The 56,577-nt window shown below is 63.1% G+C and carries 56 protein-coding genes and 1 pseudogene (1 of these 57 only partly in view); 31 read left to right on the forward strand and 26 right to left on the reverse strand.

The window, feature by feature from the left end; all coding sequences use genetic code 11:
- Positions 1-500, forward strand: a 500-nt coding sequence (locus IAG25_RS41175) for a hypothetical protein (RefSeq protein WP_222946446.1), incomplete at its 5' end; no start/stop codon positions are given.
- Between the two features lie 30 nt (positions 501-530).
- Positions 531-1,277 (forward strand): SDR family NAD(P)-dependent oxidoreductase, encoded by a 747-nt coding sequence (locus IAG25_RS04370; protein ID WP_187603744.1) that lies wholly within the window; start codon positions 531-533, stop codon positions 1,275-1,277.
- Between the two features lie 86 nt (positions 1,278-1,363).
- Here IAG25_RS04370 and IAG25_RS04375 read toward each other — a convergent pair whose 3' ends face one another.
- Both IAG25_RS04375 and IAG25_RS04380 read right to left on the reverse strand, forming a co-directional pair.
- Positions 1,364-2,212: an enoyl-CoA hydratase/isomerase family protein gene (locus IAG25_RS04375; protein WP_187603745.1), complete on the reverse strand. Its 849-nt coding sequence runs from the start codon at positions 2,210-2,212 to the stop codon at positions 1,364-1,366.
- Between the two features lie 37 nt (positions 2,213-2,249).
- Positions 2,250-2,927: a type 1 glutamine amidotransferase domain-containing protein gene (locus IAG25_RS04380; protein ID WP_187603746.1), complete on the reverse strand. Its 678-nt coding sequence runs from the start codon at positions 2,925-2,927 to the stop codon at positions 2,250-2,252.
- 565 nt (positions 2,928-3,492) lie between these two features.
- Between IAG25_RS04380 and IAG25_RS41385 the strand changes: the two are divergent.
- Positions 3,493-3,615 (forward strand): annotated as a pseudogene (locus IAG25_RS41385) (DNA-binding response regulator); the annotation flags it as partial.
- Here the strand turns inward: IAG25_RS41385 and IAG25_RS04385 are convergent.
- Entirely contained in the window at positions 3,612-4,307 is a 696-nt protein-coding gene (locus tag IAG25_RS04385; protein WP_187603747.1) for a CBS domain-containing protein, read from the reverse strand. The pseudogene IAG25_RS41385 and the gene IAG25_RS04385 overlap by 4 nt on opposite strands.
- 712 nt (positions 4,308-5,019) lie before the next feature.
- Here IAG25_RS04385 and IAG25_RS04395 point away from each other — a divergent pair.
- The gene (locus tag IAG25_RS04395; RefSeq protein WP_187603749.1) at positions 5,020-6,114 is read left to right on the forward strand and encodes a glycosyl hydrolase; all 1,095 of its coding nucleotides are present in this window, start codon (positions 5,020-5,022) and stop codon (positions 6,112-6,114) included.
- A gap of 296 nt (positions 6,115-6,410) precedes the next feature.
- Positions 6,411-6,848, forward strand: coding sequence for a hypothetical protein (locus IAG25_RS04400; protein WP_255503532.1), 438 nt, complete (start codon positions 6,411-6,413; stop codon positions 6,846-6,848).
- On the opposite strand, the gene IAG25_RS04405 is transcribed toward IAG25_RS04400, so the two are convergent.
- The gene (locus IAG25_RS04405) at positions 6,845-7,504 is read right to left on the reverse strand and encodes an HAD family hydrolase (protein WP_187603750.1); all 660 of its coding nucleotides are present in this window, start codon (positions 7,502-7,504) and stop codon (positions 6,845-6,847) included. The genes IAG25_RS04400 and IAG25_RS04405 overlap by 4 nt on opposite strands.
- 162 nt (positions 7,505-7,666) lie before the next feature.
- On the opposite strand from IAG25_RS04405, the gene IAG25_RS04410 reads away from it, so the two are divergent.
- From IAG25_RS04410 to IAG25_RS04430, 5 genes are read left to right on the forward strand one after another with little or no spacing between them, the layout of a single operon-like run.
- On the forward strand, positions 7,667-8,893 hold the full coding sequence (locus tag IAG25_RS04410; RefSeq protein WP_187603751.1) for an FAD-dependent monooxygenase: 1,227 nt from the start codon (positions 7,667-7,669) through the stop codon (positions 8,891-8,893).
- A gap of 1 nt (position 8,894) precedes the next feature.
- Positions 8,895-9,650, forward strand: a complete 756-nt coding sequence (locus IAG25_RS04415) for a maleate cis-trans isomerase family protein (protein WP_304502653.1) — start codon at positions 8,895-8,897, stop codon at positions 9,648-9,650.
- Positions 9,651-9,653: 3 nt separating this feature from the next.
- Positions 9,654-10,469, forward strand: a complete 816-nt coding sequence (locus IAG25_RS04420) for an alpha/beta fold hydrolase (protein WP_187603752.1) — start codon at positions 9,654-9,656, stop codon at positions 10,467-10,469.
- Positions 10,470-10,480: 11 nt separating this feature from the next.
- Positions 10,481-11,521 carry a 2,5-dihydroxypyridine 5,6-dioxygenase gene (locus tag IAG25_RS04425; RefSeq protein WP_187603753.1) on the forward strand — a complete coding sequence of 347 codons (1,041 nt, stop codon included), beginning with the start codon at positions 10,481-10,483 and terminating at the stop codon, positions 11,519-11,521.
- A complete protein-coding gene (locus IAG25_RS04430) occupies positions 11,518-12,147 on the forward strand; it encodes an isochorismatase family protein (RefSeq protein WP_187603754.1) in 630 nt (209 codons plus the stop codon). Before IAG25_RS04425 ends, IAG25_RS04430 begins: the two co-directional genes overlap by 4 nt.
- Here the strand turns inward: IAG25_RS04430 and IAG25_RS04435 are convergent.
- The 7 genes from IAG25_RS04435 to IAG25_RS04465 form a co-directional block, all read right to left on the reverse strand.
- A complete protein-coding gene (locus tag IAG25_RS04435; RefSeq protein ID WP_238210765.1) occupies positions 12,113-12,412 on the reverse strand; it encodes a hypothetical protein in 300 nt (99 codons plus the stop codon). The two genes, IAG25_RS04430 and IAG25_RS04435, sit on opposite strands and share 35 nt — an antisense overlap.
- Before the next feature lie 160 nt (positions 12,413-12,572).
- Complete coding sequence (locus IAG25_RS04440) at positions 12,573-12,791, reverse strand: hypothetical protein (protein WP_035507213.1); 219 nt, start codon at positions 12,789-12,791, stop codon at positions 12,573-12,575.
- 143 nt (positions 12,792-12,934) lie between these two features.
- Positions 12,935-13,678 (reverse strand): acetoacetyl-CoA reductase, encoded by a 744-nt coding sequence (gene phbB, locus IAG25_RS04445; RefSeq protein WP_187603756.1) that lies wholly within the window; start codon positions 13,676-13,678, stop codon positions 12,935-12,937.
- Positions 13,679-13,813: 135 nt separating this feature from the next.
- Positions 13,814-14,995, reverse strand: coding sequence for an acetyl-CoA C-acetyltransferase (locus IAG25_RS04450; protein ID WP_187603757.1), 1,182 nt, complete (start codon positions 14,993-14,995; stop codon positions 13,814-13,816).
- 941 nt (positions 14,996-15,936) lie between these two features.
- Positions 15,937-18,267: a cytochrome P450/oxidoreductase gene (locus IAG25_RS04455; RefSeq protein ID WP_187603758.1), complete on the reverse strand. Its 2,331-nt coding sequence runs from the start codon at positions 18,265-18,267 to the stop codon at positions 15,937-15,939.
- A gap of 47 nt (positions 18,268-18,314) precedes the next feature.
- The gene (locus IAG25_RS04460) at positions 18,315-19,478 is read right to left on the reverse strand and encodes a dienelactone hydrolase family protein (RefSeq protein ID WP_187603759.1); all 1,164 of its coding nucleotides are present in this window, start codon (positions 19,476-19,478) and stop codon (positions 18,315-18,317) included.
- A gap of 56 nt (positions 19,479-19,534) precedes the next feature.
- Entirely contained in the window at positions 19,535-20,878 is a 1,344-nt protein-coding gene (locus IAG25_RS04465) for an Nramp family divalent metal transporter (RefSeq protein WP_187603760.1), read from the reverse strand.
- A 262-nt stretch (positions 20,879-21,140) separates the two neighbouring features.
- Here IAG25_RS04465 and IAG25_RS04470 point away from each other — a divergent pair, with 262 nt between their 5' ends.
- The 5 genes from IAG25_RS04470 to rpoD all read left to right on the forward strand — a co-directional run bounded on the left by IAG25_RS04470 (position 21,141) and on the right by rpoD (position 29,349).
- Entirely contained in the window at positions 21,141-23,066 is a 1,926-nt protein-coding gene (locus IAG25_RS04470) for a phage integrase family protein (RefSeq protein WP_309243920.1), read from the forward strand.
- A 185-nt stretch (positions 23,067-23,251) separates the two neighbouring features.
- Positions 23,252-24,430, forward strand: coding sequence for a ParA family protein (locus IAG25_RS04475; protein ID WP_187603762.1), 1,179 nt, complete (start codon positions 23,252-23,254; stop codon positions 24,428-24,430).
- On the forward strand, positions 24,431-25,405 hold the full coding sequence (locus IAG25_RS04480) for a ParB/RepB/Spo0J family partition protein (protein WP_187603763.1): 975 nt from the start codon (positions 24,431-24,433) through the stop codon (positions 25,403-25,405).
- Between the two features lie 507 nt (positions 25,406-25,912).
- Positions 25,913-27,043, forward strand: coding sequence for a replication protein O (locus IAG25_RS04485; RefSeq protein ID WP_255503534.1), 1,131 nt, complete (start codon positions 25,913-25,915; stop codon positions 27,041-27,043).
- Between the two features lie 302 nt (positions 27,044-27,345).
- A complete protein-coding gene (gene rpoD, locus IAG25_RS04490; RefSeq protein WP_187603765.1) occupies positions 27,346-29,349 on the forward strand; it encodes an RNA polymerase sigma factor RpoD in 2,004 nt (667 codons plus the stop codon).
- An 89-nt stretch (positions 29,350-29,438) separates the two neighbouring features.
- On the opposite strand, the gene IAG25_RS04495 is transcribed toward rpoD, so the two are convergent.
- From IAG25_RS04495 to IAG25_RS04505, 3 genes are all read right to left on the reverse strand, one after another.
- Positions 29,439-29,723: a hypothetical protein gene (locus IAG25_RS04495; protein WP_238210780.1), complete on the reverse strand. Its 285-nt coding sequence runs from the start codon at positions 29,721-29,723 to the stop codon at positions 29,439-29,441.
- Positions 29,724-30,050: 327 nt separating this feature from the next.
- Positions 30,051-31,598, reverse strand: coding sequence for a methyl-accepting chemotaxis protein (locus tag IAG25_RS04500; protein WP_187603767.1), 1,548 nt, complete (start codon positions 31,596-31,598; stop codon positions 30,051-30,053).
- Positions 31,599-31,745: 147 nt separating this feature from the next.
- Positions 31,746-32,450 carry a glutathione S-transferase N-terminal domain-containing protein gene (locus IAG25_RS04505; protein WP_187603768.1) on the reverse strand — a complete coding sequence of 235 codons (705 nt, stop codon included), beginning with the start codon at positions 32,448-32,450 and terminating at the stop codon, positions 31,746-31,748.
- A gap of 378 nt (positions 32,451-32,828) precedes the next feature.
- On the opposite strand from IAG25_RS04505, the gene IAG25_RS04510 reads away from it, so the two are divergent.
- On the forward strand, positions 32,829-33,332 hold the full coding sequence (locus IAG25_RS04510; RefSeq protein WP_187603769.1) for a hypothetical protein: 504 nt from the start codon (positions 32,829-32,831) through the stop codon (positions 33,330-33,332).
- Positions 33,333-33,402: 70 nt separating this feature from the next.
- Positions 33,403-34,170 carry an SDR family oxidoreductase gene (locus IAG25_RS04515; protein WP_187603770.1) on the forward strand — a complete coding sequence of 256 codons (768 nt, stop codon included), beginning with the start codon at positions 33,403-33,405 and terminating at the stop codon, positions 34,168-34,170.
- A 7-nt stretch (positions 34,171-34,177) separates the two neighbouring features.
- Here the strand turns inward: IAG25_RS04515 and IAG25_RS04520 are convergent, their stop codons facing one another.
- A complete protein-coding gene (locus IAG25_RS04520) occupies positions 34,178-34,408 on the reverse strand; it encodes a hypothetical protein (RefSeq protein WP_187603771.1) in 231 nt (76 codons plus the stop codon).
- A gap of 250 nt (positions 34,409-34,658) precedes the next feature.
- On the opposite strand from IAG25_RS04520, the gene IAG25_RS04525 reads away from it, so the two are divergent.
- The 7 genes from IAG25_RS04525 to IAG25_RS04555 all read left to right on the forward strand — a co-directional run bounded on the left by IAG25_RS04525 (position 34,659) and on the right by IAG25_RS04555 (position 42,775).
- Positions 34,659-36,644, forward strand: a complete 1,986-nt coding sequence (locus IAG25_RS04525) for a sigma-54-dependent Fis family transcriptional regulator (protein WP_187603772.1) — start codon at positions 34,659-34,661, stop codon at positions 36,642-36,644.
- A gap of 191 nt (positions 36,645-36,835) precedes the next feature.
- A complete protein-coding gene (locus IAG25_RS04530) occupies positions 36,836-37,885 on the forward strand; it encodes an ATP-NAD kinase family protein (protein WP_187603773.1) in 1,050 nt (349 codons plus the stop codon).
- A gap of 18 nt (positions 37,886-37,903) precedes the next feature.
- Positions 37,904-38,902, forward strand: coding sequence for a thiamine pyrophosphate-dependent dehydrogenase E1 component subunit alpha (locus IAG25_RS04535; protein ID WP_035507112.1), 999 nt, complete (start codon positions 37,904-37,906; stop codon positions 38,900-38,902).
- An 18-nt stretch (positions 38,903-38,920) separates the two neighbouring features.
- Entirely contained in the window at positions 38,921-39,937 is a 1,017-nt protein-coding gene (locus IAG25_RS04540) for an alpha-ketoacid dehydrogenase subunit beta (protein WP_035507110.1), read from the forward strand.
- Positions 39,937-41,061, forward strand: a complete 1,125-nt coding sequence (locus IAG25_RS04545) for an acetoin dehydrogenase dihydrolipoyllysine-residue acetyltransferase subunit (RefSeq protein ID WP_187603774.1) — start codon at positions 39,937-39,939, stop codon at positions 41,059-41,061. Before IAG25_RS04540 ends, IAG25_RS04545 begins: the two co-directional genes overlap by 1 nt.
- A 121-nt stretch (positions 41,062-41,182) precedes the next feature.
- Positions 41,183-41,926, forward strand: coding sequence for a lipoyl protein ligase domain-containing protein (locus IAG25_RS04550; RefSeq protein WP_255503535.1), 744 nt, complete (start codon positions 41,183-41,185; stop codon positions 41,924-41,926).
- Positions 41,927-41,944: 18 nt separating this feature from the next.
- Positions 41,945-42,775, forward strand: coding sequence for a hypothetical protein (locus tag IAG25_RS04555; RefSeq protein WP_222946393.1), 831 nt, complete (start codon positions 41,945-41,947; stop codon positions 42,773-42,775).
- 8 nt (positions 42,776-42,783) lie between these two features.
- On the opposite strand, the gene IAG25_RS04560 is transcribed toward IAG25_RS04555, so the two are convergent.
- The 3 genes from IAG25_RS04560 to IAG25_RS04570 all read right to left on the reverse strand — a co-directional run bounded on the left by IAG25_RS04560 (position 42,784) and on the right by IAG25_RS04570 (position 44,680).
- Positions 42,784-43,302 carry a YMGG-like glycine zipper-containing protein gene (locus IAG25_RS04560; protein WP_187603777.1) on the reverse strand — a complete coding sequence of 173 codons (519 nt, stop codon included), beginning with the start codon at positions 43,300-43,302 and terminating at the stop codon, positions 42,784-42,786.
- 50 nt (positions 43,303-43,352) lie between these two features.
- On the reverse strand, positions 43,353-43,703 hold the full coding sequence (locus tag IAG25_RS04565) for a hypothetical protein (RefSeq protein ID WP_187603778.1): 351 nt from the start codon (positions 43,701-43,703) through the stop codon (positions 43,353-43,355).
- 173 nt (positions 43,704-43,876) lie between these two features.
- The gene (locus tag IAG25_RS04570; RefSeq protein WP_187603779.1) at positions 43,877-44,680 is read right to left on the reverse strand and encodes a DeoR/GlpR family DNA-binding transcription regulator; all 804 of its coding nucleotides are present in this window, start codon (positions 44,678-44,680) and stop codon (positions 43,877-43,879) included.
- Between the two features lie 31 nt (positions 44,681-44,711).
- On the opposite strand from IAG25_RS04570, the gene IAG25_RS04575 reads away from it, so the two are divergent.
- Positions 44,712-45,299 carry an NUDIX domain-containing protein gene (locus tag IAG25_RS04575; RefSeq protein ID WP_187603780.1) on the forward strand — a complete coding sequence of 196 codons (588 nt, stop codon included), beginning with the start codon at positions 44,712-44,714 and terminating at the stop codon, positions 45,297-45,299.
- Here IAG25_RS04575 and modC read toward each other — a convergent pair.
- The 3 genes from modC to modA are packed head-to-tail and all read right to left on the reverse strand — an operon-like array spanning position 45,288 to position 47,870.
- Entirely contained in the window at positions 45,288-46,433 is a 1,146-nt protein-coding gene (gene modC / locus IAG25_RS04580) for a molybdenum ABC transporter ATP-binding protein (protein WP_187603781.1), read from the reverse strand. The genes IAG25_RS04575 and modC overlap by 12 nt on opposite strands.
- The gene (modB, locus tag IAG25_RS04585; protein ID WP_187603782.1) at positions 46,426-47,106 is read right to left on the reverse strand and encodes a molybdate ABC transporter permease subunit; all 681 of its coding nucleotides are present in this window, start codon (positions 47,104-47,106) and stop codon (positions 46,426-46,428) included. Before modB ends, modC begins: the two co-directional genes overlap by 8 nt.
- Before the next feature lie 8 nt (positions 47,107-47,114).
- Complete coding sequence (modA, locus tag IAG25_RS04590) at positions 47,115-47,870, reverse strand: molybdate ABC transporter substrate-binding protein (RefSeq protein ID WP_222946412.1); 756 nt, start codon at positions 47,868-47,870, stop codon at positions 47,115-47,117.
- A 342-nt stretch (positions 47,871-48,212) separates the two neighbouring features.
- Here modA and IAG25_RS04595 point away from each other — a divergent pair, with 342 nt between their 5' ends.
- From IAG25_RS04595 to IAG25_RS04610, 4 genes are all read left to right on the forward strand, one after another.
- The gene (locus tag IAG25_RS04595; RefSeq protein WP_187603784.1) at positions 48,213-49,010 is read left to right on the forward strand and encodes an enoyl-CoA hydratase/isomerase family protein; all 798 of its coding nucleotides are present in this window, start codon (positions 48,213-48,215) and stop codon (positions 49,008-49,010) included.
- Between the two features lie 15 nt (positions 49,011-49,025).
- Complete coding sequence (locus IAG25_RS04600; RefSeq protein WP_187603785.1) at positions 49,026-49,694, forward strand: glutathione S-transferase family protein; 669 nt, start codon at positions 49,026-49,028, stop codon at positions 49,692-49,694.
- A 124-nt stretch (positions 49,695-49,818) separates the two neighbouring features.
- Positions 49,819-50,001, forward strand: a complete 183-nt coding sequence (locus tag IAG25_RS04605; RefSeq protein WP_035507079.1) for a hypothetical protein — start codon at positions 49,819-49,821, stop codon at positions 49,999-50,001.
- 333 nt (positions 50,002-50,334) lie between these two features.
- Positions 50,335-51,378: a PDDEXK nuclease domain-containing protein gene (locus IAG25_RS04610; protein ID WP_187603786.1), complete on the forward strand. Its 1,044-nt coding sequence runs from the start codon at positions 50,335-50,337 to the stop codon at positions 51,376-51,378.
- A 186-nt stretch (positions 51,379-51,564) separates the two neighbouring features.
- Here IAG25_RS04610 and IAG25_RS04615 read toward each other — a convergent pair whose 3' ends face one another.
- From IAG25_RS04615 to IAG25_RS04625, 3 genes are all read right to left on the reverse strand, one after another.
- Positions 51,565-51,882: a c-type cytochrome gene (locus tag IAG25_RS04615; RefSeq protein WP_187603787.1), complete on the reverse strand. Its 318-nt coding sequence runs from the start codon at positions 51,880-51,882 to the stop codon at positions 51,565-51,567.
- Entirely contained in the window at positions 51,879-53,147 is a 1,269-nt protein-coding gene (locus IAG25_RS04620) for a PQQ-dependent sugar dehydrogenase (RefSeq protein ID WP_187603788.1), read from the reverse strand. Before IAG25_RS04620 ends, IAG25_RS04615 begins: the two co-directional genes overlap by 4 nt.
- Before the next feature lie 248 nt (positions 53,148-53,395).
- The gene (locus IAG25_RS04625; protein ID WP_187603789.1) at positions 53,396-54,154 is read right to left on the reverse strand and encodes a hypothetical protein; all 759 of its coding nucleotides are present in this window, start codon (positions 54,152-54,154) and stop codon (positions 53,396-53,398) included.
- Between the two features lie 180 nt (positions 54,155-54,334).
- On the opposite strand from IAG25_RS04625, the gene IAG25_RS04630 reads away from it, so the two are divergent.
- Positions 54,335-54,811 carry a glycine zipper 2TM domain-containing protein gene (locus IAG25_RS04630; RefSeq protein ID WP_187603790.1) on the forward strand — a complete coding sequence of 159 codons (477 nt, stop codon included), beginning with the start codon at positions 54,335-54,337 and terminating at the stop codon, positions 54,809-54,811.
- A 124-nt stretch (positions 54,812-54,935) separates the two neighbouring features.
- Here the strand turns inward: IAG25_RS04630 and IAG25_RS04635 are convergent, their stop codons facing one another.
- Positions 54,936-55,331, reverse strand: coding sequence for a hypothetical protein (locus IAG25_RS04635; RefSeq protein WP_187603791.1), 396 nt, complete (start codon positions 55,329-55,331; stop codon positions 54,936-54,938).
- Between the two features lie 22 nt (positions 55,332-55,353).
- A complete protein-coding gene (locus tag IAG25_RS04640; RefSeq protein WP_187603792.1) occupies positions 55,354-55,521 on the reverse strand; it encodes a hypothetical protein in 168 nt (55 codons plus the stop codon).
- A 182-nt stretch (positions 55,522-55,703) separates the two neighbouring features.
- Here IAG25_RS04640 and IAG25_RS04645 point away from each other — a divergent pair, with 182 nt between their 5' ends.
- Positions 55,704-56,577: the 5' portion of a polysaccharide pyruvyl transferase family protein gene (locus tag IAG25_RS04645; RefSeq protein WP_187604472.1), read on the forward strand. The gene runs 248 nt beyond the window's last position; the window shows 874 of its 1,122 coding nt (coding positions 1-874); the start codon lies at positions 55,704-55,706; its stop codon lies off the right edge, out of view.

Here is a 56,577-nt window from a genome sequence, read left to right on the forward strand (position 1 = left end):
CGGTGGCGGCAACGGCGGCGGTAACGGCGGCGGCAACGGCGGTGGCAACGGCAACGGCGCTGGCGGCAACGGCGGCGGTGGTCACGGAGGCGGTGGCAACGGCGGCGGCGCAGGCGGCAACGGCGGCGGCGCAGGCGGCAACGGCGGCGGCGCAGGCGGCAACGGCGGCGGTGGTCACGGCGGTGGCGGCAACGGCGGCGGCAACGGCGGTGGTAACGGCGGTGGTAACGGCGGTGGTAACGGCGGTGGTAACGGCAACGGCAACGGCAACGGCGCTGGCGGCAACGGCGGCGGCCATGGCGGTGGTCACGGCGGTGGCGGCAACGGCGGCGGTGGCGGCGGTGGCGGCGGTCACGGCGGCCGTTAATCAAGCAGCGCAGTGCAAGGAAGAACCGATGTCCCTCCCGGGGCATCGGTTTTTTTTCTTCGAGGCGCCGGATCGCGGGCCGATCCTCATCCGCACGGCCATAGGCGGGATCATCGCGACGCGCGCAAACTAGCCCCTTTCCCTCAAGAGAAAGGACCCCGCCATGCCCGCTCGCATCCTCGATCTGAACGGTCGCGTCGCCCTGGTGACCGGCGGCTCACGCGGCATCGGCCGCGCGATATCGCTTGCCCTCGCGTCTTGCGGCGCATCGGTGGCGGTCAACTATCGGCAGCGCGAGAACCAGGCCGCCGATGTCGTCGCGGAGATCGAACGCCTCGGCGGCCGCGCGCTCGCGGTACGCGCCGACGTCTCGCTCGGCAGCGACGTCACCACGATGATCGGCGACATCGAACAGCGCCTCGGCCCTGTCGACATACTCGTGAACAACGCGGGCACCGCCACGATGATCGACATCGACGATCTCACCGAGGCCGAATTCGACCAGACGCTCGCCGTCAATCTGAAGTCGGCGTTTCTGTGCACGCAGGCCGTGCTGCCGGGAATGCGCTCGCGGCGTTGGGGCCGCGTCGTCAATCTGTCGTCGGCGGCGGCGCGCGGGCCGGGTCTGGTGGGCATCCACTACAACGCATCGAAAGCCGGTCTCGAAGGCCTGACGCGCGGCTATGCGGCCCGGCTCGCTCGCGACGGCATCACCGTCAACGCCGTCGCGCCGGGACCGATCGACACCGAAATGGCCGGGCCGCTCAAGGCATCGAATGTCGCGGAGCGGCTGCCCGTCGGCCGGCTGGGAGAAGCGAGCGAAGTCGCGGACGTCGTGATGATGGTCATCGGCAATGCATTCATCACCGGGCAGACCATTCCCGTCAACGGCGGCGCGAGCTTCATCTGATCAGCGCACGGACTGGAAGCTCGCGCGAATCTCCTGCGTGAAGCGTTGCGGCTGTGCCCAAGCCGCGAAGTGTCAGCCCTTGTGAATCAGCTTCGGGTACGCCAGAGCGAGCCCGTGTAGTGCGCGAGCCGGGTTTCCACATCCGCATTCTTCTGCAGGCCGAGTTCCATCAACTGGGCGATTTTTTCCTGCGCCGCGGGACGGCCGACCGACGCGATGAAGGCGTCCCACTCCGGCGCCACCGATGCATCCGGCGGCAAGGTCTGCGCATTGACGTGCTGCTTGATCGCCGCGAGCGATTGCTTGTCGAACAGGCTGATGCGTGTCGCGAGGCCATCGACGAAATCGTCCAGTTCATTGTCGGGCATCGAACGGTTGACGTAACCGTAGCGCTCGGCGAGGCCGCCGTCGAAGTCGTTTCCGCTCGTCAGCACTTCGAGCGCGCGCCCACGGCCGATGAGCCGCGACAACCGCGTCATCGGTCCGCCGCCGGGAACGAGCGCGGCGCCGATCTCCCATTGCGATAGCAACGCCTTTTCATTGCTCGCGAAGCGCATGTCGCTCGCCAGCGCCAGTTCGCTGCCGACGCCGGATGCGCGTCCGCGAATCTTCGCGATCGAAATCACCGACGAGCGCCCGATACGCACCAGCATATCCGGCAATGGCGGCATGCCCGTCGGTCCGGGTGGCATGCTCGTGGTCGCCTCCAGCGGCGGCACGAAATCGTAGTGAGTGAGGAAGAAGCCGGGCACCGCGCTTTCGAAGACCACCACCTTGACGTGCGGATCGCTCTCCAGCGCGTCAACGACCTGCGCGAGCTGCGGCATCGTATCCGGCCCGAAGATGTTGAAGGGCGGATTGTCGATGATCACGCGCCAGTAAGACGCGCTCGAAGGTTCGATCCTGATTTGAGCATTCGCACTAACCTGGGTCATGTCGCTCTCCATGCAAGCAGTGATCGGTCCATGCGCCCTAGCCGCGCAGCACCTTCAGAAGGTCCTGTGCCGCGCTTTTCGACGACGCCGGATTCTGGCCCGTGACGAGACGGCCATCGATAATCGAAAACGGCTGCCAGTCATCGACTTTTTCGAAGCGTCCGCCGAGGCGCTTCAGTTCGTCCTCCACGAGAAACGGCACCACGTTCGTGAGTTGCACCGCCTCTTCCTCCGAATTGGTGAAGCCGGTGACGCGCTTGCCCTTGACGAGCGGCTCGCCGTTCGCTTTGACGTGACGCAATACGCCCGGCGCGTGACACACGAATGCAACGGGCTTGCCGCTGTCGTAGAAGCGCTCGATCAGCGCGATGGATTGCGGGTCCTCCGCGAGATCCCACATCGGTCCGTGGCCGCCCGGATAGAACACGGTGTCGTAGTCGTCGGCGTTCATCTCGGAGAGAAGCGCGGTGTTGGCGAGCACGCGCTGCGCGGCGGCATCGCCCTTGAAGCGTTCGGTCAGCTCGGTCTTGCCTTCCGGCGTATCGCTCTTCGGATCGACGGGCGGCTGGCCGCCCTTCGGCGAGCACACCGTGATGTCGACGCCCGCATCGAGAAATGTGAAGTATGGCGCCGCGAATTCCTCCAGCCAGAATCCGGTTTTCCTGCCGGTGTTGCCGAGCTGGTCATGCGAAGTCATCACCATCAAAATTTTCATGGTCGCACCTGCCTCGAAAAAAGGTCGCAGTTGCCACGCTGTCTCGTGGTGAAAGCACTATAGGTCGCGAATCGGCACTCCGCGCGGCGAGACCATACCAAGGTATAGGGTTCTATACGAGGGCGCCGGCTGATGATTCGCACTACTGTGATCGAACCCGGCGCGCCCGGCACATTTATGCTGTCCATACGAAATTGCATCTGCAATCGCTACGGTCAGGCGCCACAACTCGGAAAGTTTTTGCGGTCGATTTCTGCTAGAGCGGGCCGTCATTGCCATGACGAAACGAGTCCGTTCCTCAAGCGACGTGCGCCGCCAATCGGCAAGCAAAGAACATGTCGATGCAGCCGTGTTCCGCGCTCATCCATTCAGCTTTTCTACAGATCATTGCCGTGCGTTGCCTGCTGGACAGGAGGAAACATGGTCCGGAGCGTGCAATCCACTTCAAACTAGGCGAGCACCGACAACGAGACGCCTGTGGTGTATGTCGTCGACGATGACGAGTCGATCCGCTTCACCTTGCAGAGCCTGATCCTCGATGTGCATCCGATGCGGCCCTGGCGGGCGTGGACAGGTCATGAGAAAGATGGCTTCGCGCTGCCTTCCCGATCTCGTCAGGAAAGCAGAGGCGCTGGGCATCGAACCTTCTTTCACACGGACCGCGCCCCTGAACGAAGCGCGTTGCTAGTCCAGCGGCGCAACGGCGGCCGGTGGCCCGATGTGCGTCACGACTCCCTTGACCCCCGGCGCGTTTTCGGCGGCTACGCGAATGGCGTTGACTTCCTCCTCGCTTGCGACACGGGTCCATAAATGCACGGTCCCGTTCTCCACGATCACGTTCTCCCGTGCAAGCGCCCAGGGATGGTCCGCCATCGCGGCAAGGACCGCTTCGCGGATCGAGTGATCGCTGATGTCGGCATCGACGGGCAGTTCGGGCGCCATCGTCACGAGGGCGCGAATCAGATTGGCGCGGCTCACGACGCCGACGACCTTGCCGTCGCGCACCACGGGCACGCGCTTGATGCGCTTGCGTTCGAGCAACTCGGCAATGTCGGCGACCGGACACGTCTCCGTCACGGTCGTGACGTCGGTGCTCATCACATCCCCGACCTTGCGCGCATGCTCCTTGACATACTGGCTCGCCAGTTCACGCGTCGATGCAACCAGTTCGAGCCACCACGCGCGGTGCTTGACGCCGGTCCCGATCTCCGCGCGATGCATCAGATCGCCCTCGGTGACGATGCCGAGCAGCTTGCCGTCCTCGTCGATCACGGGCATCCCGCTGATGCCTGCGAAAACCATCGTTCCGGCCGCTTGTCGCACGGACATGTCGGGGGTGGCGGAAACGATCCGCGTCGTCATGATGTCGGCAGCTCGCACGTTCATCTCCTTCCGGGAAGACAGCAGAGTTCTGGATATGAGCGATGACGCCAGCGGCGTCCGCTCAGGGTCTGGTCCGGCACGACGCCTTGAACGATACAACAGATCCCGCTGCAGTACATTTTCCCGACCCGTGCTTTCCAAGGCCAAGCCCGCCGCGTAGACCGCCAGACAATGGGTCTGACTCGTATGAAGTAAGTTTTTCTGCGACCGCTGTGCAACGAAAGATTTTTTTACTGTGACAGGGATTTACATTCATCTCATAAGACGATAACCTTGCTGCCGTCAGTCAGGTTTCGGCAAGCGTTGCCGAATGTTACGAAAGTACTTTGAAATATTCGGTATTTTCGACCGAAATTGCGAAGATGTTGCCTGATTCCAGACCGACGCCGCCTTCGAACTGAGCTGGTTTGTCATTTCGTAAGGCCCATGCGAGCAAGCGCAATCGTTTGCTCGACTCCGCCATCCGGAGCGCTCGCTGTTTGCGCACCGGACCGATCAGTGACTCCGCGCTGTTGAGTTTGCCCCTCCACGCCCCAATTCCGGCGTCGGGCAAGCGGACTTGCATTGATCATGTAGTTTGGATGACTAATTAGTGTCATTCCGACGACAGCACGGTTTGCCGCGATACGCATCGTGAATTACTGAGCAGGTCCGGAAGCGTTTCGGATTTTACGAGCCTTACGCTAATCAATTTGCATTACTAACTGCAATGACGAATCGAAATCTCACCACTCATCGCAATTTCAACGTTTTTTCGGCGCGCAAGGCCGCGGCGATCGCGACAGCGCTTCTCACGAGCGTGCTGCTCGCCGCCTGCGGAGGCGGCGATGACAGCGCCCTGGGCGACGCGACCGCCAAGAGCGCCGCGCCCGAGTCGACGGCGAAGGCCGCGACCAGCACGTCCATCTTCTACGGCGCGAACGGCCGGAACACGAACGGTGGCGGGTACGACGCGACGCCCGTGGCGACGCAGCTCGCGCAGTTGAAGGACATCGGTGCGACGATCTATCGTAACGACGTGTACAGCCTGAGCTCGGCGAAGGTCATCGCGAAGATGGCGCAGACGATGGCAGCGAGCGGCGTGACCGTGTACCCCGTGATCCTGCTGGGCACCGGGTTCAACAACGAGCAGGACGCGTACAACGCGGCCTACACGCTCGGTCAGCAGGTCGCGGGAACGTACAAGTACAAGTATTACGAGGTCGGCAACGAGCTCGAGGCAGGCGCGCTCAACGGCAATGTAGACGGCACGAGCTGGACGCACTACAAGAACCAGCCCTACGTCCTCGCGCGCGGCGTGATTCGCGGTCTGATCGCGGGCGTGAAGTCGGTGGACGGATCGGCGAAGATCGTCGTGAACGGCACGTGGCTGCACTACGCGTTCTTCCAGATGCTGATGGACGGCTCGCAGCCCGACGGCACGCGCGGCCACCCGACCGTGAACTGGGACATCACCGCATGGCACTGGTATTCGAATCAGAACGACATGACGCATGCATGCGGCGGCACGGGCTGCTACGACATGCTCGGCATCCTTCATTCGTTCGGCAAGCCGGTGTGGATCAACGAATTCGGCGTGCGCCCGAACTACGGCACCGATCAGCAGATCGCGAATTACATGGCCGGCAATATGATGATGGCGCAGTTCCAGAGCGTTGCATCGAAGTACAACATCCAGTCGATCCAGGCGTTCGAACTCTATGACGACGTCGAAGGCAACTTCGGTCTGATGAAGTCGGACGGTCAGACGACGAAGGCCGCTTACTGGGCGTACAAGAACTTCGTGGCCGGCCACCCGATGTAAGTTGCGCGGGGGTTTCGTCTCCCCCGCTTCCGCCATGTCTTCACGAGCGACCCATTGTGGTCGCTCGTGGCGTTTTGGGCCTTGAAAATAGGCACTTTCCCCGATCCGACCGTTCCGCGCTTATCGGCGCGACGATATGACTGGTATTCAGTCGCAGCGCCTTGCCGGCGATTGCCGTCCGCCCTAACCTGCATGAGAGCCAGCCCTTCGGATCGTTGCCGGGCCGGCCATTTCCATCGATCCATACACCGCCTGTTCTTCCCTTTGCGGAAGACGCAGGTCCTATTGGAGAAGATATGCGCGGCAACCTGCAATCCGTCATCGAACGAGACGAGCCATTCGTCGGCATGCCTCACCGTGCCCAGCACGATCGTGTGCGATCCATTCTTTATTGCCGCGGAACGGGCGCCGCGTCGATCGCGGGAATCGCGAAGCGGCTTGCTTCGGCGGGGCGCAAGTTCGAGGTGCATACCTTCGCGCGATCAGCCGAGCGCACCGTGCTGCTGGAAGCATTCGACGCGCTTCGCAGTCACGGCAAGGTCTATCATCATTTCGACCTGCCGGATGATCTGTCCGCGCAGAAAAGCGCCTTCGCGATGAGTCCGACGCACGCGAGCACGCAGATTTACTGCAGCGGCCCGCCCGCGTTCACGGACCTGGTCGAGCGTCACGCACGCGACTGGGTGTATGCGGCCAACATCCACAAGATCGTTCTCGACGAGCACACCGCCTAGTCAGCGAGCCGCGCCGGATCGAGGCCCAGCGCCTGCGCCAGTTCGCGCGGCGATCGCACGACCTGTGCTTGCGCGGGAAAGAGCGCGGCGCCTTCATCGTCGAAAGGCCAGGCCAGAACACGCATATGCGCGGCGATGGCGGCGTGCGCGCCGGTCGGACTGTCTTCCACGGCGATCACCTCTTCGGGCGCGAAACGCAACAGCCACGCCGCGCGCTCGTATGGCTCCGGGTTCGGCTTGCCGTTACGCACATCGTTGACGCTGATGGTCACGAGCGACGGCTCTTCGATGCCGAGCGCCCGCAGATTCGCTTCGAGCAGCATGCGCGATGCATTCGACACGATCGCCTGCGTGATGCCCGCGGCCTTCGCGGCGCGATACACCTCCAGCGCGCCCGGTCGAGGCACGAGCGCGGGCGCGCCGTCGAGATAGGCTCGCGCGCGAAGCGCCGACCAATCCGCGTAATCCACCGACAAGCCAAAGCGCTCGCAACAGAGCGCGTGCACTTCGCGTCCCGTCTTCCCGAAGATGAGCGGATGCATCTCCTCGCCCGCCTCCACACCATGACGCGCGAGCGCCGCGACCAGCGTGCGCAAATGCAGCGACTCGCTTTCCGCGAGCGTGCCGTCCATGTCCCACAAAATGGCTTTGATCAAAGCTTGAATCTTCCTTGTCGTTCGGGTGCGTTCAGCGCGCAGCCTATCACGGCGTAGTCGCAGCGGGCATGGCCCTCATCGCACTGCGTGTTGCATTTATTTATACGGCCATATAATATCTGCCGTGAATTCACACGACTTCACTTTCGGAAGGACGAGATCATGAGCAGAACACTTCGCGTCGGCGTGATCGGCGGGGGAATCGGCGGCGTGGCCCTGACGGGCGCACTCGCGCAGCAAGGAATCGAGGTGCGGCTTTTCGAGCGCGCGAGCGTTTTCGGCGACGTCGGCGCGGGCATTCAGATGACGCCCAACGCGGTGAAGGTGCTGCAGGCGCTCGGTATCGGCGATGCGCTGCGCGATGTCGCGTTCGTGCCGCAAGCGATCGTCGGCCGCAACTGGGAGACGGCGCGCGAGAACTTTCGCATCCCGCTCGCATCGGCGTGTCCGGAGCTGTATGGCGCCCCCTTCTATCACGTGCATCGCGCGGACCTGCATCGCATTCTGACGACGCTCGTGCCCGCCGATGCCGCGCGTCTGTCGACGAGCTGCATCGGCGTGCGGCAGGAAAAAGACGCCGCCGTCGCCGTGTTCGAAGACGGCAGCGAGTTCGAAGCGGATCTGATCGTCGGTGCGGACGGCGTGCGCTCGATCGTGCGTTCGACCCTGTTCGGCGAGGAAGCGCCGCGCTTCACCGGCAACATGTGCTTCCGCGCGGTCGTGCCGTTCGATGAAGCGCCGGCCTTCGTCAGCCCGGATTCGTCGTTCTGGCTCGGGCCGCATGCGCACGTCGTCACGTATTACGTGCGCGGCGGCGCGGCGGTGAACATCGTCGCGGTGGCTGAGACGCAAAGCTGGGTCGAGGAATCGTGGAACGCGAAATCGAGCCGCGAAGAATTGCTCGCCACGTTCGAAGGCTGGCATCCGAACCTGCAGCGCCTGTTCGAGCGCGCTGAATCGGTCTTCAAATGGGGCTTGTTCGATCGCGATCCGATGCGCAGTTGGTCGCGCGGCAACGTCACGCTGCTCGGCGACGCCGCGCATCCGATGCTGCCCTTCCTCTCGCAAGGCGCGGCGATGGCGATCGAAGACGGTTACGTGCTCGCGCAATCGCTCGCGGCGCACGGCAAGGACATCGGCGGCGCATTGCGCGAATACGAAGCCGAGCGGCTGCCACGCACGAGCCGCGTGCAGCTCGAATCGCGCGAGCGCGGCCGCACGTATCACCTGCCGAGCGCATTCGCGCAGAGAAAGCGCGATCTCATCTACAAGTTCAAGTCGTATTTGAATCCGCAGGCGTCGGGCATTCAGGCGAACTGGGTCTACGCGTACAACGCAACCGACTTCGCGCCGCGCGCAGCCGTGTCCAATGTTCCCTTGGAGGTCTGAAATGTCGGTCAGGACTTATCGCATCGGGCAGATCGTCCCGAGCTCGAACACGACGATGGAAACCGAAATCCCGGCGATGCTGATGGCGCGTCAATCCATCGAGCCGGAGCGTTTCACGTTTCATTCGAGCCGCATGCGCATGAAGAAGGTCGTGAAGGAAGAGCTCGCCGCGATGGATGCCGAATCGGACCGTTGCGCCGTCGAGCTTTCCGATGCGCGCGTCGATGTGCTCGGCTATGCATGCCTCGTCGCGATCATGGCGATGGGGCGCGGGTATCACCGCGTATCGCAGGCGCGTTTGACGAAGCACACGGCGGAGAATGGCGGCGCGGCGCCGGTCATCACGAGCGCGGGCGCACTGATCGATGCGCTCAAGGTGATGAAGGCGAAGCGCGTCGTGGTCGTTGCACCGTATATGAAACCGCTGACCGAGCTCGTCGTCGATTACATCCGCAACGAAGGCTTCGACGTGATCGACTATCGTGCGCTGGAAATTCCCGACAATCTCGATGTCGCGCGTCACGATCCGCGCAATCTGCCCGGCATCGTGCAATCGATGAACTACCAGGACGCCGATGCGATCGTTCTCTCCGCGTGCGTGCAGATGCCTTCGCTGCCTGTCGTGCCGATGGTCGAAGCATCGACCGGCAAGCCCGTCGTAACGGCTGCGATCGCCACGACCTACGCGATGCTGCGCGAACTGGATCTCAGGCCGATCGTGCCGGGCGCGGGCGCGTTGCTGTCCGGGGCGTACTGAGCGATGGAATCGACCTTTCTCTACGGCGCGAATTTCCACGCGAACGGTATCCGTCAGCACTATTTGCGCTACGGCGGCGCACGCGAAGGGCGCGATGCGATCGTGCTCGTTCCGGGCATCACGAGTCCGGCGGTGACATGGGGCTTCGTCGCCGAAACGCTCGGCCGTCAGTTCGATACCTACGTGCTCGACGTGCGCGGCCGCGGTCTGTCGGAAGCGTCATCGACGCTCGATTACAGCCTCGACGCGCAGGCCACCGATCTCATCGCGTTCATCGAAGCGCTCGGCCTGAAGCGCGCGAGCGTGCTCGGCCATTCGATGGGCGCGCGTATTGCCCTGCGCGCCGCGCGACAGACGAAATCCATCGCGCGGCTTGCGCTCGTCGATCCGCCCGTGTCCGGTCCCGGCCGACGCGCGTATCCCGCGCAGCTTGCGTGGTACGTCGATTCGATCGCGCTCGCACGCAAGGGCATCGACGCGGAAGGCATGCGTGCGTTCTGCCCGAGCTGGACGGACGAGCAATTGCGTTTGCGCGCGCAGTGGCTGCATACCTGCGACGAACGCGCGATTCGCGCGAGCTTCGAAGGCTTCCACGCCGACGACATACACGCCGACATGCCCCACGTCCGACAACCCGCGCTGCTGATGACTGCGGGAAAAGGCGACGTGATCCGCAACGAGGACATCGCCGAAATGCGCGAGCTGATGCCGCAACTCGAAGTCGTCAACGTGCCGGACGCGGGCCACATGATTCCGTGGGATGACGAAGCAGGCTTTTATCGCGCGCTCGGTTCGTTCTTCGGCGCACCGCTCATCTGAGGCGACACATCATGCCAATCAGCGATTATCAATTGATAGAAGCGTGGAAAACGGTGCTCACGCTGTCGCGTCTCGAACCGGTGCAGACGGTGACCATCCTCACCGGCGCGGCGACGCATCCGCAAACGCTCGCGTGCGCATTGATCGCGACGCAATCGATGGGCGCGATCGTGAACCGGCTCGATCTTCCGCCCGTCAACGGCGAAAAGGCGCTGAGCCGCGACGCCCTCGCCTATCTCGGCGAAACGCCGCTCACCGGCAACCGCGCGGCCATCGCCGCGTTGAAGGCGAGCGATCTCGTGCTCGATCTGATGACCCTGCTCTTTTCGCCCGAACAGCACGAGATTCTCGCGTCGGGCACGAAGATTCTGCTCGCCGTCGAACCGCCGGAAGTGCTCGTGCGCATGACGCCCACGCTCGCCGACAAGGAGCGCGTGCTCGCCGCTGCAACGCGCATCGGACATGCGCGCGAGATGCGCGTCACATCGAAAGCGGGCACCGATCTGCGCTGTCCGCTCGGCGAGTTTCCCGCGATCGCGGAGTACGGTTTCGTCGATGAACCCGGCCGCTGGGATCATTGGCCGAGTGGCTTCGCGCTCACGTTTCCGAACGAAGGCGGCGCGAACGGGCGCATCGTGATCGATCGCGGCGACATTCTTCTGCCGCAAAAAAGCTATTGCTCGGAGCCGATCACGCTGACGGTCGAAGGCGGCTATGCGCGCAGGATCGAAGGCGGCGTGGATGCGGATCTCCTGCGCGAATACATGCTCTCCTTCGACGATCCCGAAGCCTTCGCGATCTCGCATATCGGCTGGGGCCTGCAAAAGCGCGCGCACTGGTCGACGCTCGGACTCTACGATCGCGAAGCAACGCTCGGCATGGACGCGCGCGCGTTCGACGGCAACTTCCTGTTCTCGCTCGGACCCAACAACGAAGGCGGCGGCACACGCACCACCGCGTGCCATATCGACATTCCCTTGCGCCGCTGCACCGTCTCGCTCGACGGCGTGGACGTGGTTCGCGAAGGCAAGACCATCGAGGAAACACGATGACGGAAGCAATCTATGCGCGTCAGGGCTTCGGCAATGACTTCGACATCGACGGCCAGTTCGGTCTACTGATCATCGACTTCGTGAACGGTTTCGCGGACCCCGACGTGTTCGGCGGCGGCAATATCGCGGAGGCGATCGAGCGCACCGTGCCGCTTCTGCACACGGCGCGCGATTTGCGCTGGCCGGTGGCGCACAGCCGCATCGTCTATGCCGACGACGACTCCAACGCGAACGTCTTTTCGCTCAAGGTGCCCGGCATGCTGACGCTGAAGGAGCATGCGCACGACAGCGCAATCGTGCCGCAGCTATCGCCCGAATCCGGCGAGCTCGTCGTGCGCAAGAACGTGCCGTCGGCGTTCTTCGGCACGTCGCTCGGAAGCTGGCTCACGATGCGCGGCGTGCGCACGCTCGTCGTCGCGGGCGCGGTGACAAGCGGCTGCGTGCGCGCGAGCGTCGTCGATGCGATGCAGTACGGCTTTCGTCCGGTGGTGCTGTCCGATTGTGTCGGCGATCGCGCGTCCGGTCCGCACGACGCCAGTCTCTTCGACATGGCGCAGAAGTATGCGGCCGTGATGTCGTCGGAAGAATTGCTTAGCCGCGCGCGTCGTTCTCCGGCACGCAAGTGAAGGAGACTGTCGACGTCTGCTCTTCCAGCGAACGCACGCCGCTCGTCGCTTCCGATCTGATCGCGACGCGCTGCGAACGCTGCTTGCAGTAATCGCTGGCAGCGTCCATCGCCGCGTTGCGCGCGGTCACCCATGACATGCGCGTGCCCGTCGCCTTGCCGGTGACCGTGTAGGTGTCGGGATGCGCGCCGGCCGTGACGCCGTTCGTCGTGCCGCATGCGGCGAGCAGACAAACAAGGGCGAGCGCCGCGAACGCGCGCGGCATCGAACGTATTGATATTAGGTAAGAGAACATGCTTGTGGATCGCGAATTTTGAGATCGATCCGAATGGTACAAGCGTCTGCAATTTTCTTCACAAATCGCAGGGCAGATGCGCTGTACTCCGGTATTCACGATCGACCGCGTGCGCGATCCGTTGTTCCCTTCAAGCCTGAGCGATGCGATCCAGCAGGCGTTGCAGGCGCGAATGCTGACACGGCGCGAGCCCCGGCGTGGCGATCGCCTGCACGACGCGGCCGCGCCAGTATGTCTTGGAGAAAAGCGAATTCGCACCTTCGAGGCTCAGCACTTGCTCGAGGTGTTCGATCGCCGAATCGAGATGACCGACGCTATAGAGCGGTCTGCGTGCGCTGATGTTGTTCATGGCGCGGTCTGTCGGAAGAACGGAATTGCCGGTGAAGATTGAATCGATGCGCGCCTTCGTGACGAACGTGCGACGCGCAAAACTGACCTGTATCGATGCACACGAAAGGCGGCGCGCGAGTCATCGCGCGCCGCATGCGTACATCAGTTCATGTGCTGGCCGCCGTTGATCGCGATGTTCGAGCCGGTGACGAAGCCGGCGTCGTCGGAGCACAGGAACGCGACGAGTGCCGCGACTTCCTCGGGGCGGCCCAGACGGCCTGCCGGAATCTGCGGAATGATCTTCGTATCGAGAATCTCCTGCGGAATCGCGGTCACCATCTTGGTCGCGAGATAGCCCGGCGAAATCGTGTTCACGGTTACGCCCTTCTTCGCGACTTCGAGCGCGAGCGACTTCGTGAAGCCGTGCATGCCCGCCTTCGCGGCCGCATAGTTCGTCTGGCCGATCTGACCTTTCGAGCCGTTCACCGACGAAATATTGATGATTCGGCCAAAGCCGCGCGACACCATCTCTTCGCAGACCGGCTTGGTCATGTTGAAGACGGAATCGAGATTGGTGCGCAGCACGGCGTCCCAGTTCACCTTCGTCATCTTCTTGAAGGTCGTGTCCTGGGTGATGCCGGCGTTGTTCACGAGGATATCGATCGGGCCGACTTCGGCCTGGATCTTCGCCACGCAATGCTGGGCGGAATCGTAGTCGGCGACGTCCACGCCGTACGCGCGGAAGTTGTAGCCCTGGCGATCCATGCTCGCGAGCCATTCGCCGACCTTCGCGTTGCCCGGCGAATGCGTTACGACGACCGCGAAACCGGCGTCGTGCAGCTTCATGCTGATGGCTTCGCCGAGGCCGCCCATGCCGCCCGTCACCACTGCGATACGCTTAGTCATGCTGATACTCCTCGTCAATTTCTCTCAGGTTAATGAAACTCGGAATGACACCGGCGCTGCCATGTCGCCTCGACGCTTTTATTGTTTGGACATTGCGTCGGGCCGCGTGCTTGCCGCGCCGGTCTATTGCTTTCGTTACGGACGTTCCAGCGCCAGCGCGACACCCATGCCGCCGCCGATGCACAGCGACGCCAGACCCTTCTTCGCATCGCGCTTCTGCATTTCGTGCAGCAGCGTGACGAGAATCCGGCAGCCCGATGCACCGATCGGGTGACCGATCGCAATCGCGCCGCCGTTCACGTTGATCTTCGACTGATCCCAGCCCATCTGCTTGTGCACCGCCAGCGCCTGCGCCGCGAATGCCTCGTTGATTTCCATCAGGTCCAGATCGTTCACCGACCAGCCCGCGCGCTCCAGACAGCGCTTCGATGCCGGCACCGGACCCATGCCCATGATCTTCGGATCGACGCCCGCGTTCGCGTACGCCTTGATGCGCGCGAGCGGCGTCAGACCCAGCGCCTCGGCCTTCTTCGCCGACATCACGACAACCGCCGCCGCGCCGTCGTTGAGGCCCGACGCGTTCGCCGCCGTCACCGTGCCTTCCTTCGAGAATGCGGGCTTCAGGCCCGCAAGCGCTTCGGCCGTCACGCCGTGGCGCACGAACTCGTCGGTGGCGAACTGCAGCGGCTCGCCTTTGCGTTGGGGGATCGAGACCGGCACGATTTCGTCGTTGAAACGGCCCGACTTCTGTGCGGCTTCCGCCTTGTTCTGCGACAGCGCCGCGAACTTGTCCTGATCCTCGCGCGTGATGCCGAATTCCTTCGCGACGTTCTCAGCCGTCGTGCCCATGTGGTAGTTGTTATAGACGTCCCACAGGCCATCGACGATCATCGTGTCGATCAGCTTCGCATCGCCCATGCGAAAGCCGTCGCGCGAGCCCGGCAGCACGTGCGGCGCGGCGCTCATGTTTTCCTGACCGCCCGCGATGACGATCTCCGCATCGCCCGCGATGATCGCGTTGGCCGCCAGCATCACCGCCTTCAGGCCCGAGCCGCAGACCTTGTTGATCGTCATGCCCGGAACCATGTCGGGCAAGCCAGCCTTGATCAGCGACTGGCGCGCCGGGTTCTGGCCCGAGCCGGCCGCGAGCACCTGACCCAGGATCACTTCGCTCACCTGGTCCGGCTTCACGCCCGCGCGCTCCAGAACCGCCCTGATTACCGTCGCGCCCAGTTCCGGCGCCGCGATCTTCGCGAGCGAGCCGCCGAACTTGCCTACCGCCGTACGCGCGGCCGATACGATCACTACGTCAGTCATTTTCTATCCTCATCAAACAGCGAAAACGTGAACGGAATTTCCGTGCGCGTGACATTTCACGCGACGCGAAAACGCGTCCGGTACGAACGGACGGGTGAGTTCGATTCGAACTCAGGGCAGATTGATGCGCAGCGTCGCGTGCGGAGCAATGTCCGACCGACCGATGCATGAGCGAGCGACTTCAAGAGGCGTCGCGCCGACTACGGAATGACCTCGCCCGTGGGACAAGGTTCGCTCCGCAGAAAAAATCCCGAACGGGATGCGGCAAACGTGCAGCCAATTGCTTGGTCCATTTATATGGGCCTTTAATAAAATCTCTCAGGTTAAGCACCGGCCTTCTCTTTCGCCTTGCCGCCGTGAATCGCGCGAGCGTGATCCATCCGCGCGAACATTCTCGCGCTTTTGCAGCAGGGCATATGGAAGTTATTCGGTTTTGGGCGCTTGTGCGACGCACCAAATTAGTAACGATTCTAAACGGAAAACATGCGCAAAAAATTTCATATTAGTAGGTATAAACCCTAGTTTGAGTAAAAACACCCTTAATTAACTTGCTGCTTATCGCAGAAATGTTCGAACGCACGTTCAATAATCATCCTATATGACGGCGAAAATTGCGCAGGTTGTATGATCAATTCGCCCGTTTGGGTAAATGCGTAAGCGGATGCGCGGCGAATGTCGAACTGTGTCGGACCGTGCGAGCTTTCTGTCCTGGACGCGACGAATCCCGCGCGAGCGTTATTCCTTATATAAGAATTAACTACTGGGTATAACCAACTCGTCTTTATCAGGAACAAACTCGTTCTCTCCTAACGCTGAGACATGACGACGCGATGAAAATAAGCGCAGTTAATCGATTGTCTATAACCGCGACATTTTGACATCTGTCAGTGAAAGTAACGACTTCGAGTGGCCGGCGAAAGTCACTCGAAATCGCTGATTTGTCAAAGCGCTAAAACGAGCTTTGCGCCCTTCGCGCGCGAGCAGCACGCCATCATCCGATCGTTCGATTGCCGTTCGCCTTTTGTCAGCACCACGTCGCGATGATCGATTTCGCCCTGGAGCACGCGCACTTCGCATGATCCGCACAGACCTTCTTCGCAGTCGCTTTGCACATCGACGTTCGCGCGTCTGAGCGTCGTGAGTAAGGTCTGATCGGCCGGAACGGTCAGCACGAGACCCGAATCTTTCAGTTCGACCTCGAATGCGCGCTCGTGCTGCGGATCCAGCGTGCCCAGCTTCGACTCGAAATGCTCGATCTTGAGCGCCTCGTCGGGCCAGGATGCACTCGCGTTTCCGAGCGCATCGAGCATGCGCGCCGGGCCGCACGCGTAGACGAGCGTGCCCTCTTCCACCGCGAGCGCCGCGAAATCGTTGCGCGTGCCTTCTTCCGAGACGTACTCGCGAAGGCGTGCGCCGTGCAGCGCGCGCATCTCGTCGAGCAAGGCCATCGATGCGCGCGAGCGTCCGCTGTAATGCATCTCGTAGTCGATGCCGAGCGAGTGAGCGCGCCGCGCCATCGCGCTGATCGGCGTGATGCCGATGCCGCCCGCGATCAGCACGAGCTTTTTCGCGCGCTCGTCGAGACGGAAGTGATTGCGCGGGCCGCGAATACGCCAGTGCGCGCCGCGCTTCACGTTCTCGTGAACCCACGCCGAGCCTCCCCGGCTTTCCGTCTCGCGCAACACCGCGATTTCGAATGCTCCGGCGTCGCCCGGATCTCCGCATAGCGAATACTGGCGCGACAGGCCGGTGTCGCCGCAGACGACATCGATATGAGAGCCCGCCGTCCAGCGCGGCAGATCGCGCCCGTCCGCCGATACGAGCCGCACGCGCACGACACGATCCGCGCAAGCCTGAACCGAATCGACGATCACCGCGCGGCTCACCGCATGCGACGATGGCTCGCCGATGCGCACCACCGCGCGCGCCTCGCGCACGTTCGGGTCGGTGCGCTCGGGATTCATCGCCGGGTCCCATTCGACATACAGATGCTCCGGCCCGCGAAACGACGTGTTCGGCACATAGGTAAAACGCTGTTCGGCGAGGCGCATGTGCGGCAGGCGTCGCGTGAGCTCGTCGAGGAAAATCTGCATCTCCATGCGCGCGAGGTTCTTGCCCATGCACTGATGCGCGCCGTAGCCGAAGGTCAACTGATCGCTGGCGTTTTCGCGGCGAATGTCGAAAAGATCAGCATCGGCGAACTGATGTTGATCGTGATTCGCCGATGACGTGACGATCAAGAGCTTCGAGCCCGCGGGAATATCGATGCCGCCGATCTTCACGTCCTTCGTCGCGAGCCGCCGCCACGCCGCGACCGAGCCGTTATGACGCAGGCACTCTTCCACCGCGTTCGGAATCAGACTCGGGTCGTCGCAGATGTCGCGCCACGCCTGCGGATGTTGCAGCAGGAGCTTCAACGCGTTCGCGGTGGCGTTCGCCGTCGTCTCGTGCGCGGCGACGATGCCCGCCATCATCATCGAATGCAGATACGAGTCGGTGACGACTTCGGGCAATTCCTTCTGCTTGCGGATGCCGTATTGCATCCAGCCGGGACCGGACGGATCCTCACGCATCTTGTCGAGCACCTTGCCCGCGTATTGCCAGAACTTGCCGACGGCGTGCGCGACTTCGACCTGCTCTTCGGGCTTCGGCCGTCCCCACGTGTTGACCGTGTGCGCGATCGAATAGCGGCGCAGCGTGTCCATGTCTTCGTCCGGCACGCCGAGAAAATGCAGCGCGACGGTGAGCGGCACTTCCCACAACATCTGATCGACTAGATCGGCGCGGCCATCGTCGATGAATCGGTCGACGTATTCGCGTGCGAGCGCGCGCACCATCGGTTCATGATGCGCGAGCGCCTCGGGCGTGAACGGGTCCATCAGCGCGCGACGGCGCGGCATGTGCGCGGGTTCGTCCTCGTTGACGAGCGTGCGGTTGAGCGCGAAGCCGTACGACGCGAGCACCGCGTTCGCTTCGGGGCCAGTCGGCGTGATCTTCTCCAGCGCGATCGAAGGACTGAACGTGAGGTTGTCGCGGAAGATCGCCTTGATGTCGTCGTAGCGCGTGACGACCCAGTAGCCGAGTTTCGGGCTGAAGAACACCGGCTCCTGTTCGCGCGCCCACCGCACGTAGTCGGGCGGGTCTTGCTGATAGCCGTCGCCGAAGGGATCGAATTCAGCTGCGCGCGCGCTCACGGGGCAGCCGTCCGGCGCGCGCGATTCGTCGTGAAAGGGACATTGGGGCGCGGAGTGCGCGCCTGCCACGTCGGTCATGCCTGTCTCCGGATGGTTCTAATAGTGTGACCGTAGTATGCAACGGCTCAGATGGGCTTGCCCTCGCTCGACGACCAGTTGGGCATCAACTCATTGCTCGCCAAGGTTTCGTCGATGAGCTTCTTCGCGGCCTGCCGTCCCGCAATCGGCAGCCCGTCCGGATCGAGCACGCCGATCTGCACCAGCACCGACGCCTGATCCCAGTAGATATGCTCGTTGTAGAGCTTGTCGCCGCGAAAGCGGATCACGGCGAGCATCGGGATTTCGAAGTATCGGCCCGTCGGCGGAAGCCCGGGCAGCAGCCAGTCGATTTCGCGGTCGTGCGTCGCACAGAACACGAACTCGTCGACGACGCGATCCGCGCCGATCGTGCGCGACACCGGTATCAGCTTCGTATCGGCCGGGTTCGAATGGACGAAGTGATACTTGTAGAAGCGCTTCAACTGATCGTGACCGACGCCGCCCGTCATCGTCGGTACGTGATTCACGTAGGGCTCGGCGACCATTGTCGGCATCACGGCGTCGACATCGCGCGTGGCGAACTCGAAATAGCAGTGCTGCTCCCACAAATGATTCAGATCGAAGAGCGGGCCGAGCACCTTGCGCAGCATCGATAGCGTGCGCGAGTACGCCATCAGCGCGGCGGGTTTGTCGTAGTGCTCGCTGCCGGGCGCGATGAAGCCCGTCGATGTGCCCGGATAGGCATAGCGTTCGATGTTCGGTTTGTCCGCGAGCGCGGCCTCGACTTCGCGCGGGTCGTGCGCGCCGTGTTCGGGAAAGTGGAAGACCATCGGGCAGCGGATCGTCGGGATATCGGCGAGGCAGGCGGTGAAGTCGTCGGGGTAATAGCAGGCTGCGCAATCGACGTCGGCCTGTGCGGCGATGCGCGTCGCGAACCGCCCGCCACGCCCGAAACCGACCACGCCGACCTTGCCCGCATGCTGCGGCAACGCGCGAAGGGCATCGACGAGCGACGCGAAGTTTTCCGCCGCGATCCCGCCAGGCTTTGGCTCGTGCTCGGGCAGTCGCGGCGCGAGCACGACATAGCCTTCTTCGGCATAAAGGTCGGCTGTGCGCGTGACGAAGTCGTCGAGGCCCGCCGCGTCGTGAAGCAGCACGATGCCCGGCCCCGATCCCTTCGCGGGCTGCGTCACGTAGGCGGGAATGATCGTGCCGTCGCGCAGAGTGATGTCGATGAACGCGCCGCTCATTGTTCCTGTCTCCTTCTATATAGGGGGTGTTGTTTTTTTCCGCGCGCGATGTCCCGTTACGGCAGCAGCGTGTCGGTGAGCAGCTTGACGTTGAGCACGACGATCACGCCGGCGACGAGCCACGCCAGCCCGCTCGTCCAGCGCGAGACGGCGAAGACGCCCATTTTGCGGCGGTCCGACACGAAACGCACCAGCGGGATCACGGCGAACGGCAGTTGCATCGACAGGATCACCTGGCTCAGCACGAGCAACTGGCCGGTGCCCTTTTCGCCGTAGATCGCGGTGACGACGATCACGGGAACGATCGCGATCCCGCGCGTGATCAGACGCCGCGCCCAGTTCGGAATGTGCAGGCGCAAAAAACCTTCCATCACGATCTGGCCGGCGAGCGTCGCGGTGACGGTCGAATTCAGGCCCGACGCGAGCAACGCGACCGCGAAGAGCGTCGATGCAATGCTCAGGCCGAGCAGCGGCGACAACAAGTGGAACGCGTCGCCGATCTCCGCGACGTCGTTGTGACCGCTCGCATGGAACACGGCGGCGGCGACGATCAGGATCGCGGCGTTGATGAAAAGCGCGAGCGTCAGCGCGATGGTGCTGTCGATGGTCGCCCAGCGAATCGCGGAGCGCCGGGCCGATACCGATTTGCCGTAGGCGCGCGTCTGCACGATCGACGAATGCAGATACAGGTTGTGCGGCATGACCGTCGCGCCGAGAATGCCGATCGCCACGTAGAGCATTTCGCGATCCGCGACGATACGCGGCGAAGGGATGAATCCGCGCAGGACATCGGCGAACGGCGGCGCGGCGGCCGCGATCTGCAACGCGAAGCAACTCGCGATCACGACCAGCAGCGCGATGACGAAGGCTTCCAGCAAGCGAAAGCCTTTGTTGATCAGCAGCAGCAGAAGAAAGGCATCGAGCGCGGTCAGGAGCGCGCCCGCGATCAGCGGAATGCCGAAGAGCAGTTGCAGCGCGATGGCGGTGCCGATCACTTCGGCCAGATCGCATGCGACGATCGCCGCCTCGCACGCGAACCAGAGTGCGAAATTCACCGGCTTCGAGTAGTGATCGCGGCATGCCTGCGCGAGATCGCGTCCGGTCGCGACGCCGAGACGGACCGCGAGCGCCTGTAGCAGAATCGCCATCAGGTTCGACAACAGGATGACGGTCAGCGGCGTGTAGCCGAATCGCGAGCCACCGGCGATGTCCGTCGCCCAATTGCCCGGGTCCATGTAGCCGACGGAAATCATGTAGCCGGGACCGGCGAACGCGAGGAAGCGGCGGATCCATCGGCCGCCGGCCGGTACGTGAACTGACGCGTACACCTCCGGCAGGCTCGGGCGGAATGCGTCGTCCTGCTCGGGCGGTTTTGAGGTGGGGCGTACAGGATCAAGCATCGGCTCGTTTCTCCTGCGTGTAGCAGCTAATGATTTCCTGAAAATATGCGCCGCGCCGGATGAAGATTCAAGCGCGCAGGACTGACGACGCATACGGCCACTCGGGTCGTACGTGCAGATGCTGATAATTCGACTTATCAGATGTAGCGATTTTTCTTGTCAAATTCGAAGCTGGTTGATAATCTCGCGCCAACTCACTGAAAAGAAAGCGTAAATGGCTCTCAACGCAGCACGCTCCGCACGAGGGTCGGCAGAAAGCGCGGTGGAATCTACGCCGGATACGGTCCGACTGCGCGCGCCGAACCGGCTCACACGCCAGCACTTCGCGCTGTATCGGGGCTATCTCGATGGCGTGTCGGAGGCGCAGTTGCACGCATCGTATGGCGACGCCAGCACCGATGTCCGGACCACGCGACGCCTGATCGACGCGCTCCGCGATACGCTGTCGGTCCTCGCCCGGCGCGCCCGCGATACGGAAGCCGCGCATTTGTTGCGGCTTCGCCCGGGCAGCATCCCGCTATTCGAGCCCAAGCCGGCCGCTACAGCCCCCACGCTTGACGACTTCCGCGAGAAGACCGATCCGGGTGGCGTTTACAGCGAATCCGAGTTGCTGGCGTTGTATGAGGAGGCTTATCCGCCGGACACCTCCCCTGCCCTGGACCGGCGCGCCGCGCGCAATGTGCGTTTGCGGCGCCGGCAGGCGGACGCGCTTGCGCGCATGGAGGCATCGCTTGCGCAGGATCCGAGTCCGGATCATCCCATCGACGGCTGGTTCGAGCCTGCGATCACCGCGCGACTCACGGCGGCGGGACTCACGACGCTCGCGGATGTAATCGAACTGATCGAAGGTCGACGGCATCGCTGGTACACAGTTGTGCCGCGACTCGGTCCGAAGGGCGCACAGCGCGTCGTCGACTGGCTCCAGCTTCATGCCCAGGCGCTTCGGCACACACTTTCACCGGTTACGCTTGTGCCGAGGCGGCAGTGGCAAGCGGGTGACGTCGCGCTGGCGCAACCTCCGGAAACCAGCGAACACCGCGAAGTGGTGATCGCGCCGATCGAGGCGCTGCGCGTCCCGCCGGCGCTCGACGGGTCCAAAGGGTCGAATCGGTCGGGCGTCGGCGCGCCGTTCGGCACGGATATTCGCGCGATTATTGCGTGGCTCGACGCCCGAGCGGGCAGCGCGCACACGCGGCGTGCGTATCGGCGCGAAGCCGAGCGCTTGCTCTTGTGGGCTTTGGTGGAACGGGGCAAACCCTTGTCGTCGCTCGATCGCGGCGAATGCAGCGAATACATCGACACGTTTCTGGCGAATCCGCAACCGGCGGCGCGCTGGATCGCTGCCCATCGTGGCGAACGATCTTTCGTCGGATGGCGGCCTTTTGCCGGACCTCTCTCCGACCGCAGCCGCGAAACGGCTCGCTCGATAGTGAGCGCAATGTGCGAATGGCTCGTCGGAGAGGGCTATCTGTCGGTGAATCCCTTCGCGGGATTGGCGCGCGTCGCGGCGCCGCCCGTGTTTGAATCGGCCACGCGCACGCTCGATCTCGCGCAGTGGAAATGCGTCCTGCAATCGGTTGAGCGTGATGTTTATTCGTTTTCGGAGCATCGCGACAGATTGGCGCTGCTTCTCGCCTACGCGACCGGCCTGCGCCGCGCCGAACTCGCAGCCGCAACGACCGACGCGCTCAGCTTGGGACGCTTGCCCGGCGTGGCTGGCGCGGTCTGGCGTCTTTCGGTCGATCAAGGCCGCGGCGCGCCGCGCACCGTGCTTTTGCCGCCAGTGGTCGTCGAAACGTTAACGGACAATCTCGCGATGCGCGGCCTGCAAGAGCCGCTGGATTGCGCTGAAGGCACACCGATCATCGCTCAGGCGCGCGGCGGGCAAGCCATCACGCCCGACGGTATCGGAAAGATCTTCAAGAGCATTTTCACCAACGCCGCCGCGTTCATGGAATCGCGCGCGCCGGGCAGCGGCCGACATTTGAAGCAAGCCAGCACGCACTGGCTGCGTCACACTCATTCGATGCACGCGCTGGGGCACGGCGCGGAGTTGCGCGAAATCAGCGCCGGCCTCGGCCACGCCGATCTCTCGACGACCTCGCTCTATCTCAGAAACGAGGACACGGGGCGCTTCCTTGGCGTCGAAAAACTGATTCGCAACGCGTCGATAGACTCGAAATTCTGAGAGTCTTCTTAATTTCGCGTTTACACGAGCGCTGAGCGTTGTAAAAATGCCCGGTGCGGGTGCTCAAGTACTTCAGAGTTTACTTGAGGTTTACCGGTTCGCCGTTTATTCTTCGGTTTGCAGCTTGTTTTCCACCAACCGAAGAATTATTTGCTTACCCAGGCCCGCCAGTGACTGCGAATTCCATGCTAAGCGCTCGGCTTCCCGAAGTCGATCAATCCGTTTCGATCGAAACGCTCTTGGGGGTGGCGGCCCAAGCCACTGACATCCTCAATCAGATCCGCGACGCGATGTTGGAGCCGTACCCGCGCAAAAGCGCGCCGACATTCACGAGCGCGCAGGTCGCATCGCTGTGCGGCGTCGATAAGCAGCGGTTCCAATACCTGACCACCAAGGGCGATCTGCCCGCGGGAACGTCCAAGGGCGCTGGCCGTAGCAAGGAGTTCACGCTCGAAGAGGCGCTGACCTGGATTCGCGCAACGAAGGAACGCACGCGACGGCCGGAAAGCAAGCGCGGGCGAATCGTGACCGTCGCGAACTTCAAGGGCGGCGTCGCGAAAACGACGACCGCCGTGTCGGCCGCACAGGCGTTGACGCTGCTCGGGCGCAAAGTGCTCGTCATCGACTGCGATCCGCAGGGCACGACCACCCAGTTGTGCGGATGGGCGCCCGACGCCGAAATCTCGGACGATCAGACCCTTCTTCCGCTCATATACGGCGATCGACAGACCCTCCACTACGCCGTGCAGGAAACGTACTGGCACAACCTGGACCTTATCCCGGCATCGTCGTCGCTTTTCGACGCCGAGTTCGAGATTCCCGCTAAGGTTTTGAACGATAGCACGTTCGAATTCTGGGAAATCGTGCGCAAGGGTTTGATGCCGCTCGCCAATGAGTACGACGCGATCGTCATCGACACGCCTCCGGCGCTCAGCTATCTGACGATCAACGCGCTGCTTGCGTCGGACGCAATCCTGCTCCCCTGCCCGCCCGAGGCGCTCGACTTCGCAAGTTCGACGCAGTTCTGGCACCTCTTCGCCGATATCGCGAAGAAGCTGCCGGGGGTGCTGGAGCAGAAGCGGTTCGATTTCGTGAACGTGATCATGACGAAAGCGAAGTCCGATGATGTATCGCGCGTCGTGCGCGGATGGCTGCAGAAGGCTTACGGCGATCGCGTGCTGCCCTTCGAAATTCCGGAATCGACGGTGCCGAAAGGCGCGTCGGCGCAACTGTCGACGGTCTATGACTTGTCGAAACCGGATGGCAGCACGGCCGCTTACAACCGGTTCAAAGAGCCGCTCGACCGACTCGCCGAGCATCTCGACGCGCAGTTCGTTCGCGCGTGGAATCAGAAGGAGGAATAAATGGGCATCGGGGACAGACTCCTCGCCAAGACAGCGAACATCGGCAGCAAGCCGACGGAAGCAGCGCAACCGCGTCCGGTCAGCACAGAGCCGCGCACGTCGCCAGGGCGATTGATGGACGCGCAGAATCGCATAAATAGCGCGCAGTCTCGAATCAAGGAACTTGAGTCGCAACTCGAGGAGCGTGCTGCGCTGGAAGTGCGACTTGATGCGCTCATCGAAGTACATGGGCGGCGCCGCAAACTTACGGCCGAGCAGTTTCAGGAATTGAAAAGCAACCTTGCCCAGCACGCGCTCGCCACGCCAATTTTGGTGCGCGCATTGCCGGAAGGTCGATTTGAAATCGTCGCGGGACATAACCGCGTTGCCGCTTATAGAGAACTCGGACGCTCGTCGATCCGCGCGAACGTTGCATCGATCGAGGAAGGCGAAATCGAGTTTGCGGCGTTCTTTTCTAACCTGCTGTCGCCGTCGCTAACCGACTTCGAGAAGTACTGGAACTTCAAGCGATTGCAGGAACTGAGCGGGCTGTCGCGCGCCGAGATTTCCGAGAGCGCGGGATTGAGCAAGAGCCACGTGACGCGAATCTTTTCGTTCGACGCGCTGCCGGAAGCGGCCAAATTAGCACTCGCTGAAAAGCCTGAACGTCTGGGAAGCAATGCGGCGCAGAAACTTGCCGCGCTGACCGAGGCAGGGAAATCGGAAAAGGTAGTGGAAGCGATTCGCCGGCTTATCGAGGACGAAAGCTTCACTCAGGACAAGGCCGTCGCGCTCGCAACGGAGAAACCTCGCGCGGCTGCGCCAAGCTCAACAGTTGTTCGCTCAGGCCGGAGAAAGATTTGCGAGGTGTCTACGAGAAACGGCGTCGTCGGCGTCCGCTTCTTTGAGAAGGAAGCGACTGACGCAGAGATGTGGGGACAGCGGATTGCCGACTTCATCAACAAGACGTTGAGCGAATCGGAACAGGATCAATGAACCTACTAGGTTTCCGTTTTAAATCAACAACTTAACGAACTAAGCGAAGTTTTGGGCGATGAACCTAGTAGAACTTACTTAGAAATCAATAACTTGATGATTCAGTACTGACGAGACTGCTATGTAACGAGCAAGCTGTAAAAAGACAAAAGCCTTCGGCGCCAACCGAAGGCTTTTGAATATCGGGCTTAACTGCATGTCGCCCGTTCCGCTTCCCGACGCCAATCGGGTCACGAGTACACACCTCGAAGTTTAGCGGAACGCGATGGGCAGTCAAGCGTTTGTCCTCCATTTTCCGAAATGGACGTACTTGACATGCGTATCGCGCAACGTTCCGTTGCAGGCGAGGTTGAATCTCGCCTTCAAAACCCTGATTCAGGACCCGCGGTAGCGGACCAACTCGCTCTCGATGAATACGCTTGCGATCGATCGAACCTTCCTTGGGTGATCTTTCGCGCGGCGCATCGCGCTACCCACACGACTGCGCTCCCCGCGCGAGCTCGAGCGTTGCTCGCTGCTCTCGCCCGCACCGTCGATGCGTCTCGCCCGTACGCACCGATCTTTGCACGGCGCGAGCTGCTCACCGGACGCGCACAACAATCAATGCGCACGTTCTATCGCAGCATGGACGATCTCGAAACCACCGGCTTCGTCACTCGGCCGCCCCAGACACGCTACGGAGCGGCTGGTTTGTTCGGGCGTGCCTACATTCATTTGACGCCGAAAGCCGCCGCTCTGCTCGGTCTCGTCGAACATCCAAGCGAAGGGCAGAAACCGTCCGTTCCTAGTCGGGAAGATGCCGCCAAAACCGAACGCGCCTTTTCTTTGGCGCCGCCGTCTGTCACCGTGGCAGACGGCGCTATATATAAGGATCTAATCCCTACTACTCAAAAGAGACAATCAGGACGCCTGCCCGCGGATCTCCACCGCTTGCTGTCTCTGGGATTTCGTGAATTTCTGATCTTCAAACTGATGCGCGAGGCGAGGCTTCACAAGAAACTTCTGTCGGATGTCGTGGAAGCCAGTTGGAATCATCTTCGTCGCGCCAAGCACCCGATCAGCTATCTCCGCACCCTGTTGCGTACGCCCGTCGATTTCGCCTACCGCGTCCGCAGTCAGCGACACGCACAAGCAGAAGAGCAGAACCAGCGCACGCGCGCCATACAAGTCGATACGGCCATTGCGAAGCTCATGGGTCAATCCTTCCTAAGCCGCGACGGACTTCGACGATATCGCGTTTCCGATGACGCCCGATCGATCGTCATTCATCACCGTGACGAGGCTCAACCGCGCGTACATGCGGGTACGTGGGCACCCGACTTCCTCGCCGCGCTTGAAGCAGGGCATATCGTGTTCCTCAACCCCGACGCCCCGAGTGGCATGCAGGCGGATTCCGAGCGAGTTGCTTCGACGCCCGACTCCGAAATCGAGCGCCCGTCGGAGGCGCACCTTAACGATCTCAAAGCGCTCCTACGCTTGAAGAGAGCCAACCCCGCCCCCACTATGAAGTCAAGGGAGGCCGCGAGGCCGTGGAGTCAAGGCCAGTCGACTTCACTCCCTTTGAGTTCGCTCTTACAGACGATTTCGCGTGTCGCGTCATCGACGAGACTTCGCGAAATACCTGGGTTGAAGTCGTGAGCAATCTTCGCGACCAACATCAGGACAGACTTAGATCAGACGAATGCCGCGCAATGGCAACGTCAGGAAAAGTTTTTTAAATCAGGCTGCTGCGACGCAGCAAATGCTGATATACTCTAAGGTTGCGCCTTAATGGGCGATTGGAAAACGCAAGTACCGCGTCTGGATGCGGTTTGCGTGTTTTGCTCGATGCGATTTTCAGCAAGCCGTCCGTGGTCGAAGCTGTCATCGAAATCATCGCGAGCCGTTACGCTCGCTCCCGGGGATCTGTCGTCGCCGAGCAAACCTGTCGAGGAGAAAGTATGGCAAGTTTTGATCGGGAAGATTCGGAGCTGGATATCGTCGCGCCGGCGCGCAAGGCACCAGGCCGGCGGGCGAACAAAGGGAAGGGCCAGGCCGGCACGATACAGCCCGATGTCGCGATGACCGCGGAGCAGAATGAAGAACGGCAACGTCAGATGCGCGCGCTCATCCAGTTGGGCAAGGATCGCGGTTATCTCACGCACGCCGAGATCAACGACCACCTGCCGGACAATTTCGCTGAAACGGCTGCGATGGAAACCATTGTCAGCACGTTCCACGACATGGGTGTCGCTGTCTACGAGCAGGCTCCGGATGCCGAAACGCTGCTGCTGAGCGATAGCGCCCCGAGCGTGGTCACCGACGAGCAATCGGACGAAGAAGCGGAAAACGCGCTATCGACGGTCGATTCCGAATTCGGGCGCACGACGGATCCGGTTCGCATGTACATGCGCGAAATGGGCGCAACCGAGCTGCTCACGCGTGCCGGCGAGATCGCCATTGCGAAGCGCATCGAAGACGGCCTGCACGAGATGATCCAGGCGATCGCGGCATGCCCGTCGACCGTCGCGACCATTCTCGCGGATGCATCGCAAGTCGAATCGGGTGAGCTCAAGATCGACGATCTGGTCGACGGCCTGAAGGAAGAGGACACGGCAGAGGAAGATATTTCGGCACCCGAAACAAACGACTCCGCCGACATCGACACCGATACCGATGACTCCGACAGCGACGAAGACGACGACGACGATCTGGACGGCGGCGATGCTGGCGCATCGAACGAAGCGCGCCTGAAGCAATTGAAGGCCGATTGTCTCGAAATCTTCGCACGCGTGCGCGAGCTGGCCGAACAAGCGAGCAATCCTAAGGGTTCGGGCGCCGTCGCGACGAAGGCAGTCGAAAAAGCGCGCACCGAAATCCAGCGCGAGCTCGGTTCGATCCGCTTCACGGCGAAGACCATCGACCGCCTGTGTGTCGACGTTCAGCAGCGCGTGGCGCAGGTGCGTGATATCGAGCGTCGCGTTTTGCAGATCGCGGTGGATCGTTGCGGCATGCCGCGCGAGAAGTTCGTCGAATCGTTCGTCGGTCACGAGACCGATCTCGATTGGACGTCGCGCGCCGCTGCGGGCTCGAAGCATTACGGCGCGTCGCTCGAGCGCAGCTTGCCCGCGATTCAGGCCGAGCAGCAAAAGCTCATCGATGTCGAAGGCGTGGTCGAAATGCCGCTCAAGCAACTCAAGCAGATCAACCGTCAGATGACGGCTGCCGAGTTGAAGATGCGTCAGGCCAAGCGCGAGATGATCGAAGCGAACCTGCGTCTCGTGATTTCGATCGCGAAGAAGTACGTGAATCGCGGCATGCAGTTCCTGGATCTGATCCAGGAAGGCAACATCGGTCTGATGAAGGCGGTGGACAAGTTCGAATATCGCCGCGGCTGGAAGTTCTCGACGTATGCGACGTGGTGGGTTCGTCAGGCTGTGACGCGTTCGCTCGCGGATCAGGCGCGCACGATTCGCGTGCCGGTCCACATGATCGAAACGATCAACAAGCTGAACCGCATTTCGCGCGAGATCCTGCAGCAAACAGGTCAGGAAGCGCATCCGTCCGTGCTCGCCGAGCGTATGGAAATGCCGGAAGAGAAGATCCGCGGCATTCTCAAGATCGCCAAGCAGCCGGTGTCGCTGGAAACGCCGGTCGGTGAAGATGCCGATGCGACGCTCGGCGACATGATCGAGGATCAGGGCGCTGCGTCGCCGGCCGATGCCGCCGTGCACGCGAATATGCGCGCCGCGATCGACGATGCGCTCAATGCGCTGTCGCCGCGCGAGGCGAAGGTGCTGCGTATGCGCTTTGGCATCGACACGGCGTCTGACTACACGCTCGAAGAGCTGGGCAAGCAATTCGACGTGACGCGCGAGCGTATTCGTCAGATTGAAAGCAAGGCGATGCGCAAGCTCATGCATCCGAGCCGCGCCGACAAGCTGCGTCCTTTCCTGGATCGCTGATCTACGGGCCGTCCGGACTACCTTCGGACGAACTCGAAAGCGCGTGCCGCCGATTCAGGCGGCACGCGCTTTTTTATTTCCCGGTCGCATCAACCGTGAGCGGTGCCTTTGGGCATCTTGGCGTTCGCGCACGCCTGTAGCGCGGCGATCGCCTTGTCGGCGAGCGTCATCGTTTCTTCGCAGGCGAGCCGGTCGCGGAAGATCGAGCATCCGCCGCCCGCGTTGATCCGCGCCACGGCGCTGCGCACCTTGTCCAGCGCCGATTGCGGCGAACCCGTGTCGCGGATGATCGAGGCGACGTCGAATGCGCTGCCGGCGTCGGTTTCGACGTAGCCGGGACATTGCGTCTGCGCATGAGCCGCGACGCAGATCATTCCGATCGCGGCGATGGCGGGAAATCGTCGCGATCGAGCAGAACGGAAAGGAAAGGCGAGGGGAGAAAAAGAGCGGAAGGGGCTATCCATGGGCGTCACCACCGTCAGATATCGCATCGAAGAACGTGAACGTTCGGCGAATTCGTGTCGGCTGGGAACGCACATGCTTGTCCACAGATACCGTGCACAAGCATGTGGATATCCTGAGCATCGCCGGATCAAGCTCTTGATGCGTAACGCATTTCATCCGGCGAACGAAATTCGCGCGCTGCTTCGCCTCCCATTCTGAACCGGTTGAAAAAATCGTGTCTACGCGAAAAAAAATGGCTAGACCTGAAACGCCCGGACAGTCTGCCTGAGCTCGCGCGCCTGTGCGTCGAGCGACAACGCCGAGGCCGACGCTTCGTTCACCAAGGCCGCATTTTTCTGCATGAGTTGGTCCATCTGCGACACCGCGTCGTTCACTTCGTCGATGCCGCTGCTTTGCTCGCTCGACGCCGTGGCGATCGCTTCGACCAGCGCGGACACGCCGTCGACGGAATCGAGCAGATCGGCGAGCGTCGTGCCCGCGCGTTTCACTGTCGCGCCGCTCGATTCCACGTGCGCGTTCACCTCACGCGTCAGTTGCGAGATTTCCTTCGCCGCACCCGACGAGCGTCGCGACAGCGCGCGCACTTCCTCCGCGACCACCGCGAAGCCGCGCCCCAGCGATCCGGCGCGCGCCGCTTCCACCGCGGCATTCAGCGCGAGCAAATTGGTCTGAAACGCGATCGATTCGATGACGCTCGTGATCTGCTCGATTTGCGCCGAACGTGAGGACAGATCGGTCATGCGCGCGATCGCATCGGCGACGGCGCGCTCGCCGTCCTTTGCCCGTTCCGATGCTTCTTTCGCGAGTTCGCGCGCGCGGTTCGCGTGATCGGCGTTGGTGCGCACCGTCGCCGCGATCTGCTCCATGCTGGCCGACGTCTGCTGCAAGCTCGCCGCGTGTTCTTCCGTGCGCGCCGACAGCGCGTGATTGCCTTCGGTGATGTCCGCCGCCGCGATGCCGATGGTGTCCGTCGATCGCTTGATGTCGCCGACCATCGCCGCAAGCTGGCTACGCATCAGACCCATCGCGTGCATCAGGCTTTGCGTGTCGCCGGGCGCGACGGGCACGTCGGTCAGCAAGTCGCCTTTCGACACGCGCCGTGCGACGCTCGCCGCGAGTTCCGGCTCGCCCCCGAGTTGACGCACGAGCGTGCGCGCCATCGAAAAGCACAGCCCGCCGACGAGCGCCACGCCCGCGGCGATGCACGCGCCGACCGTCCACTGCACGATGCGGCTCACGCGCTGCGCGTCGTCGTATTCCCGCTGCGCGGCGGTGAGCTGGAACGCGCGCAGTTCGGTGCTTTCCTGCTTGACGCGCTTCGCCTGCGGCTCGATCTGCTGCGTCACGATCCACTGCGCTTCGGACAAATTGTTGGCGGCGAGCAGATTGGCCGTCGGACGAAAACCCTTGTCGCGCAGCGTCGCCCAATCGGCGGCGAGGCGTTTGGCTTGCGGCGCCTCGGTCGCATCGAGCGGATAGCGCAGATATCGGCCGAGCAGGGCATCGACATTCGCGATGCGCTGCTGCGTCGACGCGACCACGGCTTGCGTCTTTTGCGCCGACGGATCGAGCACCGCGTCGCTGATCGCGAACTGGCTTTGCGTGATGAGTTCGTCGATGGTCGAGATGGTTTGCAGCGCCTGCGCGCGGCCTTCGAAGACGTGACGCAGCGCGGCATTGCCTTGCTGGACGCCGAATAATCCGGCGCCGCCGACAACGACGAGCACGGCGGTGACCGCGCCCGTGACAATCGCGAGGCGCGCCTTGACGGTGAGCTTTGACATGTTCGGTAGAGGAGGGAAGTGCGCGAGGAAGTCCGGGCCCGGGCGCGGCGTTGCGCAGCGCGATGGTCAATCTTCAGACATTTTCGAAAGAGCGCACTCTACCGGTCGTTCAAGACGGTCGTGTGACAACCGTCTTTCGCATACGGATCAATCGCGTTTCGGGATTTCCAGTCCGCGCTTCACGGCAGGCCGCGCCAGAAAAGCTTCGAGCACGCGTTCGACGTTTTTGAATTCATGGAAATCGACGAGTTCCCGCGCCTCGTAAAAGCCGATCAGATTGCGTACCCACGGAAACGTCGAAATATCCGCGATGCTGAGTTCGTCGCCCATGATCCAGTCGCGGCCGTCGAGCCGTTGGTCGAGCACGGCAAGCAGCCGCTTCGACTCGGCGACGTAACGCGCGCGCGGCCGCTTGTCCTCGTATTCCTTGCCCGCGAATTTATGGAAGAAGCCGACCTGCCCGAACATCGGACCGATGCCGCCCATCTGGAACATCAGCCATTGCAGTGCTTCGTAGCGTTTCGCCACATCGTCGGGCATCAACTGGCCGCTTTTCGCCGCGAGATAGATGAGGATCGCGCCGGATTCGAACAACGGCATCGGCTCGCCGTTCGGGCCGTCCGGATCGATGATCGCGGGAATCTTGTTGTTCGGATTGAGCGATAGAAACTCCTCCGACAACTGGTCGTTCTTGTCGAAGCGCACGAGATGCGGCTCGTAGGGCAGGCCGGTTTCCTCCAGCATGATCGAGACTTTCACGCCGTTCGGCGTCGGCAGCGAGTAGAGCTGGATGCGCTCCGGATGCTGAGCGGGCCATTTGCGAGTGATGGGAAAATCGGAGAGCGCGGTCATGAAAAGGTCCTTTTTAGTCGAACCGCGAATATAACCATTTCGCCGAATTCGTGTTCCGCATGGCGGCAGTGCGGCGTGTCATCGGGCGGACGCATCGATAGGGAAAGATTGAGGGATCTCGTACAGACGCGGCCTGTCGAAGCGCAGAGTCTGTGTATATCTCTAATACAAAGACGATTGTAGGAATCGCTGTACACACACGAGGATTGCGCGTAACGCCTTCGGTCAAGAAGTCAACCAACAAAGAACAAACCAAGCCCTTGCGGGAACAATGCAGCGCGTGCGCGAAGTGCGGGCCGGATCGCTGGCTCGCTTATTGCATCGATGCGGATGCCGAGAATCCGTGTCGGACTTTACGAACCGTTGGTTACCGCTGCCATGAAAACCGCTCCTCTCGCAACGCTCACCGCATTCGCTGCCGTGGTCGGGGGACTACTGCCCAGCCTGTGCGCCGCGACGCCTCTCGAAAGCCAGCTCGACTGCAAATCCAGTGCGCACAGGTTCATCGCGCCGCTCGTCGCCGACAAGTCCATCGACGCGCGTCCCATGCGCGTCGAGGCGAACTCCGTGAACGCCTTCAAGCCGACGCACGGCAGCGATCTCACCGCCTACGGCTTTCGCGTCTTCGCCGTGCTGGGCTACGAGCAGGGCGACGACATGTTCAAGCGCGGCAGCGGCCAGCCGATCAACGATTCCGCGTACGGCGTCGTGGTGCTCGCCGCGTCGGAATCGGTGGAGGCGAAGGTGCGCGAATCGGGCAGCACGGCGGTCGTAAAACAGGTCGTGCCGATGGTGATGACCGCCATCTTCTGCGATGGCAACGGCGTCCACAACACGACGACGGCGGGCGCGGTCACGACGGAAGCATCGCGTAATCGCTGATTCATCGCGATAATGTTCTCCCGATTTGCGCGCGCATGTGTCGCGCGCTCAACAACAGGAGAACGCAGACATGTCCGACGCAGCCAACCAGTCTCAACGAATCGCCATCGTCACCGGAGCGGGCAGCGGCATCGGGCGCGCGGCCGCGCTCGCGTTGCTGGGCGACGGCTGGTCGGTCGTACTGGCAGGAAGGCGTCCCGCGCCGCTCGAAGCGGTGATCGGCGAATCCAACGCGGCGCAACGCGCGCTCGCCGTGCCGACCGATGTTTCCGATCCGCAATCGGTCGAGAAGCTCTTCAAGGCGGCGGTCGAGCGCTTCGGCCGCGTCGATCTGCTGTTCAACAACGCCGGGGTGTCGAATCCGCCCGGACCGTTCGAGGACTGGACGCCCGAGCAATGGCGCAATGTCGTCGACATCAATCTGAACGGCATGTTCTATTGCGTGCAGCAGGCGTTTCGCACGATGAAGGCGCAAACGCCGATGGGCGGGCGCATCATCAACAACGGCTCGATTTCCGCGAGCGCACCGCGCCCGAACTCGGCGGCCTACACGGCGACGAAGCACGCGGTGCAGGGCCTCACGAAAACCGCATCGCTCGATGGCCGGAAGTACGACATCGCGGTCGGGCAAATCGATGTCGGCAACGCTTTCACCGAGCTGTCCGAGCGTATGTCGCGCGGCGTGCCGCAGGCGAACGGCGAGATCGCCGTCGAACCTATGATGGACGTGAAGTTCGTCGGCCAGTCGGTGCTTTACATGGCGAATCTGCCGCTCGAGGCGAACGTGCTGTTCCACACCGTGATGGCGACCAAGATGCCGTTCGTCGGCCGCGGCTGAGTCTTTCCTACGCAGTCCGATACCAGACGCGAATACCCGAGTACCAGTGGCTCACGCTGGTATCGTCGCCGGCGCCGAACGTCGAGAGGCTCTCGACGTTCAGCACGTCGATTCCATTCTCCGCGATCCACCTGTTCGCGCGCTCGACGAGCGCCGCGCCGTTCTCGTACACATTGCCCTTGATGATGTGATGCTGCAGAACCTGTCGCTCGAAGTCTTCGTAAGCGATCTTTGCCATCCGTTGTCTCCTGTCTTTTCGTTTTGATGCGCCGGGATATCGGCACGCGTTTATGTTGCGGCGCAGCGCTATCGCCGCATGACGCGTTCTGCCGATTCGAGCATCATATGGCCTGACACACGCTCGTGCGAATCGGTATATCCCGCGTTCGCACGCAGCGAAGAATGAAAGCATTGCGGGAGGCGATCAAAACAAAAGCGCGCTGCCAGGCGCCGATAAGTGCCTCACTCAAGGAGACAAGGAGAGCACGATGGACATGCGGCAACGCGAGCACATCGAGGCAGTCGTCGCGGCGACGACGCGGGCGGAACCGGTCGTGTCCGCGCCCGCGCCGCTGCGCACGCACGAGAGCATCATCGAGTCTTCGTGGCGGCGTTGCGTGCATCAGTACGGGCTCGATCCGTCGCGCATGCAGGAAGCGCGCATCCTGCCGCAGACGCGCCTGCGCGAGCATCAGCAGCGTATCGACGATTTCGCGCGCATCGCGCGTCACGGCCTGGAGACGCTTTACGAGCAGGTCGCGGGCATGGGCTACGTCGTGCTGCTGACCGATGCGCTCGGCGTGACCGTCGACTACATCGGCGATTCGAACACGGATTTCGCGCTGCGCCGCGCGGGCCTGTATCTCGGCGCGCAATGGAGCGAAGCCGGCGCCGGCACGTGCGCGGTCGGCACCGCGCTCACGACGGGCCACGCCCTCACCGTGCATCAGATCGATCATTTCGACGCGACCCATATCCCGCTGACCTGCACAGCAGCGCCGCTCTACGATTCGCGCGGCGCGCTCGCCGCGATCCTCGATATCTCCGCGCTCACGTCGCCGCAAGCGCGCGACAGCCAGAATCTCGCGCTGCAGCTCGTGCGCATCTACGCGGGGCATATCGAGAACGCGAACTTCCTGCGCACGCACCGGCAGGACTGGATTCTGAAGCTGAACACATCGCCCGAATTCGTCGATGTCAATCCGGAATATCTGATCGCGCTCGATGCGAGCGGGCGGATCGTCGGACACAATCGCCGCGCGCACGCGATGCTCGCGGCGGAAATCGGCCGGCCGATCGCGCCCGGCGAAGCGGCGGCGTCGCTGATCGGCGTGCCGTTCGACACGCTCTTCGATACGCGCATCGACGAACTGGGCCGCTTCGTGTATTCGCGGCCGAGCGAGTTGCGCGCGGTGCCGCTCGCGAAATCGGGCGCGCTGCTTTACCTGAGCGTGATGCCGCCCGCGCCGTGCTTCGCGCCGGCCACGAACGCGGCTTCACAGCGTAGCGTCGAAGTGCCCGCGCCGCTGGCCGCGCTCTGCGGCGGCGATGCCGCGCTCATGCGTCAACTGCAACGCGCGGCGAAGCTCGTCGATTCACCGATCAATCTGCTCGTCAACGGCGAAACCGGCAGCGGCAAGGAATTCTTCGCGAAGGCGCTCCATCGCGCGAGCGCGCGGCGCGCGGGGCCGTTCGTCGCGGTGAATTGCGCGGCGATTCCGGAGACGCTCATCGAAAGCGAATTGTTCGGGCATCTGCCGAACAGCTTTTCGGGCGCAGGCGCGAAGGGCAAGCGCGGGCTGATTCAGGAAGCCGACGGCGGCACGCTCTTTCTCGATGAAATCGGCGACATGCCGCGCGAACTGCAATCGCGTCTACTGCGCGTGCTGGCCGAAGGCGAAGTGCTGGCGATCGGCGCGTCGCGTCCCGTATCGGTCGATGTGCGCGTGATTTCCGCGACGCATCATTCGCTCGACGCGCTCATGCAGGACGGACGCTTCCGCGAAGACCTGTACTACCGCTTGAACGGCGCGCGCTTCACGCTGCCGCCGCTGCGCGAACGAAGCGATCTCGACTGGCTCGTCGACAAACTCCTCGAAGGCGCGGTCACGCTGTCGCCTGCGGCGCGCGAGCGCCTGCATCGGCATGAATGGCCGGGGAATCTGCGCGAGCTCAGCAACGTGCTGCGTTATGCGCGCGCGGTGTGCTCGAACGGTCTGATCGAAGTCGACGACCTGCCCGAAGGATTCGCAGGCGTGGCCGCGCCGGTCGAGCCACCGCCGCGCGTCATCGAGGAATTCGACTCGCACCGGCTGCCGCCGGAAGGCATGCTGCTGATGCAGTATCTGCGCGCCGCGAGCTGGAACCTGAGCGCGGTCGCGCGGCAGATCGGCGTGAGCCGCATGACGCTGTATCGGCGCATGGCGCGCTATGGCATCCGCTCGCCGAATCAGCGCGACGCGAACGGGCACTGAGCACCGATACGCCTGTACCCCCTCCGATACACCTGCCGCTGTGACACCTGTCACGGCGGCGCCCCGTACACCCTCCGAAGCGCCCGTTTTCCGCGGGTAATCCCTCGCTTTTTCGCGTCCGAACGCGCCGTTCCGATTGGCATGGCGCTTGCCTTTATCCGCCGCACAAAACGCAAAACGGAGACACAGGCATGCGTGAAAACGCGGCGCCGCTCGTCGGCATCATCGCCAATCCTGTTTCGGCGCGCGACATCCGGCGCGTCATCGCGAACGCGAACAGCCTGCAACTCGCGGACCGCGTGAACATCGTGTTGCGGCTGCTTTCGTCGCTGGCGTCGTGCGGCGTCGGGCGCGTGTTGATGATGCCGGACCGCGAAGGCCTGAAGGTCATGCTCCAGCGCCATCTCGCGCGCAAGCACGGACCGGATGCCTCACTCGCCAAAGTCGAATTTCTCGACATGCCCGTGACCGCGCGTGTCGACGATACGTTCCGCGCCGCGCGCATGATGCGCGAGGCCGGCGTCGATGCGCTCATCGTGCTCGGCGGCGACGGCACGCATCGCGCGGTCGTGCGCGAGTGCGGACAAGTGCCGATCGCGGGTCTTTCGACGGGCACCAACAACGCGTATCCGGAAATGCGCGAGCCGACCATCTCGGGACTGGCGGCGGGGCTTTATGCGACGGGCCGCGTGCCGTCGAGCGAAGCGCTCGCGTCGAACAAGCGGCTCGACATCGAGATATGCGATTCGAAAGGCAACGTGCGCCGCGACATCGCGCTCGTCGATGCGGTCATCTCGCACGAGCATTTCATCGGCGCGCGGGCGCTGTGGAAGATCGATACGCTCGCCGCCGTCTACGTCTCCTACGCCGATCCGCAGGCGATCGGCATGTCCGCGATCGCGGGCCTGCTCGAACCGCTCGGCCGTCACGATCCGGGCGGCATTGCAATCGAGCTCGCCGCGCGGGGCCAGGGCGAATTCGATCTGCACGCGCCGATCGCGCCGGGTCTCATCGAAGCCGTGCCGATCGCGAACTGGACGCGCTTGTCCGATGGCGTGCCGCATCGCGTGAAGCAGCGCTCGGGCATCGTCGCGCTCGACGGCGAACGCGAGCTCGCCTTCGGCCCCGACGATGAAGTCACGATCACGCTGAAGGAAAACGCCTTTCGCAGTATCGACGTGGCCGCGTGCATGCGTTACGCGGCCACGTCCGGGCTGATGCGTCAGCTCGAGCTTCGTTAATCCACCAAGGAGACAGACATGACAGCGTCGCAACAGCATGCGGGCGGCTTGCCGCTCTCGAAGGAAGAACTGCTGGGCGCGTATCGCAAGATGCGCACGATTCGCGATTTCGAGGAGCGTCTGCACGTCGATTTCGGACGCGGCGACATTCCCGGTTTCGTGCACCTGTACGCGGGCGAGGAAGCGGCGGGCGTCGGCATCATGAGTCATCTGACCGATGGCGACCGCATCGCGAGCACGCATCGCGGACACGGACACTGCATCGCGAAGGGCGTCGATCCGGTCGCAATGATGAAGGAGATTTACGGCAAGAAGGGCGGTTCGTGCAACGGCAAGGGCGGCTCGATGCATATCGCCGATTTGTCGAAAGGGATGATGGGCGCGAACGGCATCCTCGGCGCGGGCGCGCCCCTGATTTGCGGCGCGGCGCTCGCGGCGAAGTTTCGCGGCAAGGGCGAAGTGGGCATCACCTTCGCGGGCGATGGCGCGTCGAACCAGGGCACGTTCCTCGAAAGCCTGAACCTCGCGGCCGTGTGGAATCTGCCGGTGATTTTCGTGATCGAGAACAACGGCTATGCCGAATCGACGGCGCGCGATTACGGCACGGCGGTCGATAGTTACGTCGATCGCGCGGCGGGCTTCGGCATTCCGGGCGTGACCGTCGACGGCACCGATTTCTTCGCGGTTCACGAGGCGGCGGGCGAAGTGATCAAGCGCGCGCGCGAAGGCGGCGGCCCGGCGCTGCTCGAATGCAAGATGATCCGTTTCTACGGCCATTTCGAAGGCGATGCGCAGACTTATCGCGCGCCCGGCGAACTCGACGATATCCGCTCGAACAAGGATTGCCTGAAGAAGTTCGCGGCCGCCGTCACGCAAGCCGATGTGATTTCCCCCGCCGAACTCGACGCGATCGACAAGGAAGTGGCCGCGCTGATCGACCGCGCGGTGCAGGAAGCGAAGGACGCGCCTTTGCCGACCGCCGCCGATCTGCTCACCGATGTCTACGTCAAATACTAAATCGAGGAGATAACCACCATGGCCCGCAAACTGAGCATGAAGATGGCGATCAACGAAGCCATCGATCAGGAAATGACGCGCGATCCGAGCGTGATCGTGCTGGGTGAGGACATCGTCGGCGGCGCAGGCGCGGACGGCGAGAAAGACGCGTGGGGCGGCGTGCTCGGCGTGACGAAGGGACTCTACGCGAAACACGGCGACCGATTGCTCGACACGCCGCTCTCGGAATCCGCGTATGTCGGCGCGGCGATCGGCGCGGCGGCGTGCGGCATGCGCCCGGTCGCGGAGCTGATGTTCATCGACTTCATGGGCGTGTGCTTCGACCAGATCTTCAATCAGGCCGCCAAGTTCCGCTATATGTTCGGCGGCAAGGCGGAGACGCCCGTCGTGATTCGCGCGATGGTCGGCGCGGGCTTTCGCGCGGCGGCTCAGCACAGTCAGATGCTGACATCCCTGTTCACGCACATTCCGGGTCTGAAAGTCGTCTGCCCGAGCACGCCTTACGACACCAAGGGCTTGTTGATCCAGGCGATCCGCGACAACGACCCCGTCATCTTCTGCGAGCACAAGAATCTCTACGGCTTCGAAGGCGAAGTGCCCGAGAACTCGTACGCGATTCCGTTTGGCGAGGCGAACGTGGTGCGCGACGGCAAGGATGTGTCGATCGTCACGTATGGACTGATGGTACATCGCGCGCTCGAAGCGGCATCGACGCTCGCGAAGGAGGGCATCGAAGCGGAAGTCGTCGATTTGCGCACGCTGTCGCCGCTCGATCTCGACACGGTGCTCGAAACCGTCGAGAACACGGGACGGCTCGTCGTCGTCGATGAGGCGAATCCGCGCTGCAATATCGCCACCGATATTTCCGCCCAGGTCGCGCAACAGGCGTTCGGCGCGCTGAAATCCGGCATCCAGATGGTCTGCGCGCCGCATACGCCGGTGCCGTTCTCGCCGACGCTCGAAGATCTGTACATTCCGAGCGCCGCGCAGATCGCCGACGCCGCACGAAAAACCATGAAGGGAGGAAAGCACTGATGTCCGCAATCACACCGATCGTGATGCCCAAGTGGGGCTTGTCGATGAAGGAAGGCACGGTCAACGAGTGGCTCGTGGAGGAGGGCACGGAAATCACCGTCGGCATGCCGATACTCGATGTCGAAACCGACAAGATCGCCAATGCCGTCGAAGCGCCCGACGCCGGCTTGCTGCGGCGCAAAGTGGCGGCGGCGGGCGATACGCTGCCGGTGAAAGCGCTCCTCGGCGTGCTCGCGGCCTCCGACGTGAGCGACGCCGATATCGACGCGTATGTCGCCTCATACGTGACGCCCGCCGAGGACGAAGAAGAGGGCGAGGAAGCGGCGGCGTATCACTTCGTCGATGTCGATGGCATCCGCGTGCGCTACGCATCGCGCGGCGGCGACGATGCGAACCGTCCGGCCGTGCTGTTCATCCACGGCTTCGGCGGCGATCTCGACAACTGGCTCTTCAATCTCGATGCGCTCGCGGAGAAGAATCGCGTGTTCGCGCTGGATTTGCCGGGCCACGGACAATCGACGCCGAAAGTGCCGGGAACGACGCTGGCGGAACTCGCGGGCTTCGTCGGCAAGTTCATGGACGCGGTGTCAATCGATCGCGCGCATCTCGTCGGGCACTCGATGGGCGGCGGCATCGCGGCGCAGATGGCCGTCGATCAGCCGTCGCGCGTGCAATCGGTATCGCTGATTTCGCCTGCCGGCTTCGGCGATGAAGTGAACAACGCGTACACCGAAGGCTTCGTGACAGCGGAATCGCGGCGCGAACTGAAGCCGGTCGTCGAACTGCTGTTCACGAATCCCGATCTGGTGAGCCGCCAGATGCTCGACGATCTGCTGAAGTACAAGCGGCTCGATGGCGTCAGCGACGCGCTGACATCGCTCAACGGCGGACTGTTCGCGGGCGGCAGGCAGAGCGCGCAACCGGGCGGCAAGCTGGCCGCGACGGGCAAGCCGGTGCTCGTGATCTGGGGCGAAAAGGACCAGATCATTCCCGCCGCGCACGCGAAGCACGCACCGGAAGGCGCGACCGTGCGCGTGTTCGACGACGCCGGCCACATGAGCCAGATGGAGAAGGCGAACGAAGTCAATGCGTTGCTGAAGGAGCACCTGGCGAAGGCAGGCTGACCGCGCCCGAGCCGCGCGCGCCCCGCCGGAGAAGGCCGCCGACGGGGCGCGCTCGTTTGTCGCGGTTATTCGCTACCATGCTTGGATGGCGTCGCCCGCGACGCGCCCGGACATCGATGCCATGCCCTTCCAACTGATCGATCCCGCTTCCCTTTCCGGCGATCCGCTCGACGCCGAGGAAGCGCTGCTCTCACGCGCGGCCGCCGGCGAGGCCGTCGCGCACGTCTGGGAAGCACCTGTTTCCCTGGTCGTGCCGCGCAGCTATCAGCGTTACGCGGCGCTCGCCGATGCGCGCGAGGCTTTCGCGCAGCGCGGCTGTCCCGTGTGGCTGCGTCTGTCGGGCGGCGGCCTCGTGCCGCAAGGCCCGGGCATTCTCAATCTGAGCCTCGCGTATCCGGTGCGCGCACCGATGGGCACGCTCTCCGAATCCGTCTACGTGCATCTGTGCAGGATTCTCGCGGATGCGCTCAACTCGCTCGGCGTGCTGACGCACTGGCAGGCCGTCGAAGGCTCTTTCTGCGACGGCCGCTTCAATCTCGCGTGGGGCCCCGGCGACGACGCGCGCAAGGTCGCGGGCACGGCGCAGTACTGGCGGCGGGTGCCTCACGGCGACAAGGATCAGCCGCTTTACGCGGTGCTCGCGCATGCTGTTCTGCTCGTCGATGCCGATCCGATCGAAATCAACGAGCGCGCCAACGCGTTCGAAGCGATGATCGAAAGCGGGCGGCGCTACGAGGAAATGCGCATTGTGACCGTCGCGCAGGCGCTCGCCTACGAATGTTTTTCGATGCCCGCCGACTTGCGCGAGCGCGTGCGCACGGCGTTGATCGACCGCGTGAAGGAAGCGCCGCTGCCGGAACAATAAAAACGCATCGAGGTGGCCATGCCGCTCAGAAGTGCTTCGAACGGGTTCTTCTTCGCGCTGTGGGTGGCCGTGTGCGCGGCCGCGCCCGAATTTCTGTGGCAGGGTCTCTTTTCCGTCTTTGGCCATTTCTCTCTGACCGATGCTGCCGCCGCGCTGCTGATCGGCGCGATTCTGGCGTTCTTCGTCGAACCGGTGCTGGAACGCGTGCGCGGTCTCGGCGACGCGCCAGAGCACGCGGAGAAATCGCCCGCGTTCGCCGCATGCGAGGCGTTGAGCTTCGCGATCGTCGCCGTCTGCGTGCACGAAGCGATCACCGTGTATGTCGCGGCGAGCCATTCGAACGAGCACGCGGGCGAAAACCTCGCGAAAGCCGTCGCGCAGGCGCTGCAATGGGCGCTCATACCGTTTTTCATCACGCTCGCGTGGATGGCGGCGCGCGCGCCGTCGTGGATCGCGTGGTCCGTGGCGGCGCTCGCGGTGATCGTCAGCTTCGTGGCGGGCGTGATATTCGGATGGAGCGCGCACGTGCTCGTGACGAGCGTGATTCCGGCGACGGGCGTGCTGATCGCGGGATGCATCATCGTGCGGGAACAGTGGGATGCGTCGACATTCAGGCGCTGTGCGCGTGCGACCGGAGTGATCGCGCTCGCCTGGCTCGTGCTGACGGGCGCGCTGCAACTCGTGTTATGGCTCGCGCACGTGGAGGCGTTTCGCGTTTATGAACGATCGGAGTTCTGGAGCGACTTGCGGTTTTACATCGGCTGGGTGACGGGCCTGCTCGTCGCACCGGCGTTCGTACCCGGCGCGCCGCTGAACGCCGTCGACGACGACCGGCGCGTGCGGCGCTGACAAATCTGTTAGTACGTTCCGGGCGGCGGCTGCCAGCCCGGCGGCGGAGGCGGCGGCGGTGGCGTGGTGCTGTAAGCGCCGGAAGGCTGGACGGTGCGCGTCGCGCCGCGCACGGGCACCTTGTCGCCGGCGGCGTACATGCATTGCAGATACGCGTAATCGTAGCGTTGCTGCACGTTGTATCCCGATGCCTGCGATGCGCCGACGCCGAACGCGCTGCCGGTCAGCAAGCCCGCTCCCGCCCCGATGGCCGCGCCCGAGCCGCCGCCGAACGCCGCGCCCGCCGCCGCGCCGAGCGCAGTGCCGACGACCGCGCTGCCGACCGCGCTATTGGTCGCCGCCTGATTGGCGTCGACGCCGCCGACCTGATTGAGCGCGAACTGGCGGCATGAGGAATCGTCGGCGCGGAACTGGTCGAACGTTTTGGTGCTGCCGGGCAGCGCCATCACGTTCGGGCCGGTAGGCATTACGGTACAGGCCGAAAGGCCGATTGCCGCAAGGAGCAGGGCAAGCCTTGAGTAGTTCATGGAGTCTTGCGAATTCGCTTCGTTGTCTGTTTCGGGGCGCAGAAAAGGCATCAGTTCGACGGCGGCGGCGTAGCCGGAACCGGACGCCACGCGTCGGAACATTGCTTCACGTACGGGTAGTAGGCCTTCGCGGAGTCGCAGTAGTACCACATGCCGGCTTGCTGGGCGGGCGCGCCCGGATCGGCGGCGGCCTGGCCCTGCTCGACATACTGAACCGGCGCGGACGGCTGGACGACCACGGGCGGCGGCGGATAGTAGTAGTACGGGACGGGTGCGACGGGGTACGGGTAATACACGGGTCCGCCGACCCACACGCCGACGCGCGCCCATGCGTACGCGTTGGCGGTCACGCCCGCGCTCGCGATCAGCGATAGCGCGATAAAAGCCTTCAGGCGATTCACGACCTTCTCCAGAAAAATTGTTTGCGGTGTCGATGCCTATAACGGAAAACCGACCTCCGCTGTTGACTGGACATGGCGCATCTTTCAACGCTATTCCACTTGCCGGAGAAATTCAATTACACGAGCGGTCCCGTATTTTTCGGCGCGTTACCCGGTAAGAAATTGTCGAGTGTTCAGGCGCGCAGCACGGTAATTCCGGCCTGTTCTATCGGCTCGGTCAGCTTCGTGTCGGCTGCTTCCTCGACGATGATCGTCTGCGCGAGTTCGATCCCGCCGATCTTGTAAGCCGACGCCGCATTGAGCTTCGCCGCCGACGCGAGCACGACGGTTTCCGCCGCACGCGCCGCGAGCGCGCGCTTGATGTGCGCTTCCTCGAAATCGCCGGTGGTGAGTCCGGCCGTCGGATGCACGCCGGTCACGCCCATGAAATAGATATCGGCATGGATGTGCGACATGGCTTCGACGGCAGCCGCGCCCACGGTGACGATCGAATGCTTGTAGAGCTTGCCGCCGATCAGCACGACTTCCACCGATGCGTGTTCCGCCAGCGCAACCGCGACGCTCGGGCTATGCGTGACGATCGTCGCACGCAGATTCTCGGGCAGTTGACGCACGAGCAGCGCGGACGTCGTGCCGCCATCGACGATCACGATCTGTCCCGGTGCGATCATTTCCGCCGCTTTCCTCGCGATGCGCCGTTTCGCGTCCGATTCCATTTCCTCGCGCCGCGCGAACGGCGCGACCGCCGGCGAAGCGGGCAGTGCGCCGCCATGTACGCGCTGCAGCAGCCCTTCGGCGGCGAGTTCGCGCAGGTCGCGCCGCACGGTGTCCTCGGAAACGCCGAAACGCGCGCTCAGTTCCGTGGCGAGCACCTGGCCGTCGCGCTTGAGGGCGTCGAGGATCGCTTTCTTGCGTTGGCTGGTCAACATGAGATTGCACGAATTATCTTGATGTTGCACGAAATTGCACGTTACCATGAGTCCAACGAGTTGTCGAACAGGTGATCCGATGGAAACGAAAGAGCGCGTGCGCATCCTCAAAACCGAAGTGCTGTCTGACGACTGGTACGTCCTCACAAAAGTGACCTTCGATTTCCAGCGTCGCGACGGCGCGTGGCAGCGTCAGAGCCGCGAAACCTATGACCGTGGCAACGGCGCGACCATCCTGCTGCGCGACCGCAAGACCGGCAACGTGCTGCTGACGCGTCAGTTCCGCATGCCCGCGTTCGTTAACGGACACGACGGCATGCTGATCGAAACGCCCGGCGGCCTGCTCGACGACGCAACGCCGGAAGAGCGCATCCGCGTCGAAGTGGAAGAGGAAACGGGCTACCGGGTGCATCACGTCGAAAAGATTTTCGAGGCGTTCATGAGCCCCGGATCGGTGACGGAGAAGCTCTACTTCTATATCGGCGACTACGACGGCTCGATGCGCGTGTCGGCGGGCGGCGGCGTCGAGGAAGAGGGCGAGGAGATCGAGACGATCGAGGTGGCGCTGCAAACGGCCATGCAGATGATCGAGCGCGGCGAAATCATGGACGGCAAGACGATCATGCTCCTGCAATACGCCGCGCTGAAGGCGCGCTCAGGCGAGTAGCGACACCGCCTTGACCTGCGCCCACAAGCGCATGCCTTCGACGATCGCGAGCCGGTCCATCGAATAGCGCGTGACGCGCGCAAGCAGCGGCGAGCCGTCGACATCGAGACGCACCACGGCTTGCGACGGATTGGCGTCGTTCGCAATGCCGACGACCGTCGCGGGCAGCACGTTGAGCACGCTGCTGCGTTCATGTTCGTGCGTGCCCGTGATGAGACTCACGTCGCGCGCCTTCACGGCCACGCGCATCGATTTGCCTTCTGCGACAGGCGCATGCACGACGGCGAGCTTCGCGCGCGAACCCGGCAACGCGAGGGTGAGCAGGCCGTACGCGCTGTCGTATCCATCGACGATGCCTTCGAACACGACCGACGCATCGTCGGCGACGGCGAGCGGCAGGTCGAGGCGTGCGAGCGTATCGGCGATCGGGCCGCTCGCGAGTGCGCGGCCGCCTTCGAGCAGCACGAGGTGATCCGCGAGGCGCGCGACTTCTTCCGGCGCGTGGCTCACGTAGAGCACGGGGATATCCAGCTCGTCGTGCAGGCGTTCCAGATACGGAAGAATTTCGAGCTTGCGCTTCTGATCGAGCGAAGCGAGCGGTTCGTCGAGCAGGAGCAGACGCGGGCTCGTCAGGAGCGCCCGCGCGATGCCCACGCGCTGCCGCTCGCCGCCCGACAAACCGGCGGGCATGCGTTCCAGCAAATGCCCGATGCCGAGCAGTTCCGCCGCCTGCGACAGATCCACGCGTCGCTCCGCTGCGTGAACGCGATCGAGCCCGAAGCGCAGGTTCTTCTTCACGCTCAGATGCGGAAAGAGGCTCGCTTCCTGAAACACATAGCCGAGCGGCCGCTTGTGCGTTGGCAGAAAGATGTTGCGATCGGTATCGAGCCACACTTCGCCATTGACGACGAGCCGTCCGACGCGCGGCCGAGCGAGCCCCGCGAGACATCGCAGGAGCGTGGTCTTGCCGGAACCGGAATGGCCGAAGATCGCGGTGACGCCGCGCCCGGGCAGCGTGAGATCGAGATCGAAGGTGAAGCCCTTGTGCTCGACGAGAAAGCGCGCCGCGATGGCTTCGTCGGAACGGGTGTGCGCGTGGCCGAGCGTCAGACGGGAGGATGTGAGTTCAGACATGAGCCGCAACGGAACGTCGGCTGGAATAGAGCATGAGAAGAACGACGAACGAGAATACCACCATGCCGCCGGCGAGCCAGTGCGCCTGGGCGTATTCGAGCGCCTCGACGTGATCGAAGATCTGCACGGACACCACGCGCGTGCGCCCCGGAATATTGCCGCCGATCATCAGCACGACGCCGAATTCGCCGACGGTATGCGCGAAGCCGAGAATCGTCGCCGTGATGATGCCCGGCCGCGCGAGCGGCAGCGCCACCGCGAAGAATGTGTCCCACGGACCGGCGCGCAGCGTCGCGGCTGCTTCGAGCGGACGGCGGCCGATTGCTTCGAACGCGTTCTGCAACGGCTGCACGACGAAGGGCAGCGAATAGATCACCGAGCCGACCACGAGCCCGGTGAACGTGAATGGCAACAGGCCGATGCCGAGCGCCTGCGTCAGCTTGCCGACATAGCCGTTCGGTCCCATCAGCACGAGCAGATAGAAGCCGATGACGGTCGGCGGCAGCACGAGCGGCAACGCCACCACCGCGCCGACGATGCCTTTCACCTTCGAGCGCGTATGCGTGAGCCACCACGCGATCGGCGTGCCGATGAGGAGCAGAAGCACCGTCGTCAGCGACGCCAGTTCGAGCGTCAGCGTGATGGCCTGGAGATCGGCGCTATCGAGCGGCATCGGCGGAATTACAGTTGATAGCCGTAGGACTTGATGACCGCGGCCGCTTTCGGGCCCTTCAGATAGTCGATGAACTGCTTCGCGACCGGATTGTCCTTGCCCTTGTTCAGGATCACGGCGTCCTGCTTGATCGGCTCATGCAGATCGGAAGGGACGATCCACGCCGAGCCGCTCGTGATCTTGCCGTCTTTGTAGATCTGCGACAGCGCGACGAAGCCGAGTTCCGCATTGCCTGTCGCGACGAACTGCTGCGTCTGCGAGATGTTCTGACCTTCGACGACCTTCGGCTTGATCTCGGCGGTCAGTCCGAGCTTGTCGAGCGTCTGATAGCCGGCGAGACCGTAAGGCGCGGCCTTCGGATTGGCGATCGCGATATGGCTGAAGTCGTTCTTCTTCAGCACTTCGCCCTTGTCGTCGACGTAACCGTCCTTCGCGGACCACAGCGCGAGCGCGCCCGTCGCGTAGGTGAAGCGGCTGCCGGGCACCGTCGCGCCTTCGCTGTCGAGCTTGGCGGGCGTGGAATCGTCGGCGGCGAGGAACACTTCGAACGGTGCGCCGTTCTTGATTTGCGCGTAGAACTGACCCGTCGCGCCGAAAGATGCGACGACCTTGTTGCCCGTATCCTTCTCGAAGTCGGCGGCGATTGCCTGCACGGGCGCCGTGAAGTTGGCGGCGACCGCGACCTGCACTTCGCCCGCAAGCGCCGGCGTGGCAGCGATGCCCGCGGTGACGCCGACGGCCAACGGAACGAAGGCGGAAAGCAAAGCGCGCAAAATACGAGTCTTCACGTAAAGCTCCTTGAATCGAGTTGAAATTCTGTTTATGGATCGACCTTGGACGGCACGTTGCAGGCCGCGAGCGTGTGGCCGTGCGGTTCGGCGAGCACCGTAATATATACGACTATATTACGTCGGCGCATGCTGGCTTCATGACATGTTGGGTATGAGTCTCGTCGGATGATTGTCGCGTCGCGCAATTGTGAGTGAGGCTCAAAGAATTGAGTTGACGTTTTGCGCGTTTTTCGAAGACACTAAACGATCAACGCCGACGGGCTGCCTATATAAATTGAGTAACGCTCAAGTCGAGTACATCAGGGAGACGACACCGTGACCGACGCATCGAATCTGCAACGCCTGAAGCTCGGCATCGAAGGGCACGTCGCACGCGTGACGCTCGATCGGCCCGACGTGCGCAACGCCTTCGACGACGCGACCATCGTCGAACTGACCGCTGCCTTTCGCGCGCTCGACGACGACGCCAACGTGCGCGTCATCGTCCTCGCCGCGAGTGGCCCGGCGTTCTGCGCGGGCGCCGATCTCAACTGGATGAAGCGCATGGCGGGCTATTCGGAAGCGGAGAACCGCGCCGATGCGCTCGGCCTCGCGACCATGCTCAACACGATCTACGCGTGCAGCAAGCCGGTGATCGCGCGCGTGCAGGGCGACGCCTATGCGGGCGGCATGGGGCTCGTCGCGGTGTGCGACATCGCGGTTGCGGCGGATACGGCGCACTTCTGTCTCTCCGAAGCGAAGCTCGGCCTGATGCCTGCGACGATCGCGCCCTACGTGATCCGCGCCATGGGCGCGCGCGCGGCGCATCGGTACTTCGTGACGGCGGAACGCTTCGACGCCGCCGAAGCGCTGCGACTGGGCTTCGTGCATGAAGCCGTCGCCGCCGATCAACTCGATGCCTGCGTCGATGCGATCGCCGCGAGCATCGTTGCGAACAGCCCGAACGGCGTGCGCGAATGCAAGCGGCTCGTCGCGGATTTCGCGGGCAAGAATATCGACGACGCATTGATCGGGGAGACCGCCGAACGCATCGCGCGGATTCGCGCGTCGGACGAAGGTCGCGAAGGCGTGCGCAGTTTCCTCGAAAAGCGCAAGCCTTCCTGGCTCGGCTGAGCGGAGCATATCGACGTGATTACGCTGCATCACTGCGTGAGCGCGCGCTCGTTCCGGCCGCTCTGGGCGCTGGAAGAGATCGGCGTGCCCTATGAACTGAAGATGTTGCCGTTTCCGCCGCGCGTGTTCGCTCGTGGTTTCAAGGACGTGAATCCGCTCGGCACGATTCCCGCGTTCGAGGACGACGCGCTCTTCATGACCGAATCGTCGGCGATTTGCCAGTATCTGGCGGCGCGCTATTCGCCGGGCGCGCTCGATGTCGCGCCGCACGAGGCGGATTTCGGCCGCTATCTCAACTTCCTGCATTTCGGCGAGGCGACGCTCACCTTTCCGCAGACGCTCGTTCTGCGCTATGCGCATCTGGAGCCGCCGGAGCGCTTGCAGCCGCAGATCGTCGATGACTACGCGCGCTGGTTCCACGCACGCCTGCGCACGCTCGCGCCGCTTCTCGACGCGCAAGATTATCTGTGCGCGGGGCGCTTCACGGCGGCGGACATTTCCGTCGGCTATGCGCTGATGCTCGCGGAGTTTCTGGATCTGAGCGAAGGCTTCGCGCCATCGATTGCCGCGTACTGGCGCCGCCTGCGCGAACGCGAAGGCTTTCTCCGCGCGATACGCGCGCAGGAAGCCGCGGCGCTCGCGCAAGACGTTTCGACCACGCCCTCGCCGCGCTTGCGTCCGTAGTTACCCTCCTTCAAGTCCCCCCGTCCGGAGGGCTGTGCGAAGCATCGCGCGGCCGTACTCTTCACATCACGCGCTGACGTTCACGCGCGCCGATTCAGAGAGACTTTTCTTGACGAGGTTGGCGATGGCCTTTATTTCCTGGTTCCTGTCGGTGGTTGTTGCGCTGCTCGCGACGGCCACTATTGCGATGGCGCTGCCGCGCTCCGCCGCGGACGAACTGAACGCCACCGCGCCGCAGTCGATTTTCAGCATCGAGATGAATCGCATCGACGCGATCCTCGCGTCCTGCATGCCGAACGCCGACTAAGCCGGCGGGCGCGAACGGGGCGCGTCGCTGGGCGGTGGATGTAAGCGTTGTCGAATCAATGCGTTGCAGCAAAACCCAAAACGATATCCACAGGCTTGTGCACGAAAACTGTGGACAACATAAAGCATCGAGGCCTAAGAGCCTGGGAAGGTAACCCCAAGCCTTGCGCGAGGGGCGCGTCGGGAGACCAACACAGACGCAAAAGTACGCGATCGCCAGAATCGCAACCGCGCCTCGCCGGGGAGAGGCGCGGTTGCGTGGGCGACATGTTCCGACCGGTCGAATCCGTCGATAATGACCGCTCCAGAACAACCGGCGTCCAACCAGAACTGCATGACCGCCAATCTTTCCACCGTCTGGGGCGACGATTACCGGCGTTGGCTCGCCGATCTGAAACTACGCGTCGAGCGGGCGCGCCAGCGTGCCGCAGCCAGCGCGAACCGCGAACTCGTCACGTTGTATTGGCAGATCGGTCGCGACATCCTCGATCGCCAGCGTCGACAAGGCTGGGGCGCAGGCGTTATCGATCAGCTCGCGCGCGACCTGAAATCCGCGTTTCCCGACATGCGCGGCTTCTCCGTGCGTAATCTCAAGTACATGCGCGCACTGGCGCAGGCGTGGCCGGACGAGGAATTCGTGCAGCAGCCTGCTGCACAATTGCCGTGGTTCCATCTCTGCACACTGCTGGACAAGCTGAAGAATCCGGACGACCGGAGTTGGTACGCGGCAAAGGCGCTCGAGCACGGCTGGTCGCGTCAGGTTCTCGTGATGCAGATCGAAACCCTCGCGCACGCGCGCAACGGCAGCGCCGTCACGAATTTCGGCGAGCGGTTGCCGCCGCCGCAATCCGATCTGGCGCGCGACGCGCTGAAAGATCCCTATATCTTCGATTTCCTCGGATTGACCGAAAACGCGCAGGAACGCGATATCGAGCAGGCACTCACGCGTCACATCACGCGGTTTCTGCTGGAACTGGGGGCGGGTTTTGCTTTTGTCGGCCGGCAATACCGGCTCGACGTGGGCGGCGACGAGTTCTTCATCGATTTGCTGTTCTACCACCTGAAGCTGCGCTGCTACGTGGTGGTCGAACTGAAAACGACGTCGTTCAAACCGGAATACGCGGGCCAGCTCAATTTCTATCTGTCCGCCGTCGATGCGCAACTCAAAGCGCCCGATGATCAGCCGACGATCGGGCTTTTGCTGTGCAAGGAGAAGAACCGGCTCGTCGCCGAATATGCGTTGCGAGGCGTCGCCAACCCGATAGGCGTGGCCGAATATCAACTGCTTCGGGAAGTTCCGGCGTCGCTGGAGACCACTCTGCCGTCGATAGACCGGATCGAGGCCGAATTGCGCGGTGAAATGCCGGACGGGAACTAGCGCAGAGAGCGGCGAAAAAAGGCCAAAAAAAAGCCCGCTTCAGTTGAGCGGGCTTGAATCCACATCGGTTGAGACATGGAGGAGACAGGTGTAAGTATAAACCCTTAAGCCTCCGAGTCAACACCTAAAACAAAAAAATCGCAATCGGGTTTGTACCGCAGCAAATTTGCAACACTTTGTCGACGTTCACTGCTTGCCGAGGCTGTGGTAGTACGCCGCCAGATTGGCGACATCCGCGTCCGACAAGGTTTTCGCCATCATCGACATCATCTCGTTCTTGCGCTCGCCCGAGCGGAAATCGTTGAGCGCCTTCACGAGATACTCCTCCGTCTGCCCGGCGAGATTGGGCGCTTCCGGCAGTTTCGACATGCCGTCAATGCCGTGACACGCCGCGCATGCCGTCGCCTTCGCGCGCCCGGCTTTGACATCGCCGGCGGCGAACGCGGTGTGCGACATCGCCACGAGCACGCTCGCCAGCATTGCCGCCGTCAACGCGATCCTCATTTGGCCCCCGTATACGAGATGCGGTAGATCGCGCCTGCGTAGTCGTCGGAGACGAGGAGCGAGCCGTCCTGCAGCATCTGCACATCGACGGGACGGCCCATGTACTCGCCCGTCGACGTGAGCCAGCCTTCCGCGAAGACTTCCGCTTCGCCGGCGGTGCCGTCGTCCTTGATCGGGATGAACATGAGGCGCGCGCCGATCGGCTTGGTGCGGTTCCAGGAGCCGTGCTCCGCATCGAAAACGCCGCCCTGATACTTCTGCGGGAACATCTTGCCGTTATAGAACGACATGCCGAGATCGGCGGCGTGCGCGGCGAACTCGACCTGCGGGAAGACGACGCCCGCCGGCGGATTCTGGTCCTTGTATTCCACCGTGCGCACCTTGCCGCCGCCGTACCACGGGAAGCCGAAATTCTCGCCGCCCTTGGTCGCGTGGTTCAGCTCTCCGGGCGGGATGTCGTCGCCCATGCCGTCGACCTGGTTATCGGTGAACCAGAGCGTCTTGTCCTTCGGATTGAAATCGAGGCCGACCGAATTGCGCACGCCATGCGCATACACTTCGCGGTTCTTGCCGTCCTGATCCAGACGGATGATGCCGGCGAGCCCGTTGCGATCGAGTTCCGCGAGCTTGTCCTTCGGCGGCACGTTCCACGGCTGGCCGAGCGCGACGTACAGCTTCTTGTCCGGCCCGATACGGCAGTAGCGCGCGCCGTGATTGAAGCTTTCGAACTGCGTCGGAATCAGCTTGCCCTGCGGGACGACGACCGCCGCCGCGACATCCGGTCCGCCTTCGCCGAAGAACTGCGCGGCCGGAAAACCCAGCACGCGATTCTGCTCGACCACATAGAGCACGCCGTCCGGCGAGAAGCACACGCCGTTGGGCACCTTGAACGTCACCGACGACGCGAACTGCACCACATCGCTCGCGACGCGCTGTTTGGTCCGATCGGTCACCTGCCACACGCGATTCTTGCGCGTGCCGACGAACACCACGCCCGTCGAAGGCTCGATCGCCATCGCGCGGGCTTCCGGCACCACCGCGTACAGCTCGATCTTGAAGCCCGGCGGCAGCTTGATCTGTTCGAGATTCTTGCGCAGCGCGTCGGCGGTCTGGCCGGCTTGCGGGACGGTTTCCGCCGGCGTGGCGTTGCCGGTCTGACGGAAGTTCGACAGCGTGTTGACGTTGTCCTGCGCGGCGTTCGCATACGGCAGGCAGGCGAACATTGCACCGACGGCCAGCGGCAAAAGCTTCAGCGTTGCATTCATCTGGTTTGTCTCCTGTTGTTGTCGACCGGTTCGGGCGCTTCGACGCCGTGGACCGGTTCCATGCAAAGCAAGACTCCTTGGGAAATTGCACTGACGACCCACGACTACGATCGCCGAAGCGCGCGGCCGGAAACGACCGGACGCGAACGCCGCGACGCTGCCTGCAGTGAAACAATCTTAGGATAGAAAACGCTTATGTAAGCATTGGATGACTAATTTTCGGCGCCGCGCGGCGATCCATGCGGCATCTATTTCCGGCCGTCGAAAAGAAACACGTCGGAGCGATTCGGGCTCGGCAGCGCCACGATGAGGCGTGCGCTGTCGAGCACCGCGTTACCGGTCACGGTCGCATCGGGGAGCGGGCAGGGCGCGGGGCCGAACGTCACCGAGACGTCGTATGCGTTCGCGCCTTCGTGCGGCGCGGCCGTGCCCTTGAAGATGCAGCCGGATGTCGTCGTGCCGGCCAGATAGCCGTCGCCCGCGATCGTGATGCGCGTCTGCGTCGTGCCGCCGAGCGCCATGCCGCGCCCGCTATACAGTCCGCCGAGGTTGGCGCGGGTCGGCGCGATGTCGAGTATCGTCGCGGCGCTGCCGGAGAACGCGAGAACCGCGCTGCCGTCCTTGTTCGCGACGGTTCCATCGACAGCCGGCGCGTGCGCGAAGTCCGCGTTGAACACGGCCGGCGATGCGCTCCCCCGGCCGATGCGGTAGTCGAATGCGGAGTCGCTGGCGAAGCGCCCGTTGCCCGACTGCGCGCCGTTCTTCGCGACCGCGACTCCTGCGAGTCCCGTGCCGCCCGCGCCGCCGTAGAAGAGATACGCGGTGCCGTCGAAGAGCATGAGCAGGGTGGCTTCGGCGGTGCTGCCCTTGAGCGTGCCTTTGTAGATGCCGCCGGAGGGCAGCGTCGTCGTCGTGGTGCCGGGCGGTGGTGGCGTGTTGGAGCCGCCGGTGGAACACGCAGCGAGAGCGACGGCGCAAACCACCAGGGGAATCGCGTTTCTTGTCATTCAGGACTCCGGTCGCGAGCGGTGAGAGTTCTGTATAAGCGCTTCAATCATGAAGGTCAAGCACGCCGCGCGTCATCATTCAGCGCTCATTCAGCCTCTTTACGATGCATTCCATGGCAACGCGACACACGCAGCGCGAGCCGAACCAACAAAGACATCGTCCGATCTGAGGAGCAAAAAATGAACAAATCGACTATCGCGGTATGCGCGCTCGCCGTCGCCTGCACGGTGGGGATGAGCGGTTGTGCGTCGATGGGCAGTTCCGCCGACGTGTACAACAGCATGCAGACGCAGCACGAAGAAACCGTGCGCATGGCGACCGTCGAAAGCGTGCGCGGCGTGACGATCGAAAACAACAACGGCCAGTCGAGCCCGCTCGGTGCGCTCGGCGGCGGCCTGCTCGGCGCGGTCGCGGGCAGCGCGGTCGGGGGCGGACACGGCTCGTTGCTCGCGGGCGTGATCGGCGGACTGGCCGGCGCGGTAGCCGGCGATCAGGTGCAGGACCATCTCGAACGGCAGAAGGGACTCGAGATCACGGTGCGGCTCGACAACGGCGATCTGCGCGCGATCACCCAGGCCGCCGATGGCCAGATGTTCTATGCCGGCCAGCGCGTGCGGCTCCTGTCGAGCGGCGGCATCACGCGCGTGACGGCCTGACGTTCTACACCACGACGAACCGGCTCCGGCCGGTTGCGTCTCGCGAAGGCTCGCAGAAACGCGAGAAGAGGCCGCTCATCGAAGCGGCCTCTTGAATTTTCGTGCGTGTGTCTGCCGCCTGGCTTCAACGATAAATCGATGCCCGCGTGCCGCTCTTCGCGCGACCCCAGATCTGCTCGTCGGTGAGTGTCGTTTCGATCAGTTCGACGGGCGCTTCGCCGTCTCGAATCACCGCGACGCGAAAGCCGTCGATCGGTTCGTACGGGCCGAGCAGCACGAGCTTGCCTTCGATCGCTTTCGTCAGATCGCTGACCTTGAACGCGGCATGCGGCACGGAGCGCATCAACTCGGGCAGCGTGCTGCCTTCTTCGAAACGGTGATATTGCACGCGCATGAGTTCGCAATCGGCGTCGCTCGTATGCATGCGGAACTGCGCGCTGTAGCGCTCGCCTTCGCGCGGCTCGCGCGTCGGGATGCCCATGTGATGGAACTCATACGTGACGCCGTTTCGGATGAACATCGGGTGCTCCAGCGGTTCGGATTCAATACGCGCCGGCCATCGGCAAAAGCAGATAGGGCAGGAGGTCTTCGTAGCGCATCGGCTCGGAAGCGGCGATTGCGTCGTCGCGCGTTGCTTCGGACGATGCATCGCGCTCGCCGTCTCCCGCGATCAGCGATGCGGCCACGATGGGCGTCGGTTCGATCTTCATCTCTCCCTCCTGTCATGCAGCGTGTGAGAGGAAGTCTGATCGGGGAGAATTAGACGATCGTGAGGGCGCGATTTCGGCGTCGTTCCCGCTGCCCGAAAGGAGGCCATCTGGCAAACGCTCGCCCCTTGTCGAAGCCGCGCATCGTCATCTTCGGCGCGTTCGATCGCCACAACTTCGGCGACATGCTGTTCGCGCACGTCGTCGCGCATCTGCTTGCGGAGCGTCGTCCGGATGTCGAACCGATATTCGCCGGGTGCGGGCGGCGCGACTTGCGCGCGCACGGCGGGCACGACGTCACCGCGCTTTCGCAACTGGCAAAGCGCTGCCGCGACGAACCCATCGCGCTGATTCACGCGGGCGGCGAACTGCTGACGTGCGACGCATGGGAAGCGGCCGTGATGCTACAGACGCCCGAAGAAGCGCAAATCCGCATCGCCCGATACGGCTCGCGCGCGGCAGACCGCGACGCATGGGCGCGCGCCGAACTCGGAACGGATGCGCTCGCGCCCTATGTCATCGGCCGGGAAACGTTCGCGCAGGCTGCGTCGATCTGCTTCAACGCGATCGGCGGCGCGACGCTCGACGCCCGCGAAGCCGCGTTGCGCGCGGAAGTGCTGACCAAGCTTCGATCGGCCGACCAGATCAGCGTGAGGGACACGCAAACGCAAGCGACCTTGAAGCGCGCGGGCATCAATGCGCAACTCGTCCCGGACCCGGCATCGATGGTCGCCGAGCTTTTCGATGCGCGCATCCGGACACATTCGAATTCACGCCGCGGCTATCTGGCGGTTCAGTTCAGCGCGGATTTCGGCGATGACGCGACACTCGCGCAGATCGCGCATCAACTGGACTTGCTCGGCAAAACGACGGGGCTCGGCATCGTGCTGTTTCGTGCGGGCGCGGCGCCGTGGCACGACGACATCGCTGTCTACGCACGCCTGGCCACGCGCATGCGCCACGCGGACGTGACGATCTTCGAGTCGCTGAACGTCTGGGACATCTGCGCGCTGATCGCGAACAGCGATGGTTTCGCGGGCAGCAGCCTGCACGGCCGGA

Source organism: Caballeronia sp. EK (assembly GCF_014384845.1).
Classification (GTDB): domain Bacteria; phylum Pseudomonadota; class Gammaproteobacteria; order Burkholderiales; family Burkholderiaceae; genus Caballeronia; species Caballeronia jiangsuensis.

Bases quoted from the DNA above. Each gene is read 5' to 3' on its own strand.
- IAG25_RS04500 (WP_187603767.1), bottom strand. From the start codon at position 31,598: ATGTCAAAGCTCACCGTCAAGGCGCGCCTCGCGATTGTCACGGGCGCG.
- IAG25_RS04435 (WP_238210765.1), bottom strand. From the start codon at position 12,412: ATGCCGCGCGCGTTCGCGGCGCTCGCCCTTGTTTGTCTGCTCGCCGCA.
- IAG25_RS04440 (WP_035507213.1), bottom strand. From the start codon at position 12,791: ATGAACAACATCAGCGCACGCAGACCGCTCTATAGCGTCGGTCATCTC.
- IAG25_RS04380 (WP_187603746.1), bottom strand. From the start codon at position 2,927: ATGAAAATTTTGATGGTGATGACTTCGCATGACCAGCTCGGCAACACC.
- IAG25_RS04620 (WP_187603788.1), bottom strand. From the start codon at position 53,147: ATGAATGCAACGCTGAAGCTTTTGCCGCTGGCCGTCGGTGCAATGTTC.
- IAG25_RS04540 (WP_035507110.1), top strand. From the start codon at position 38,921: ATGGCCCGCAAACTGAGCATGAAGATGGCGATCAACGAAGCCATCGAT.
- IAG25_RS04430 (WP_187603754.1), top strand. From the start codon at position 11,518: ATGACGGAAGCAATCTATGCGCGTCAGGGCTTCGGCAATGACTTCGAC.
- IAG25_RS04510 (WP_187603769.1), top strand. From the start codon at position 32,829: ATGAAAACCGCTCCTCTCGCAACGCTCACCGCATTCGCTGCCGTGGTC.
- IAG25_RS04545 (WP_187603774.1), top strand. From the start codon at position 39,937: ATGTCCGCAATCACACCGATCGTGATGCCCAAGTGGGGCTTGTCGATG.
- IAG25_RS04625 (WP_187603789.1), bottom strand. From the start codon at position 54,154: ATGACAAGAAACGCGATTCCCCTGGTGGTTTGCGCCGTCGCTCTCGCT.
- IAG25_RS04495 (WP_238210780.1), bottom strand. From the start codon at position 29,723: ATGATCTGCGTCGCGGCTCATGCGCAGACGCAATGTCCCGGCTACGTC.
- IAG25_RS04395 (WP_187603749.1), top strand. From the start codon at position 5,020: ATGACGAATCGAAATCTCACCACTCATCGCAATTTCAACGTTTTTTCG.
- IAG25_RS04610 (WP_187603786.1), top strand. From the start codon at position 50,335: ATGACCGCCAATCTTTCCACCGTCTGGGGCGACGATTACCGGCGTTGG.
- IAG25_RS04400 (WP_255503532.1), top strand. From the start codon at position 6,411: ATGCGCGGCAACCTGCAATCCGTCATCGAACGAGACGAGCCATTCGTC.
- IAG25_RS04475 (WP_187603762.1), top strand. From the start codon at position 23,252: ATGCTAAGCGCTCGGCTTCCCGAAGTCGATCAATCCGTTTCGATCGAA.
- IAG25_RS04630 (WP_187603790.1), top strand. From the start codon at position 54,335: ATGAACAAATCGACTATCGCGGTATGCGCGCTCGCCGTCGCCTGCACG.
- IAG25_RS04530 (WP_187603773.1), top strand. From the start codon at position 36,836: ATGCGTGAAAACGCGGCGCCGCTCGTCGGCATCATCGCCAATCCTGTT.
- IAG25_RS04415 (WP_304502653.1), top strand. From the start codon at position 8,895: ATGTCGGTCAGGACTTATCGCATCGGGCAGATCGTCCCGAGCTCGAAC.
- IAG25_RS04615 (WP_187603787.1), bottom strand. From the start codon at position 51,882: ATGAGGATCGCGTTGACGGCGGCAATGCTGGCGAGCGTGCTCGTGGCG.
- IAG25_RS04460 (WP_187603759.1), bottom strand. From the start codon at position 19,478: ATGAGCGGCGCGTTCATCGACATCACTCTGCGCGACGGCACGATCATT.
- IAG25_RS04570 (WP_187603779.1), bottom strand. From the start codon at position 44,680: ATGGTAACGTGCAATTTCGTGCAACATCAAGATAATTCGTGCAATCTC.
- IAG25_RS04560 (WP_187603777.1), bottom strand. From the start codon at position 43,302: ATGAACTACTCAAGGCTTGCCCTGCTCCTTGCGGCAATCGGCCTTTCG.
- rpoD (WP_187603765.1), top strand. From the start codon at position 27,346: ATGGCAAGTTTTGATCGGGAAGATTCGGAGCTGGATATCGTCGCGCCG.
- IAG25_RS04410 (WP_187603751.1), top strand. From the start codon at position 7,667: ATGAGCAGAACACTTCGCGTCGGCGTGATCGGCGGGGGAATCGGCGGC.
- IAG25_RS04640 (WP_187603792.1), bottom strand. From the start codon at position 55,521: ATGAAGATCGAACCGACGCCCATCGTGGCCGCATCGCTGATCGCGGGA.
- IAG25_RS04520 (WP_187603771.1), bottom strand. From the start codon at position 34,408: ATGGCAAAGATCGCTTACGAAGACTTCGAGCGACAGGTTCTGCAGCAT.
- IAG25_RS04425 (WP_187603753.1), top strand. From the start codon at position 10,481: ATGCCAATCAGCGATTATCAATTGATAGAAGCGTGGAAAACGGTGCTC.
- IAG25_RS04515 (WP_187603770.1), top strand. From the start codon at position 33,403: ATGTCCGACGCAGCCAACCAGTCTCAACGAATCGCCATCGTCACCGGA.
- IAG25_RS04550 (WP_255503535.1), top strand. From the start codon at position 41,183: ATGCCCTTCCAACTGATCGATCCCGCTTCCCTTTCCGGCGATCCGCTC.
- IAG25_RS04450 (WP_187603757.1), bottom strand. From the start codon at position 14,995: ATGACTGACGTAGTGATCGTATCGGCCGCGCGTACGGCGGTAGGCAAG.
- IAG25_RS04575 (WP_187603780.1), top strand. From the start codon at position 44,712: ATGGAAACGAAAGAGCGCGTGCGCATCCTCAAAACCGAAGTGCTGTCT.
- IAG25_RS04370 (WP_187603744.1), top strand. From the start codon at position 531: ATGCCCGCTCGCATCCTCGATCTGAACGGTCGCGTCGCCCTGGTGACC.
- IAG25_RS04455 (WP_187603758.1), bottom strand. From the start codon at position 18,267: ATGACCGACGTGGCAGGCGCGCACTCCGCGCCCCAATGTCCCTTTCAC.
- IAG25_RS04420 (WP_187603752.1), top strand. From the start codon at position 9,654: ATGGAATCGACCTTTCTCTACGGCGCGAATTTCCACGCGAACGGTATC.
- IAG25_RS04375 (WP_187603745.1), bottom strand. From the start codon at position 2,212: ATGACCCAGGTTAGTGCGAATGCTCAAATCAGGATCGAACCTTCGAGC.
- IAG25_RS04465 (WP_187603760.1), bottom strand. From the start codon at position 20,878: ATGCTTGATCCTGTACGCCCCACCTCAAAACCGCCCGAGCAGGACGAC.
- IAG25_RS04535 (WP_035507112.1), top strand. From the start codon at position 37,904: ATGACAGCGTCGCAACAGCATGCGGGCGGCTTGCCGCTCTCGAAGGAA.
- IAG25_RS04555 (WP_222946393.1), top strand. From the start codon at position 41,945: ATGCCGCTCAGAAGTGCTTCGAACGGGTTCTTCTTCGCGCTGTGGGTG.
- IAG25_RS04605 (WP_035507079.1), top strand. From the start codon at position 49,819: ATGGCCTTTATTTCCTGGTTCCTGTCGGTGGTTGTTGCGCTGCTCGCG.
- IAG25_RS04480 (WP_187603763.1), top strand. From the start codon at position 24,431: ATGGGCATCGGGGACAGACTCCTCGCCAAGACAGCGAACATCGGCAGC.
- phbB (WP_187603756.1), bottom strand. From the start codon at position 13,678: ATGACTAAGCGTATCGCAGTGGTGACGGGCGGCATGGGCGGCCTCGGC.
- modC (WP_187603781.1), bottom strand. From the start codon at position 46,433: ATGTCTGAACTCACATCCTCCCGTCTGACGCTCGGCCACGCGCACACC.
- IAG25_RS04635 (WP_187603791.1), bottom strand. From the start codon at position 55,331: ATGTTCATCCGAAACGGCGTCACGTATGAGTTCCATCACATGGGCATC.
- IAG25_RS04505 (WP_187603768.1), bottom strand. From the start codon at position 32,450: ATGACCGCGCTCTCCGATTTTCCCATCACTCGCAAATGGCCCGCTCAG.
- IAG25_RS04525 (WP_187603772.1), top strand. From the start codon at position 34,659: ATGGACATGCGGCAACGCGAGCACATCGAGGCAGTCGTCGCGGCGACG.
- modB (WP_187603782.1), bottom strand. From the start codon at position 47,106: ATGCCGCTCGATAGCGCCGATCTCCAGGCCATCACGCTGACGCTCGAA.